The following is a 57,671-nucleotide window of genomic DNA, read 5'->3' on the forward strand; positions in this document are numbered from 1 at the left end:
ACCTGAATAATATCGTTGAACAGGATCATCGACGCATCAAGCGGCTGGTCCGGCCGGGGCTCGGGTTCAAGAGCTTCCACACGGCGCGCCGGACGGTCGCCGGCTACGAGATCCTGGCGATGGTGCGCAAGGGGCAGGTCACGGCCATTCCCGCCAACGACATGCCCACCCAGGCGACCTTCATCGCCAGCCTGTTCGGGACGGCCACCTGAAGACGCTGCCTCCGCGGCTCTCCGCGCCCGCCATCAAACTTTGCAACGGAGCCCCTGGAAGAGCGACTTTGCCAGATCAAGGCCGATGGTCGTAGCATGCATCTGGACGGTCTCCTTGATGAAGGACGTCAACACCCTTCATGTGGCACCACGATGCCGGAAACGGGGGGCGCCCATCCCATCAATGCCGCTTCTCAAATTCGCCCCCCAACGCTCACGAATCGACCTTCCGCAGTAAATCCTTGCGCACCGCATCATTATAAATTTCTAATTTGCTGACTTTGCATTAAAATTCCCTGAGGATACTTCTAAAACGGAGTTTCTGACTGCCACCTTGCTGCGGCTGACATTCATTTTCTTACCCCCATCGCGGTGTTTCAGCCATCGATTGGGTAAACCCACTTAAATCGTTCCGTTTCGGAAGTAATTTTAATACCGTACAAATCACAAACAATCCTTGCGGGCCACTTAAGGCCATCCCGCCCCAATAAGACCGCTGAACATCGGAAGCGGCACAGCCGATAACTTCTCTGATTACCGGAGGCTGTTATGTCGCATTGGAAAGCGATCACCATAGTATTATCTTTTTCGTGCTTGACGCCACAAGTTAACGCCGGCGAACTCACCTATACGCCCACCAACCCATCGTTCGGCGGGAATCCTTTTTACAGCCAGCATTTGCTTGGCACGGCGAACGCCAACAACAAGTTCGAGAAACCGCGAACCGACTCCGGCCTGATGCGGACGCAGGACCCGGCCAAGGAGTTCGAGCGGGTCATCCAGAGCAGCCTGCTGAGCCGGATCACCAGCCAGATCGCTGACCAGATCTATGGCGAAAACGCCCGCGACTCTGGGCGGTTCGTCATCGGCAGCACCACCGTCGAGTTCAACAAAGCCGCCACCGGCACCACCTCGGTGCGGATCAGCGACGCCACGTCGGGTGGTCAGACGGTGATCGAAATCCCGACCCCCTCCTACTGACCTTACGGTTTTTGAAAAGGCTCGGCCGCCCGGTGGGCGGACACGCCCAAGGCAGATCCTGAACCAATTTGGATTTTTACAATGCACATCAGAACCCTTCTGATGATGGCCGTCTGCGGCCTCGCTGTGACCGGTTGCGCTTCGGCCCGCCCCGAGATGGCGTTCGCGGAACCCCCGCAGCTTGAAGCGAAGACGGACATGCTGGACGATCTCCAGGCGCTGCCGCCACCGGTGCGGCAGTTGACCGTCGCGGTGTACAATTTTGAGGACCAGACCGGGCAAAACAAGCCCAACGACACCTTCTCCGAATACTCCCGTGCGGTGACGCAGGGCGGCTCGACCATTCTGGTCAACGCCCTGGAGCGGGCCGGTCGGAAGTCCTGGTTCAAGGTCGTGGAACGCAAGGGGCTTCCGGCCCTGCTGCAGGAGCGGCAGATCATCCGGGCCATGCGGGAAACCTACGGAGGCGCACAGAACCTCCCGCCCATGACCTACGCCGGCATCCTCTTGGAAGGCGGCATCGTCGGGTACGATTCCAACACCCTCACGGGCGGTTTTGGCGCTCGCTTCCTCGGGGTCGGGGCGGACACCCAGTACCGTCGGGACACCGTGACGGTCTATCTCCGGGCTGTGTCGGTCCAGACCGGCGACGTGCTGAAGTCGGTCAGCACCACCAAGACCGTCTACTCCGTGCTGCTGCGCGGCGGGGCCTTCCGCTTTGTCGGATTCAACAAACTTCTGGAGATCGAGACCGGCCTGACCACCAACGAACCGGTCCAGCTGGCCGTCAAGCAGGCCATTGAAAAAGCGGTCTACAGCCTGGTCATCGAAGGAGCCATGGACGGCTATTGGCAGTTCCGCGGCCCCGAAGCCAAACCCTTTGTCGAGAAATATTTGCAGGAACGGGACGGCGTTTTGGAACGCCAGACCCTCAAGGCCACCCCGGCAGATTTCAGGCCCGAGCAGGAACCCGTCATGGTGCCGCCGCCGGCCGGCCGGACCCCCACGGGGACCAACGGGGAACGCAGCATGGTGCCGCCGGTGGCGTCGCCGCAGGCCCCGCCGAGCGGGCCGACCTACGTCCTGCCCCAGACGCCATACCGGAGCGATCTCCCGCCGGTCCCGCCTCTGCCGGGTCCCCGCTGATTCGTTTGGCTCTTTGAAGCCGCCAAACAGAAACCTGAGGGAATCATACGATGAGACACCGTCTCCTGTCGTCCGTTGCCGCCGTCGCCATCACTTTGGCGGCCGGCGTCGCCTCGGCCCAATCCATCAGCAACCAAGCCTACATCGATCAGGCCGGCACCAACAACACCAACGAGCAGCTGCAGGACGGCGGGTCCGGCAACCACACGAGCAACGTCCAGAACGGCTCGGACAACAGCGTCGAGACGACCCAGACCCGTGGGGCTCTGAATCAGGCTCGCACCTCCCAAACCGGGGTGTGGAACACCACCACGCAGTTCCAGAGCGAAGGCACGGCCAATCAGCTAACGGCGACGCAGAACAGCACCGGGGCCGGCGGCAACTCCGTGCACCAGAATCAGTCGGCCGGCACCAACAACCGGGCCGGGGGCTCCCAGAACGGGGAGACCAACACCATCAGGCAGTTCCAGTCGGACAGCGCCGACGGTGTTATGGGGTTTTCTCAGAATGGAACCAGCAACCTCGCCGAGCAGCGCCAGGGCAGCGGCAGTCGACGGAATCAGATGCACGGCACCCAAGCGGGAACGGGCAACGCCAGCAGCCAGGGGCAGACCGGAGGCGTGGACTATTTCATGCAGGTCACCCAGGACGGCACCGCCAACATCAACACGCAGTACCAGAGCAGCGGCGTGCTGAACGAGATGTACGGAACCCAGGTGGGAACCGGCAACGAGAGCTCGCAGGAGCAATACCAGGGGTTCTACAACCGGGCTTGGGCGATCCAGGCCGGCGATGAGAATAGCATCAGGCAATCGCAGATTTTTGGCGGTACCAACCGGATGGTGGCTTCCCAGACGGGCGTGGACCACAACTCGGACCAGCGGCAGCAGACATACAACAGCTACGCCTACGTCGAGCAGTCGGGCAGCGACAACACCGCGTTTCAATCGCAGATCGGCTATGGGGGGATGACCGCTCAGATCCACCAGAGCGGCGGGATCCGCAACAACGCCACGCAGACCCAGACGGGCAGCGGCCACACCGTCGTGGCCCGGCAGATCGGCAGCCTGAACACCGCGACGCAGACGCAGACCAACCCCGGCGGCGGGGCGGCGGGGAACACCGCGTCGCTCCTCCAGGAGGGCAGCGGCAACACCATGGTCCAATACCAGGACGGGACGGAGAACATCGCCTCGGCCCACCAGAACGACGGCTCCTCCGCTCTGACCCTCAACGTCGGCCGGCAGGAGCAGGAAGGCCGCCTTAATTCCGCATCGCTGACCCAAACCGGCACCAACCTCTACTCGACCCAGTTCCAGGATGGCGTCAGCAACGCCATGGGGGCCGTCCAGACCGGGGCCGGTCACCGCAGCATTCAGACCCAGCGATAAACGGGCCGGGCGGTGAAGTGGCTTCACCGCCCCAATCCAACCGCCTGCATTCGTTAGGCTCTTTGAAGCCATCGCAAAAACAATCAGGGATCACATCATGAAGAACGTTCTGCTTTCGACCGTTGCCGCCGTTGCCATCACCCTGGCGGCCGGGGCCGCCTCGGCCCAGTCCATGGGCAACGCCGCCTACGTCGATCAGGCCGGCCTCAACAACACCAACGAGCAGCTGCAGGACAGCGGGTCCGGCAACTACACGAGCAACGTCCAGAACGGCTCGACCAACAGCGTCGAGACGACCCAGACCGGCGGCGATCGCAATCAGGCCCGCAGCACCCAACTGAACCAAGGGAACACCGCCACCCAGACCCAGACGGGCGGTGTCACCAACGAACTCTCCTCGGTGCAGGACGGCACGGCCACTGGCAACGCCGTGACTCAGACGCAGACCGACGGCACCTTCAACCGGGCCTGGGCGTCCCAGGTCGGTGCCGGCAATACCATCTCGCAGACGCAAGAAATCGGCGAGCAGAACCGTATGGACACCCGCCAGAACGGGGTCAACAACCTCTCGACCCAGACGCAGTTCGGCACTCGGGCGGGATATGCCTACATCGAGCAGACCGGGACCGCCAACAACGGCTGGCAGGGCCAAACCGGCGGGGCGAATCTCGACGCCCGCATCTATCAGAACGGCCTCAGCAACCTTAGCAATCAGGCGCAGCTCAATGGCGATAACGCCCGGATGGAAGCCCGCCAGGTTGGCACCGGCAACAATTCGGCGCAGCTGCAGTCGTCGGCCTACAACAGCTACGCGTACGTCGAGCAATCAGGCTCCAGCAACCTGTCTGGACAGTTCCAGTCGGGGACCGGCCTGGACGCCCGCATCCACCAGAGCGGCACGTCCAATACCGCATCCCAGCACCAGAACGGCGTGGATGATGTCGCCTTGATCCAGCAGCTCGGCGGCAGCCTGAATTCCGCGACCCAGACGCAGTTCGGCGTGCTCAACAACGCGTCGATCTACCAGAACGGCAGCAACAACTCGATGAGGCAGGAACAGACCGGCACCGGCAACACCGCGTCGGCCCAGCAGTGGGACGGCAACACCACCGGGAATTTGGGCGTCCAGACACAGACCGGCAACACCAACGTCGCGTCGCTGTATCAGAACGGCAACGACAACCAGTCGCACCAGTACCAGACCGGCGACAACAACACCATGGGAGCCATCCAGAACGGGCAGGGTCATCGCAGCACCCAGACCCAGCGGTGACCAGGTCCGCGCAAAAAACGGCGGCGGGGCTGAGCCCCACCGCCTTCTTGTTCTTGGGAGAATTGCCATGCGGACACTCGCCGTCGTCCTGACCCTGGCCACCACCCCCGCAGGGGCCGGCAACCTCGCCTACATCGACCAAGCCGGGATCGGGCATTGGGCCAGGCAGACCCAGACCGGGGTCAACGAAGCCACCATCCTGCAAGCCGGCAGCGGACACTGGGCCGAGCAGAACCAGTCGGGATCGAATGTCGGTTTGATCGACCAGACCGGCCACCGCCAGCTGGCTGCCATGGACCAGACCGGCACGAACGCCGCCCGCATCGCCCAGGCGGGCTCGGGCAATCGGGCCGCCCTGATGCAGGACGGGGCGGCGAATCAGGCGACTGTCAGCCAGTCCGGAACCAACAACAAATCTGTGGTGACCCAGAGCGGCAGCGGGAACGTCTCGTCCACCACCCAGCGGGGGGTGAACAATACCTCGGAGCACATACAGGACGGCGACCGCAACGAGGTCACCACGATCCAAGAAGGCCGCAGCACCCTGTCGATCACCCAATCCGGCACAAACAACACCTTTGACAGTCGGCTCTACGACGGATCGCAAGGGTTCCGCATCCAGCAGAGTGGCAACGGCATGGACCTCCGGGTGACTCAAACGCCCGCCCAGAGATAACTATCGTTGAGAAATGGCGCCGTGTTGCATGGATGGGCTCTGTCACGGCAACGGCGCCCGAGGCGCAGAGAACCTGCAGTCCCCCGACGGGATCACGCCGCAGCGGTGGCGGCCTGTCAGTCAGCCATGGCCTGTGTCAAACGACATCCCGGCAGCTCACGGTGAACCGCAGAGACAGCCAGATCGCATGCTGGATGATCGCGGGCGGAAATTGGTGGCGGGCATACGAGAGGGGAGACATCCCGCGAGGATACCGTCATGACCGGTGGGCCGCCACCTTTGCCGTGACAATGCCACCCTACCCGTTGCCGGTCGGGAATGGGGAGGGGGATCGTTGCCGTATGATCTCGCCGGCGCTATATTATGATAGCATTATTGATACTACGGCAGAGCGCATGGCGAAGGTCGAGGACATTCTGCGACGGATGCGGACCGTGCCGCACGATGTGCCATTCGCAGTCGTTGCAAAGGTTTGCGAACACTACTTCGGCACGCCGCGCCAACGTGGAACAAGTCACGCTGTGTACCGCACCCCTTGGCCTGGAGATCCTCGTGTCAACATCCAGCAGGGCAAGAACGGCAAGGCCAAGGGCTATAAGGTGAAGCAGGTCGTGCAGGCCATTGAGCGGCTGCTGGTCCAGGAGCGACAGGAGGACAATGATGCCGAATAGCCATTACACGTACCGTGTCACGTGGTCACCGGAAGACCAGGAACACGTCGCTACCTGCGCGGAGTTTCCCAGCCTCTCCTGGCTCGACGAGGACGAGATCGAGGCGCTGCGTGGCATCCGCACGCTCGTGGCAGAGACGATCGAAGATATGCGTGCGAACGGGGAGACCGTCCCCGAGCCGCTGGCCGACCGTGAGTATTCGGGAAAAATTCTGCTCCGCACCACGCCCGACGTGCATCGCCGTTTGGCAATCGAGGCGGCCGAGGCGAGGGTGAGCCTTAACCGCTATATGAACGCCAAACTATCGCTGAACAGTTAGACCGAATTCCGGTTCCTTCTGAACCGGAATTCGGTCTTTGCCTTTGATTTGACGAGCAGATTTACGCACCCGACCTTTTGGGTCGGGCGCGATCTGCTCTAGAGCGGATTCCGATCATTCTGGTTCGTGACCAGCGGCGGTGAAGAAGGCTCGACTATCGCTTGGCGTCACGTTGTCGATGGCGTCGCGGATAGCGTCCCATAGTTCCGGGAGGGTCCGGGCGGCGGCTTTCCTGAGGTGCGCCTTGATCTTGGAGAAGGTCATCTCGATGGGAGTGAAGTCGGGACTGTCGGGCGGCAGGAGCTTTAGCGTGGCGCCCGTCCGCTCGATTGCCGCTCGCACGGCGGGAAGCTTATGGGCGGGCAAGTTGTCCATCACGACGACGTCCCCGTGGCTCAGCGTCGGTCCCAGAACGCGTTCGACGTAAGCAAGAAAGGCCGCACCTCCCATGGCGCCGTCGCGCGGCATCGGGGCGGTGACGCCGGACAACCGGAGAGCGCCTACGACGGTCGTCGTCGTCCAGTGCCCATGGGGAACCGCAGCGCGGCAGCGTTCCCCGCGGCGCGCGAGGCCGTGCATCCGGGCCATCTTGGTGGAGGTTCCGCATTCATCGATGAACACCAACCGCTCTGGGTCCAGGTCTGGCTGGGCGTCGAACCAGGCTTGACGGCTGGCCGCTATGTCGGCGCGATCGTGTTCGGCAGCGTGCGCCGTCTTTTTTTCCGCGTCACACCGTGACGCTGGAAGAACCGGCACACGATGCTGGGCAGCGGCCGATACCCCACCGCCTCGTCCAGACCCTCGGCCACCTCCGCCAAGGTCAGGTCCGGCTTCTCTTCGACCCAGCCCAGAATGAGGTCCCGGTGTTCATCGATCCGATGTGAGCGGACGTTACCGCCACGCTTGTCCGGGGTCAGGTCTCCGCGTGTCCGCGTGTCCGCGCACGGCAGCGTGTTGCAGGGAGGTTCGACAGGTCGAGGAGATCCCTTTCCCAGTCGCCGCTCACACGACGCGGACGGACTTCGGGCGTCCGAAATCGAGCATGCGGTTGAGGACCTCGACGGCGACCACGATTTCGGTGGCTTGCGCCCCCTCGGTATGGGAGCGCAGGGCGTCGCCGATCACCCGCTTGAAGCGCCCGATCTGGGCCTCCACCAGGGCGCGCAAATTGTATCGGCTGTTGCGTTGTCAATTCAGCCGCCCGGTTTCGGCGATCCGCTGAAGGTGCCGGTCGCGCTGCGTCGGCGTGGTTTCGGCGGTGTCGCTGAGCACGGCGCCGACGCGCGGCGGCACCACGACCGCAGCCTCCGGATGGCGCGCCTGCATGTCGGCGTAAACGCCCAGACAGTCGTAGGCGCCGTCGCCCAGGAAGGCGGCGATCAGGTCAGCCACCTGATCCAGCAGCGGCCCGACCTGTGCGGCGTCATCGACCGCCCGGTCGGTCAGAGCCCGGCGACAATCCGGCCGCTTGCCACATCCATGCCGATGTGCAACTTCCGCCAGGATCGCCGCTTCTTCGTGCCGTGCTTTTCGATCAGCCATTCGCCGGGGCCGCACAGCTTCAGCCCGGTGCTGTCCACCAACAGGTCGATCGTGCCACCGGTCAGGCGTCGCGCCGGCAGGATCACGGTCCAGGCGCGTCGGCCGAGCGTGGTGTGGTCGGGCACCGGCAGATCCAGGCCGAGCAGCTGGAGGATTGAGCCGATCAGCCCCTCGGTCTGGCGCAGCGCCAACCGGAACACCGCGCGCAGCATCAGCGCCGTCGTGATCGCAAGATCCGAATAGCAGGCCTGGCCCCCGGCGTGCTCCGCGCCGCCGCCCTCCACGTCGCGATCGCCGCGTCGGTGAACCAGACGGTCAAGCTGCCCCGCCGCCGCAACGCCGCATCGTACTCCGCCGGGTTGGTCACGCGCCGCTTCGGTCGCGGGATATGATGGCGGCGGGCCGGCATTGGCCTTGTGCGGCATTAAAGCGAATTTGCATTCGCTTTAGATTCATATGGCCTCATGTGCCGGCCGGGCTTCGGCCACACGTGCGGCCGGGACCGCCGTCGCGGTCCAAAGCGGATGGAAATCCGCTTTAGGAAACCATGGGAGCAGCGGAACGGCGGCCCCTCTCTATCGCCGCCAGCGCCTCGCTGCAACACGCTGCTCTGGGACCATCCGGCGAACCGGCCGGACACCGGCGCGGTCAGTGCCCGGGCGGCTCCGCCAGCCAGTCTTCGCACCGCAGCCCGGCCACGTGGCTGAACTCACCGAGATTGCCCGTCACCACGACAAGACCGCGGCTGCGGGCGTGGCCGGCGATCATCAGGTCGTACGGTCCGATCACACGGCCCTGGCGCTCCAGCTCGGCGCGGATGTTGCCAAAATGGCCGGCGGCCTCCTCGTCGAAGGGCAGCACGTCGAGGCGGGCGGCCAGCCGCTCGACCTCGTGGCGCTTTTCGGCCGGACGGTCCGACTTGGCGGCGCCATGCAGCAGTTCGGCGAGCGTGACCGCCGAGATGCACAGGCCGCCCGCCTCGGCGTTGAGCCGGGCCCGGGCGCTCGGCGGGCGGTCGCGCAGGGCGCGGATGCAGACGTTGGTGTCGAGCATGTAGCGCAGCATCACCACGCCTCGCGCTCCTGGGCGGCGGGCTGGTCGCGGTCCGGAAAATCGATGCCGGGCGACTCGAAGAAATCGTCCCAGACGCTGTCCGCCGGGACGATGACCCGGCGCGCGCCCTCGCGCAGGATGACTACCTCGCGGACGTGCGCAGGAAACGATACGTCCTTGGGCAGCCGGACGGCTTGGCTGCGGTTGGACTGGAACAGGGTCGTGCGGATCGTCATGAACCACTTCCGGCGTATATCCCAACGGCGAGGGCCGCAATGCCGTCGTGATCGGCCGCGCTCTTTTCACGGGGCCTTGCCACGACGCGCTTGGTTCAGGCGCAAGGCGATGAAGTCCGAAGCGGCGGCCACCGGGCTTTTCCCCGCACCCGCACCATCAGCCCCGTCGCCGCCTCGCTCCGCGGCTCCAGCCGTCCGGGACAGCGGCCAGCCGGCGGTTTGCCGCACTGTTTCCGCCGCCCGCGCGTTGCCCCGGAACACCGGGAACATCCGGCACAGCTCATCCACCGCGGCCAGTCCCCCCCCCCCCGCGCCGCCAGGTGGCCTGGATCAGCGCCGCTTCCTCTTCGCTCACGGTGAACATCGCTCATGCCCCAAGGGTGCGGATCGGACCGGCGCCATCCGACATGACACCGGACCGGCCGGACAGCTCGGTTCGCATGCGCCGCCAAAGGAACCTTCCGGGTCCTGATCGAGGGACCGCGACGCCGGGCGGCGCTTTCGGACAAGGCCTTGGGGCATTGGATCATCCGGGTGGAAAGCGCTCCCTCGGAACAGAAGGTTTGGAATCGGCACGAGACCTGCGCCAGCCGAAAGCCCTCCCCGGTCCGGAGCCCGCGTTGTGAACAATGACGATGATGCCGTCTGGCGCCTGCCGGCAACGGTTCAGGGCCGTGACGTTCGGCTGAAGACCGGAGGCGAAGAGCCACCGCTCTCCCCGAACGGCAAAGCCCGGCTCCGGCGCATCGTGACCAAGGTCCCCGAAGTCATGGTAAAGCTGACCGGGCGCTCCCGAGGGATCGCCGGGCACCTCCTCGGGCAACTGGACTACATCACCCGCAACTGGCGCCTGCCCGCCGAAACGCAGGACGGCGAGCGCATCACTGACCGCGCGCGGTTGCTAGCCCTGCACGACGACTGGCTGCTCGCCAACGCGGCGGAAGGCCGGGGCAAGACTGGTCCGAACACCGCCCAGAGCGTCGCCATCACCCTGTCCATGCCGCCCGGCACCCCATCCGATCGGGTCGAGGCCGCGGTGCGCCACTGGGCACGGGAGACCTTCGCCGGCGCGCACGACTGGATCATGGCCCGCCACGATGACGCCGGGCACCCACACGTCCACGTCGCGGTTCGCGCGGTCGGCCCGGACGGCCGCCGGCTGGCGCCGGGTCCCGCCGACCTCCAGCGCTGGCGCGAGCGGTTCGCGCGCGAACTGCGGCGGCTCGGCGTCGAGGCCGAAGCGACGCCCCGCCTTGCCCGTGGCCGGATGCGCCGGGCCGACCGCCTGCCGGCCCGCAAGGCGGAGCAGCGCGGGGTCGAACCACGCGCGGCCGAGGCGATCCGTCACGCCGCCGACACCGATTCCGGCGCACCCTCCCCGCCCCTGCCGCAGAACTGGAGCCGTGACCTTCAGGCGCGGTACGACTCCGTCCGGCGCGCCTACCTGAACCACGCCGAGGCTCTGGACCGGAGAGATACGGCCGACCGCCGGCTGGCCCGGGACATCCGGCGGTTCGTAGCGGACATGCCGGTGCCGCTGACGCGCCGGCAAGCGCTCGCCGCCGCGCTGCGGAACGCACAAAACGGCGAACCGGGCCGCGACGCCCCCTCCCCTTCTTCGCTCGTTCAGGTGCAGGCGCTGGACTTGCCCCGGGCAAGCCCGTCCCAGCGGCCGCACCGCAGCGAACCCACCCCACCCCGCCCGCGAGGGCGCGGCTGAAGTCGGCTAATCAGCCACGGCGTGTGCATGGAAATCGCCGTGAGCCCATCGAAGGAGAGGGCCGACAACGGTTGACGTCTTGCACCGTGCAAGGCCGCTCATCCTTTTTCGGTACAGCGTCGCAGCGTCCGGCAGACCTTAACCCGCATCGGTTGCGCCAGCCCGCGAGCGGCACCGCTGGAGCAGCCGCACAGAGGCATTCGGTGCGCCAAGGTCGGTTATCGTTCGCAATTGCCCTCGCTGCCTCGGCGACCGGCGCAGAATGCCCCTTCCCCTTCTGCTACATCCACACCGCCGATTTTGACCTTTACCGGACGGTAAGATCGTCGGCTTTGGGCCAAAAGCAGCCGGGGAAAGCTTCACTCATAACGGGCATTCCGTCGACGCCTACGCGTACGCTGAGGGGGCTGAGCATTCGCTCCGTTCGGGGCTGCGGTCCGTCTCCAGTGGCCGCTCTCCTACGGCCACTCGTATGACACGTCACTGCGATCCGGATGGGTGTCCCCGGTATTCGGTAGCAAACACACCCACGGCCCGATAGCCGCCAAGCCTTTGATTTAGCTACACTCTAACCCATTCCCTTCCAATGAGGAAGCCATGGGCGACACCTACGTCATCTCCGGCCTGACCGCTAAGCGCGCCGAGGTCTCCGGCATCATCGCGGACCTTGAGAAGCGCATCGCTCAGCGCCGGGCGGACCTTGTTCACATCGACGCTGTGTTGCGCCTCTACGCCCCGGAAGTCGTTCCCGAGAACATCCCCGCCAAGGCCGTACGGAAGCGCAACGACTGGTTCAAGCCGGGCGAGCTGTCCCGCATGGTGCTGGATGTTCTGCGCGTTGCCCCAGCGCCCATGACCGGCAAGGAGATTGCCGTCAAAGTCATGGAGCGAAGGGGGTTTGACACTAACGACGCGCGGACTGCCCAGCTTATCGCCAAGGTCGTTCATAATGCAGTCACCCGGCAAGCCGCTGATTTGGTGGAGCGGGTGGAAGGCGGCAAGGTGACGGCGTGGAAGATAGCCCACACCATGTCGTAGAGCTTCATTACTCTCTCTCCGACAGGGACCGTTCATGCGGGGGCAAATCTATCCAGTTCCTGAATCGCATTTGCCACTTTGTCAATTTCACATGGTGCCTCCCACCGCGCGACAAAATTTCGTCGTTAAGGCAGCAATCGTCTAGCACCGTTAGTGCTGGCGGACTGTCCGCCTCTATCTTGAAGCGCTCGCTTTTGAATTTTGCGACGTCGCGCGCTGACGGATCTACCGTGCCATGTATCGTAGCAAGCAACTCCACATAGCGGCGGCATAGCGCTTCATGAAGCCTCGACCTGGCCGAGAATGGAAGAACAAGATCGGCCGCCGAAATGGCAGCCATGAACAAAGCTAACGCACCAGTTAGCCAACTTGGAAGTTGGGAAAATGCTGAGAAAGCCGCTGCTGATCCCGAAAAAACAGACAACGTCTTTCTAACAAACTCCATGGTGTCAAGGTGTTGGCGGCGCTTCAGATGATACCGCCAACTCTTCCCAACACTGATTGTAAGCCGCCTCACCTCCTCAGTAACGTCTATTACCTGCTGGGGGGCGGCAAAAACCTGTCCGGCGTCCTGACATTCGGTGGCCCCTGCGGAGGCGGAGGTGGGGGCGGAGGGGGCGGAGGTGGGGGCGGAGGGGGCGGCGGCGGAGGGGCAGGCCTCCCGTTCGTGCTTGATGTCGTCCACAGCAACTCTCCCATAATCGACCTCCGAAGGGATATCCTCATCGAAGGGGAGTCATAGTTCGCCGGCAAAGGCTCGTCACTGCGACATGACGCACAGCTCAATAATCAACTGCTATACGTCTTCCAGCCGCACCAACGGGCAGCCAATCGCCTTCATGCTGGCGAGGAAGAACGCGGCCGAGAAGCCACCCCGACTGAGCTTGCTGGCGACCGATGCCTTGCTCTCCGGGATGCCCATCTCGGTCAGTCGCTCGGCCAACTGCTCATAGGTCACGTCGCGCCGCTTCAGCTCGGCCTTCATAAACCGCTTGGTGCGGTCAACCCATTCCTGTTCCTCTGACATGCGCTGACTCCGTGTCGGATTCGATTAGGAGTTAGCATATTCGGCAACTTACCCGTTGACAAGCTCACGCTTTAAAGATAGCATTTCCGACAACAACACGCCGAAAACGCCACTATGTCACAGCACTTTCTCATGTCCGCCGCCGCTCGCACCGTCAGCCTGAAGCAGGTTGCGCGCATGACGGATGGGGAAGCCTGCGCGCTGTTCCGCAAAATTCGTTGGCCGAAAACGAACGGCGCCGCCGTGTGCCCGCACTGCGACTGCCCGAAGTGCTACGAGTACACCACCCGGAACGTGTTCAAGTGCAAGGCGTGCCGGAAGCAGTTCTCCGAAACCTCGGGCACCCTGTTCGCGTGGCGCAAGCTGCCAATCCGCGATTACCTGATCGCCATCGTCATCTTCGTCAACGCGGTCAAGGGCATCTCCGCCCTCCAGCTCGGCCGCGATCTCGACGTGCAGTACAAGACGGCCTACGTCCTGGCGATGAAGCTGCGCGAAGCCATGGCCGCTGAAGTGCGCGGCGTGGTGCTGGGAGGCGAAGGAGTCGAGGTTGAGGTTGACGGCTGCTACGTGGGCGGTCACGTCCGCCCTGAGAACAAGAAGGAAGACCGCAAGGATCGCCGCCGGGCTGAGAACCAGTCCGGCAAACGTCAGGTGGTTGTCGTGGCTCGTGAGCGCGGCGGCAAGACTGTAACCATGGTGTTCGGCACCGAAGAGGAGGGCGCCTCCTTCATCAAGGCCCGCATTGACCGGAACTCCATCGTCCATGCCGACGAAGCCGCCGGCTGGAACGCGTTGCATGCCCGCTTCGCTATGAAGCGCATCAATCACCAGGACGCCTACAGCGCGGACGGCGCCTGCACCAATCAGGCGGAGAGCTACTTTGCCCGCCTACGCCGGGCGCAGTGGGGCCAGCGCCACCGGATCTCCGGCAAGTACCTGACCCGCTACGCGGCGGAGATGGCGTGGCGCGAGGATCACCGCCGCGAGAGCAACGGGGAGCAGTTCCGCACCGTGGGCTTCCGGGCCGCCGCGCTGCCGCCGTCCGTGGACTGGTGCGGGTACTGGCAGAGGGGGGCGTGCAGCCTAATCCTATGCGTGCAAAGATTCGACTCTTTTTCGACTTGAGTTTAGCATCCCGCCACTGTGTTCGTGGGGAGGATGCAATGCAGGTGCAAGCAGTCGGCATACCGTGGTACCGGCGCGAAGACTGGGAAACACTCAAGCGCCTGTTCGCCGACGCGGATAAGCTACATGACGCTTACGATCAATGGCTCGTCAGCGCCGAAAAGCTCGCGAAGCATCTCAAGGCAAAGGGGATGATTGTCGAGCAAGTTCCCATCAATCCTGATGAGTTCGCCAACTGGTGCGGCATTAGACGCAAGCCTCTCGACGCCAAGGCACGCAACGACTTCGCCAACGAGTTCGTCGCCAGGAAGCACTTTTACGGAAACCGCTAAGGTCATCGCCACCTTCATGACAAGGATTTCTAACAAATGACTCAATACGAAGAGAGATACCGGCTCTCGCTGGAAGCTTACGACGACGCGAAGAAGAAGGCGATGGCGCTTGTTGCTGACATTGCCAATGTATCCTCATCATCTCAGTACAATCTGACTGAGTTCTTGTGCGCGAACTATGGTCTTGTTCATGGCGCCAGGAGAACTTATGAAATCCAAAAGCATCGATTTAAGATGGACGAATGGCCTGATGCCGAGACGGTTCGCTCCACCTTTCAAGGCCTGTCAGATAGCTTCATGGAAGCGCACCGAGCATGGTCCGCTATCCCGGAGACTGACCGCCGGCACCTGCGTGAGCCGCCTAAGGAGCCTTAAGCCATTCAACCCCATCGCCGTGTATGCGCAGAGTCGCGCCATCCTCTCGCTGAACGGTGACGATCATGCGCTCACCGGTAATGCGTTCAGCCAACCCGCAGATCGCGTTAAGTGTCGCTAAGGCTACGTCTTGCTGAGTCCATAAGGCGGCGCCCGGTTCGCTGCTAACTGCCATGACACTACTCCGGATCAAGGGCCGCCGTGCGGCGGCCCTGTTTGTTTACGAACAATCTGCCTGGGTGTGTTTGCTACCGAATACCGGGTGTCCCGGCATCGGCCGACTGATGGCTCGCACGTACACTGGGCGTCCGGCGAGCACGCCAAACACCGCCGCGGCCAGTGTGACAGCGACGAACAGGAAACCCATCGCTGTCCAATCGCCGGTGCGCTCGTGCATCAGCCCAACCGCCAGCGGCCCGGCAGCCGCCAGCGTGAGGCCTACGCTCTGCACCATGCCCGAGAGGTGGGCCGCCACATGCATGTCCCTCGCTCGCAGCACGATCAGCGTTAAGGCCACCGAGAACGTTCCTCCTTGGCCGAAACCAAGCAACATTGCCCATAGCCAAACAGATCCAAGTGGCGCGTAGAGACAGCCCAGCAACCCTGCCAGCGTCAGCGACAGCATTGCTAGCGCCACACCGCCCTGATGCCGACACCGTCCGGCGATGACGGGGGCCGTGAGCGCCGTGACGAGTTGCGCCATGATCGCGCAGGACGCCACCATGCCCGCAACGGTCGGGTCGCTCCCCCGATCGCGCAGGATCGGCGCAAGCCAGCTGAACACGATAAAGGCAAGCGACGATTGCAAGCCCATGAATAGCGTCACCTGCCACGCCAGGGGGTCGCGCCACACTCCGTGCACTTCCCATGGGTCGGGCGCGCGCCCCACAGACGCGCACCGCACTTGTGGCAGCCATACCATGGCCGCGACCAGCACCGGCAGTGCCCAAAAGGCCAAAGCCCACGACCAGCCACCAAAGACGTGTCCCAGCGGCGCTGTAGTGCCTGCGGCTATTGCACCGCCACCGCACAGCGCCGCGGTATAGATACCGGTCATTGAGGCCGTATGTTCTGGGAAATCGCGCTTCACTAGTCCGGGCAGCAGCGTGCCGATGATGCCCATGCCGGCACCCGCGATCAATGCGGCTGCGAACTGCGCGACAGAGTTTGGCACACAGCGTAGACCAATTCCTAAGGCCAGAATGAAGAGCACGCGGAAGATCGTCCGCTCAGCCCCCCAGCGACGCGCAAGGGCCGACCCCGCCAGCCCGAACAGGCCCAGGCACACCACTGGGCCGGTGGTTAGCCAACTGGCACTGGCTTCGGACATACCGGTATCGCGCACCACCTCCGCCAGAACGGGACCCAGGCTGGACAAGGCTGGGCGCAGGTTGAAGGCGATCAGCACAAGCGCACAAGCCACCAGCAAGGCCCGACGTGGCGCAGGCCGCACGGATACGCCAGCCTCAACGTCAACCGGTTGGCTGTCAGCTAGGGGCGCTGTTGAGGACGGAGGAGCCGTGTCGGTGGACCAGTCGCGCATCGTCTTGCGTCTTAGTAAGGACAGGTGAAATCATTGGAAGCGGGATAAGGAAACGGCCCATGCGACGGCAGGGAACGGCTTTATCAGTGCCCGCTCTCGGCTGTCCTGATCAGGATCGTGCAATCAAGGATCAGCAACGATGCCAATGGATCGATGCTGATGTCGGGTTGGTATTCTGCGCTGCCGGCCAATGAGTGCAGACGCTGGTCCGAACCGACGCTCCCGGAGAACCTATGGGTGTCCTATCTGCCATGTGGATCGGCGCCCGATCCCAAAAAGATGCGTTCGTCATGCACCTGTGAGATCGTGCGCCGGTTGGGAGTCACAATGGTCGCCACGCCGGGCTTGTTCAGGGGCTATCGGCCATGATGTGGGTGCCCGTTTCGCCGCGCAGCATCGGGATCGCCTCTTCAAGGCGCCCGATCATCACGCGGCGCCCGCCGCCTTCCAGGAACTGGATGGCCGCGTCGATCTTCGGACCCATGCTGCCGGGCGGGAAATGCCCCTCGGCGTGGAGCCGGCGGATCTCAGACAGGCTCACGCGATCGAGATTCCGCTGATCGGGCTTGCCGTAGTTGATCGCCACCCGCGACACTGCGGTTAGGATGATCATGTCTTTGATCCCCAGAACGTTGGCCATCAACGCGGTGGTCCGGTCCTTGTCGATGACCGCCTCGACGCCGCGGCGCTGTCCCATCCCTTCGCGGACGACCGGCACGCCGCCGCCGCCGCCAGCGATGACCACCGATCCGCTGTTGGCGACCGTCTGGATCAGGGAGATGTCGACGATGTGCTTCGGCGCCGGCGAAGGCACAACGTGGCGCCAGCCGCGCCCGGAATCCTCGCGCATGTTCCAGCCCATTTCGGCGGACAGCGCCCTGGCCTCCTCCTCGGTGTAGAAGTAGCCGATCGGCTTCGTCGGGTTCTGGAAGGCCGGATCGCGCGGATCGACCTCCACCTGGGTGAGCAGGCAGACGACGTGGCGCGGGTTGCCCTTAGCGCGCAGGGCGTTCTCCAGCGCCTGCATGAGGAGGTAGGCGATGCCGCCCTGACTGTGGGCAACGCAGATGTCGAGCGGCATGGGCTCGACGCGGCCGCGGGCGATGGCGTGCCGCAGCAGCATCTTGCCGACGACGGGCCCGTTGCCGTGGGTGATCACCAGCTCGGTGCCGAGTTCCATGACCGGCAGCAGGGAGCGGGCGGTGTCCGCCGCGATCTGCTTCTGCTCCTGGGCAGAGCCGCGGCTTCCCTCGGGGTGCATCGCGTTTCCGCCGATGGCAATGATGAGACGATCGGGGATATCTTCTCTCAACGACATTTCAATGTCTCCACGGGATCTCGGGAGCCGCGCTTCGCGGCCGGGCCTCGTCGCAGGCCCCTTCGGTGCGGTCCGCGGTTCTTTCCGCAACGGGCGGAGTGAACCGCGGACCGTGCAGCACCTCAGCGTGCGCGTGCTTCCTTGTCGGCAAAGGCCAGCAGAGCCTTCTCGAAGCACTCCATCGGCGGGTAGGTGATGCCCGCACCGATCATGCCAATGCCGGGCTCCTTGTGCGCGATGGCCGTGTTGATGACCGGCAGGATGCCCGTCTGCAGGACCTTGCGGATGTCGATGCCGGTCGGCACGCCGCGGAAGTTCAGCAGCGGGATGGTGACGTTCGGGTTCTCCGCCGAGGTGATCTCGACCATCCGGGTCGAGAAGCCGATCGCCTCCTCAATGGTGCCGCCGACGAGCGCCACGATGGCCGGCGCCGTGGCCATGGCGAAGCCGCCGATGCCGTAGGTCTCGGTGATCGCGCTGTCGCCGATGTCGAGGCCGGAGTCCTCCGGCTTGTAGCCGGCGAACAGAGGCCCGATCACCCTCTGCGCCGGCCCGGTGAACCACGTGTTTCCCGGCATGCCGCTGACGCGGATGCCGAACTCGACGCCGTTGCGGCACATGGTCGTGACGATCGTGCTGTGCTCGATGCCGTGCGCCGCGTCGAGGGCGCACTTGCACAGTGCCATCCAGGTCGGGCCCGAGAAGTAGTCGCTGCTGGCGACGAAGTCGAAGACCTCGCGTTTCTCCTTGGTGGAGAACCCGGTCTCCAGAATGAAGGGGGTCAGCTTCTGGATCAGCAACGCGGTGCCGGCATTGTTCCGGTTGTGGCACTCGTCACCCATGTGCAGCGCCTGGGAGAGGAGAAGCCGCAGATCAACCTCGCCGGCGATCTCCATCGCGTCGCGCAGCACCGGGCCGAAGACGTCGCGCATCCAGTTCAGTCGGGCGATGACGCTTTCGTCGTTGGCGCCCATCCGTAGGATCTTCGCCATCTGCTCGCTGAGATTGGTGTAGGCGACGTTGCCGTGCGTCCTGTTCCGGACGACGTGCATGAACATCGACGCCGAGGTCACGCCGGCCATCGAGCCGACGCAGTCGTGCTCGTGGCACGGAGAAAAATTAATCTCCCCGGAGCCGGCGAGTTCAGCCGCCTCGTCGATGGTCCGGGCAAGCCCCTCAAACACCAGCGCGCCGGTGACGGCGCCGCGCATGGCGCCGTTCATGCGCTCCCAGGCGATCGGCGGGCCGGCGTGCAGGATCGTCTTCTTGGTCATGCCGGGCACGACGTCGATGGCGCGACCGAAGCCGACCAGCACCGGGTGCGCGGCGATGATCCGTTCGACCGCCCGCTGGTTCGCCGCGGCGATCCGCTCGGCCACCCCCGGCTGCGACAGGGAGCCCAGGGCGGCGATCAGCTCCGGCTTGCCGCCGCCGGGCGGCCGCCAGTCGAGCTGGGTCACGCTGGCGCCTTGCCGGACGAGGTCATCCTTGAACAGCTCGATGCCGACGTTGATGACGTTCACGCCCTGGAACAGTTCGTTGATCTTGCTCATCACTGAATTCCCTTTTCCACAAAGCCGCGGGCCAGCAGGCCGGCGTTCGTGCAGCTGCTCGCGATCGTCACGCCGGCGTCGGACAGCTTGCGCGTCTGCTCGCCCAGGGCCGGGGTGTCCATTTCCGTCCCCAGCACGTAGCCGAGGATCTCCAGGTGCCGCCCCTCGGCCGCGGCAGCCCGCTTGGCATCGAGAATGGCGGGCAGCATCACGCCCACGGGGTCGGGGTGCGCGCCGTAGCCGAGGATGAAGTCGAGGACGATGACACCGACCGACGGATCACGCGCCTCCTCGATGAAGCGCGCCGTGCGCAGCGACGGGTCGATCATCGGATGCGGCTTGCCGCGCGTGAACTCGTCGTCGCCGAAATCGATGAAGGTGTGCTCCCGGCTGAGATTGACGTCCACCAGTCGGTGCGCCGGGTCCTTCGCGATGTTGCTGTAGACGTTGGAATACTTTTCCTCGGCCAGCAGCATCATCTCGTAGCACAGCGTGCCGCCGCACAGCAGGGCGCGGATGTACTTCTGTTCGGGCTGCAGTTTGGCCTTGGTTTCTTCGATCAGGGGCAGGTTCAGCGCGCGCTTGTTGATCTCCTCCTCCTTCTTCCCGCCAAGGATCACGGCCTTGAGCGCCGCTTCCTTGGTGGTCTTGGCGAAGTGGGCGCCGGCCTTCACCACCGCCTCCTCCGAGCCGCCGAGGAGGCAGACGACGACCGGCTTGTGGCACGCGGCGACCTCGCGCAGGACCGTCTCCTGCACCGCCTTGGCCGGCGGCTTTGACACCAGGACGATGACCTGGGTGGCCTCGTCGGCATCGAGCGCCCGCAGGGCGTCGATCATCATGATGCCGCCGACCTTCTCGCTCAGGTCACGACCGCCGGTGCCGATCATCTGCGTCAGCCCGCCGCCGAAATCATGGATGCGGGCGGCAATCTCCTGGCTGCCGGTGCCCGAGGCGCCGACGAGGCCGATGTTGCCCTTGCGCACGGCGTTGGCGAAGCAGAGCCCGACATGGCCCAGCATGGCGGTGCCGCAGTCCGGCCCCATCATCAGCAGGCCCTTGTCGTGCGCCAGCCGCTTCAGCGCCACCTCGTCGTCGATGCCGACGTTATCGCTGAACATTAGGACGTGCAGGCCGTTTTGGAGCGCCCGCTTCGCCTCCAGCGCGGCGAAGTCGCCGGGCACGGAGATGATCGCCAGGTTGGCGCGGGGGTTGTGGGCGACGGCGGATTCGAGGGTGGCGTACGTCACCTGCCCGGTGCCGGCGGGAGCCGACTTCTGCTTGAACAGGGCGTCGATCTCCTCGAGCGCCCGCTCGCCCGCGGCGTCCGTCTCGGCCCGGACGACGATCATCAGGTCGCCGCTCTTGGCCTCGGCCAGTTCCGGCGCCAACATGCCGACGTTGCGCAGGACCTCCTTGTTCATCTCGGTCGCCATCGCCACGACCGCCTGCTCAACCCCGGCGATGGTGTTCGCGCGGGTCGACAGCGACATGAGTGACACCGAGTCGAAGTAGGTGTTCTTCTTAATGACGATCTTGAGAGCCATGATGGTGTTCTCCAGTTGTCAGAGCCGCTTCCAGGCCGCACACGAGGCCCCAAGCGATGTCTGTTCCCGACGACGACCCGATGCGTAGGACGTCGTCGAGTGCCGGGCGGAACTGCCCCTGATGTTTGCCAAGCAGTTCGGACGTGAGCCGGGCGACGGAGTCCCGGACCTTGCCCTGTGCGGCCATTTTGATGGCCGCGTGGCTGATGGCGTTGGTGTTGGCCTTGGACATCAGCACCACGGAGGCGCAGAAGTCCTGATACGGCGGTGCAAGCGGTCCTGCGGCGCTGAGCGCAGCCATAAGGCCGACCAGGAAATCGTCCCCTGACGGCGTCAGTCCTGGACCAAGGCCGATCAGTTGCTTGGCGTGCGTGAGAGCAGCCGCCGTATCGCCGTGCTCCAACGCCTCCAGGAGCTGCGTGGCGGCGCGTTGAAGCATCTCGCTGGTGACGCGGGAGACGGCCGGCCCATCCGGCGCCGGGATCATGCCGCCCCGGCTGCCGTAGCGCTCAATGTGCGCGCGGGCGGCTGTGAGCCGCACGCGCAGCGTGTCGTGGCCACACGCCGGAACCGGCGGCGCCATCCGCCATTCAGCCGCGTGCGTGAGTGCGACGATGACCTTGCCCCGGATCGACAGCGCGCCATCGGCGGCGGCGGGGTCACCGGCCACGACCCCGATCGCCTGGAAATTCGGCACCTCCACGACCAGCGTGTTCGGCCCGTCGTCCATTCCGTCGGCCATCAGCGTGTAGAGATCGCCGCTGACGGCGCATTGCAGATTGATCGCCCTGTCGAACACGCTGTGGACAACCCCGCGGAACTGCGCCTGCATGATGGAGGCGATGAACGCGGCGTCTCCGGAGCGCGCCTGTAGGATGGTTGCTTCGTACATGGGTCCGTCGGGCCGTCTGCCCGCTCCTTCGCTCTCGGCCGGTTCCCCGGGATCAGGCAACCTTGTCCAGGGCGGCGCGCAGTTCAGCCCGCTCGCGCTGAAGGTTGGCGTTCTCCGGCGCAAAGCCGTGCGCGTGGTCGAGGACGCGCAGCGCGTCGGTTTGGCGGCCCAGCAGCACCAGCGATTGGGCCTTGTGGCGGTGGTAGAGCGGGTTCGTCGGGTCGGCGGCGATGGCGTTCTCCATCGCAGCCACGGCATCCTCATGCCGGCCGAGCGACCTCAAGCTGTTCGCCTTGTGGAACCAGAAATCGTACCGGCGCGCATCTTGCGCCAGCAGCCGATCCATTTCGGCAACCGCCTCTTCGTGGCGTCCGAGTTCGCGCAGGTAGTTGGACTTGTGATAGCGATGGAACGGCAGGTCCGGCTTTTGCTCAATCGCCGTGTCGTATTCGCGCAGCGCCAGTTCCGGCTGTTTCAACAATCGGTAGCAGTTCGCCGTGTAGAAGTAGAATTCAATGGCGTCCGGCGCCAGCCGCAGCACCGCCTTGTAGACGGAGATGGCCTCGTCGTAGCGCTTCAGTTCGGACAGGAAATAGCCTCTGTAGTAGAGGAGGTCGAGGTTTGTGCCGTCCTGGACGAGTGCCCCGTCGATGGCGCGCAGGGCGTCCTCGTAGCGCTCCGTCCGGGCGAGGCTCTTCGCCTCGCGGATCGCGTTCTCGGCCGCGGAGGGCGTGGGCGCCTCCTTGCAGAGGATCGCGAGCACCCGCCGCTGGTTCAACTCGTGCGCGTGTTGCAGCGAGGACTTGCCGTCGCGGTCGGGCAAATTGGGGTCGGCGCCCGCATCGATCAGCGCTTCGACGATGTCGCCGTAGAGGCGCCCGCCATCGCCGAGGATTACCGCCTCCAGGAGCGCTGACCAGCCCAGATCGTTGGCGTGGTTCACGGCGATGCCGGCCTTTAGGCAGAGCTGGACCGTGCGCAGGTAGCCTTTCTCGCTGGAGGGCAGCAGAGCCGTCCCGCCGAAACGGTTCACGCTCTTCAAATCCGCACCACCGGCGATGGTCAGCTTCAGAATGTCATGGAAGCCGTTGGCGCCGGCGCAGAGGTAGGGAGTCAGTAGGGTAACGTCGCGGGCGTTGACGTCGCTGCCGGCCTCGATCAGGCGCTTGGCCAAGGCGACGTCGTTCCTCTGCGTCGCTACCATCAGGGCGGTGCGCCCGCCGGTGTCCTTCTGGGTGAGGTCCGCGCCTTCGCGCAGCAGGCGCTCAATGGTTGCGAAATCGCCCTCGGCGGCGGCGGCGATCAGCGTCGGGGTGGTGGACGGAACGTTCATTGGTGATCGTCCTTCAAACGGGTCCGCGGCATGTCGATGAGAGGGAGCGGGCTCGTCCGCGTGTTGCCTGCGAGCCCGCTCTGTGAGTGAGAATTGACGGTGCTCAGTCGCTCTCCTGGAGCTGTCGCGGCGCGGCGACGACGGGCAGCGCCTCAGCAATTTCGCTGCGCTGGTTGAGGTAGTGCTTCAGCAGGAAGACGCCGGCGATCATCAGGTAGGCGTAGACAAGCGGCATGGCGGCCGGCTGAGCAAAGCCGACGCTCGGCGAATGGATGACACCGAACAGCACCAGCACCGCACCCACGACCGCCGCAACGGCGCCCCGGATCGGCTTGTCGAGGATGGCGAAGATCGCGATGCAGCCCCAGATCATGCTGCCCAGCGGCGCCCCGTTGCCGAGGTTCGTCAGGCCGACGTAGTAGACGCCCTTCTTGGCCAGCACGTCGGCGCCGACGACCTTGGCGCTGGTGCCGGCGGCCGACAGCACGTTGTTGGTCAGCGTCAGCGCCCAGTTGGCGATCCACGGGAAGAAGCAGACGAAGATAACGGGCACTTCGTTCTTCGGGGTCTCGCGCACCACTTGGTTGGCGGTGACGATGCCGATGTAGATCAGGATCGGGGCGACGGCGACCATCGGAATGACGGCGAGGAGGAACGCACCGAGGCCGAACAGCGTGACCAGCAGCATCGACGTGCCAGTCGCCAGGGTGTAGCCGATGCCCGCGCCGATCGACTTCCAACCGGCATGGCCGACGTAGACGGTCACCGGGAACGGGTTGCCGAACAGCATGCCGAGCGTGGACGACAGGCCGTTAGCCAGCATGACCGAGCGCGTCGGGTACGGATCGCCGGCGGCGTGCGCACTCTCGATGTTCTCCAGGTCGAAGACGTAGTTGGCCAAGCCCAGCGGCACCGCCGAGGCGAGGTACGGCACGGCGTGCGGCAGGCCCTCGATGAAGCTGCCGATGTGGAGCGACGGCGGGGTGAAGCCGAAGGAGGTCATCGACGCCTTGATGGCCTCGGGGCTTTGCAGCCCGAACGCCCACGCCAGAGCCGTGCCGACGGCGAGCAGCAGGAAGCCGGTCGGGATCTTCTTGAAGATCGGCGACTTGCCGAACCAGTTGATGAAGATGAGGATCATCACCACGAACGCGACCGTCGGCGTCTCGAACGACTGCAGCATCGGGTTCATGGCGAGCAGCAGCATGCCCAAACCGGCAAGACACGACAGCAGCACGGTGCGCGGGATGTTCCGGCGGATGACGTCGCCCAGGAACGACCCGGCGACCAGGATCATGGCCTCGACGAAGCACCAGACGAGCGCGATCTGCAGGGCGAACTCGGCATTCTTGGTCTGCAGGAAGACCGGCAGGATGACGAGGAACGTCACGGTGAAGATCGACGGGGCGCTCGGGCCGGACGGCAGCGCTGTGACATCCTTCCGCCCGGTGGCCTTCACCACCCGCAGCGCGAAGATGGTGTACCAGACGCTGGCCGCGAACACGGCGAGACCGAAGGCTGGTGCGATGCGCCCGTAGACCATGTCCTTCGGCAGGCCGACGACGAACACCAGAAGCCCGATCATCGTGAGGAGATTGGTCAGGTTATTGGACAGAAGCCCAAAATACCCGGCCCAGTCTCCTCTTTTCCAGAATATAGACCTATCCACATTAGCCTCCTGTAGGCTGACAAACATCGGCGTGCGATGTGGTGTGGAGATGTGCTGCGTGAGATCACAGGAAGTCGACCACGACACGTTACTCACGCTCAGGGCGGCGGCCTCTTAGGCCGGCGGAGCCTCAACATTTCTACACCTATCGGGGTGTCCTCCGCCGGCGAGCTATTCTTCTGCCAGCTTGTCATAAGGCGAGGGGCGCCCAGTTGCCGGGGATAAAAGCAAAGGCCGTGCCAAGTCATGGGGCAGGGAAAATGGGGGGATGGGCGCCGAGCGGAGAGGGAGCGCCCTTGCATTCGGCCATTGCAGTTCGCAACGGTCCGGCCCGACCAGCGCAAAAAGGCACGGCCTTGCCCGGGCTGTTTTCAAGTCCACCCGCCAAGCGCTGGCCCGCAAGCGGTTTGCTCGGCCAGCATCGGGTGCGTGTCTGTCGTCCGGCACCGGGAATGCATCAGGACTGCGAATCCGCCCGTCCATGCCCTAGCGTTGACGATCGGACTCTTCCCTGAAAGCTTAGGGCCTCACAGCCCAATGCTGGTCACCATGAGCGCGGCAATGAGAAGTGCCCCGATATCTTCCTCGTTTTTCACCCTGGTGATGGCCACCAGCGCCGGGCGCCGCATCGTCGGCGGCGGTGTGCTGGTGATCGCGCTGGTGTTGATCGGAGCCGGACTGGCCTCGTTGCAGCGATACGCCGATGAGACCGAAGCCGCGCGGCGCGCGACCGGCAATGTCGCCCTGCTGATCGCGGAAGAACTGTCCCGCACCATCGAGGCGGTCGATGCGGTGTTCAAGGGGATCGCCAAGCAGGTCGTCGACAACGCCGAGGGATCGGCAGGCGATCAGCAAGACTGGCTTCGTTCGGAAGCCCTGCATGGCATCATGCGCGAGCGCAAGGCCGGCATTCCGGTCGTGGACCGCGTCTGGCTGCTGGACAGCACCGGAATGGTGCGGAACTCCTCGGAGATGTATCCGACACCCCAGCTCGACGCGCACGAGCGGTCCTTCTTCCAGAGGCTGATCGAGAACCCCTCGCGCGAGGCGGTGGTCAGCGGTGCGATCCGCAGCCTCATCGACGAGGATTGGATTTTCGTGTACGCCCGGCGCCTGCGCGATGCCGACGGCCGCTTTGTGGGCGCTCTGACGGCCGCGCTGCGGGTGCAGCGCTTCGAGGAGGCGTTCGGGCGCATTTCGCTGGGTAAAGACGGCGCCATCTGGCTCGTGCATGACGAGACGCAGGAAGTGTTGGCGCGCCACCCGCGCCTGGAGCCCCTGTACGGCAGCACGACCAGCGCACGCTGGGACCGGTTGGGACCTTCGGCGGTGTCCTTCTGGTTCGACGACCAGGACGGAACCACCCGCCTGGTCGGTGCTCAGAAGGTCCGCGATGTTCCCATCTGGGTGATGGCCTCACAGTCCTATGGGGCGATGCTCGACACGTGGTGGGATCAGACGCTCGGAATCATCGGCATCGCTGGAGCCGCCATCCTGGCGCTGGCGGCCTTGATGCTGAACCTGGCGGCGCAGATGGCGCGGCATGAGCAGATGGAGGACGCTCTGCGCGAGAGCGGCCGGGCCAAGGCCGACTTTCTCGCCACCATGAGCCATGAGATCCGCACGCCACTCAACGGGATCATCGGGATGGCCGGGCTGCTGCTGGACACCGCGTTGAACCCGGAGCAGCGCCGCTTCGCCACGACTCTGCGCGGATCGGCGGATCACCTGCTGCTGATCGTCAACGATATCCTGGACATGTCCAAGCTGGATGCCGGCCAGCTCGACTTCGAAGAGGTCTCTTTCGACCTCGACGAATGCGTTCAGACCGCTCTGGAGGTGCTGTCCCCGCGGGCGCACGGCAAGGGCATCGACATTGGCTATGTGATCGCCCCAGATGTTCCTCGATGCCTTGTCGGGGATCCTGGCCGGCTGCGTCAGGTTCTCTTCAACCTCGTCGAGAACGGCATCAAGTTCACCGAGCAGGGCGGTGTCGCCGTCGAGGTCCGGCGCATCGATGGAGAGACCTTGGAACTCCTGGTCCGCGATACCGGGGAGGGGATCGCGCCCGACGTCCTGCCGCGTCTGTTCACGGCCTTCGTTCAGGGGGACAGTTCGACGGCGCGTCGGCACGGCGGCACGGGGCTCGGCCTCGCCATCTGCCGGCGGCTGGTCGAGCGCATGGGGGGCGAAATTTCCGTCAACAGCGTTCCCGGCCGAGGCAGCACCTTCCGGTTCACGGTGCGGCTGAAGAGCACCGCCTCGGGTGAGGACGTCCCCGGACGCCCCCCGGTCCTGTCCGGGCTGCGGGTGCTCGTCATCGACCGCAGCGCCTTTGCCCGCGACCTATCCACTCGTCTTCTGCGTGCGCTTGGCGCCACGGTGCAGGAGGTTGAGAACACCGGCGATGGTCTATCGGTGCTGCGCCGCGCGGCGGCCGGCGGCGTGCCGTTCGATGCGGTGCTGTTCGATCCCCGTGGCTCCGGCACGGACGGCACCGGCTTTGTGAACGTGGCGCGCGGCGAGCCGATGCTCGCGCGGACGCGGCTCGTCCAGGCCGTCTCATCGGTCCAGAACCCGGATCCCGGACAAACGGCTCCTGCTGGCGCCGATGACGTCCTGAGAAAGCCCCTCATGCCGGACGCGCTCGGCCGCTGCCTGTTGCCCGGGAGCATGGGCGAGCGCGATGCCGGGGCCAGCGGGAACGCTCCACCGGAACGGCCAATCTCCACGCCTGAAGCCCGGCGCCGGCTCCGCATCCTCCTGGCGGAGGACAATCACACCAACCAGGTTGTCGCACTGACCATGCTCGAGCGCATGGGATACCGTGTGGACGTCGCCGGCAACGGTGTCGAGGCGGTGGAGGCGGTGCTGGCGCGGCCCTACGATCTGGTCCTGATGGACATGATGATGCCGGGCATGGATGGCCTGGACGCGACACGAGCCATACGGACCCTGCCGGGCCATGCCCGAGACATTCCCATCCTGGCGCTGACCGCCAACGCGTTTGCGCACGATCGTGAAGCGTGCCTGAACGCCGGGATGAATGGTTTCATCGCCAAGCCCCTCACCGCGGAGCGATTGGCCACGGCAATCGCTCCTTACCTTCAGGATGAGGAACCGGAGGTGGGCGAGGACGTGGCGCTCGACGAGGGGGCGCTCACCACGTTGCTGCGCGACCTCGGGCGCGAGGGGCTGATGGAAGCCGTTGCGGCCTTCGTCGCCGATGCGCCGAAGCGCCTGGAGCGGATGCGCAAAGAGCTGGACGCCGAGGAGTCTCGCTCACTCGCCATGGAGGCCCATGCGCTCAAGAGCATCACGATGACTTTCGGCTTGCCCGAGCTTGCCAGCCGTGCTCAAGACATCGAACTGCGCGCTAAGGCGGGCACGCCCGTGGGGCCGAGTGACCTGGAAAGGCTTGCGGCCGCCCTTCGGAGCGCACTTCCGCGTGTCCGGCAGTGGGCATCCGAGACCTCGCCGGATACCCGGCTCTGAGGCTCGGACTTACCCCGCTTCTTCGGAGCGCCAGTGCTGACGCTTGCGATGAATGGTGGAAACGTTGATCCCCAGGCGGTTTGCCGCTTCTGTTAGATTGCCTCCGCACAGCGCCACCGCGCGCTCAATCGTATCGCGCTCGACCTCGGCCAGTGGACGGATCACCTCACGCGTCACCAGCTCGGCGCCGAATGGAGGAGGCCGCGCAGCAGATGGGGCTGGGGCGGCCGATTCAGTGCGCAGCCATGCGGGAAGCATGTCGGGCGTCACCAACTCGGCATCGTGCATCACGACAATGGAGCGGACCATGTTCTGGAGTTGGCGGATATTACCCGGCCAGCGGAAGCCTCGCAGCAGCGCTTCCACTTCTGGTGTGAAGCCATGAAAGCGGCGCCCTTCCAGAACCCCATACTCCGCAAGGAAGTGATTTGCGATGAGCACCACATCCCGCCCCCGCTTGCGCAGCGGCGGCAGCTCAATGGGGAGGACATAGAGCCGGTAGTAGAGATCCTCGCGGAAGCGTCCCGCCTGCACTTCGGCGAGCGGATCGCGGTTGGTGGCGCAGACGATCCGCACATTCACCGACCGGGTCCGATCACTGCCAACGGGCTGGACGACACCAGTCTGTAGAAAGCGCAAGAGCTTGACCTGTAGGGCAAGTTCCATGTCGCCGATCTCGTCCAGGAAGAGAGTGCCGCCGTCCGCTTGGACGACCAGACCGGCGCGGTCCGTGGTTGCTCCCGTGAAGGCGCCGCGGACATGCCCAAACAGCTCGCTTTCCATGAGCTCCTTTGGGATTGCGCCGCAGTTAACGGCAACGAACGGACGGTTGCGGCGCTCAGAGCGGCGGTGGATGGCCTCTGCAGTGACCTCCTTCCCCGTCCCACTCTCGCCGGTGATGAACACGGTGGCCGAGCTTCGGGCCGCCTGCTCAATGACCCGGTAGACCGCTTGCATTGAGAGGTCCGAGCCGATAAAGCCTTCGAACCGGCCCGTCGCCAAGTCGGCGCGTAGCGTGTCGACGATGCTGAGCAGCTGTTTGCGTTCCAGAACATGGCGCAAGGTGGTGAGCAGCCGCTCCGCTTCGATTGGCTTAGTTAAAAAGTCGTCGGCGCCGGCCCGCATGGCCTCTACCGCGGCTTCCACCGATCCATGCGCAGTCACCACGACGACGGGAACGTTGTTGCCCGCGTCTCGCAGCTCCTGCAGCAGATCGATGCCCCTGCCATCCGGCAGCTCCAAATCGAGCAGCACCGCCGCCAGCTCAGCGTCCGGCAGCAGCACCCGAGCTCGCGCGAGGGTGTCGGCATGAAGCGATGCGAACTGTCCCCGCTCCAGCTGCTTGGCATAGATAACCGCCAGCGGCTGTGCGTCTTCGACGATGAGGACCAAGGGGGGCGACATAGAGATCCCTTTTCACGATCCGAGTACGTAGACCAAGCCGCTCCGCGGCACATCGTAGCGCACTGCCGCAACATATGGGCCGCGGCAGCATGGTTTCAAAATGCCATACCCATCTCTGGGGAAATGCAGCATGGCGCATGAATGGTGCCTTCCTCCCTGGCCTTCACGCCAGCGTGTTGCACGGAGGTGGCGCAGTTTGAAAAGGCCCCTTTCCCCTTCCCTTGCTCAGGCAACGCGGACGGACTCTGGGCGTCCCAGGTCGAGCATGCGGTTGAGCACCTCGGAGGCAATGGTGACCTCAATGGCCTGGGCGGCATCGGTATGAAAGCGCAGGGCCGGTCCGATGACCTGCTTCCAGCGGCCGATCTGCCCCTCCACCCGGGCCCGTGTGTTGTACCCACTGCCGCACTGCCACGCCATTCGCCCCGCCTCAGCGATCGTCTGGATGTGACGGTCGCGCTGGGTGGGGGCGGTGTCGGCCGTGGCGCCGGGCACGGCGTCGGCGCGAGGCGGTGCCACCACCGTGGCCTCGGGATGGAGTTCGTGCACGGCCGCGTAGACCGCGGTCCGGTCATAAGCGCCGCCCCCATGACGGAGGCCACCGGTTCGCCGATCTGATCGAGCAACGGGCCGACCTGGGCGGCATCATCCACCGCGCGGTCGGTCAGCGTGGTGGCGACGATCCGGCCGCTCGCCGCGTCCACCCCGATGTGCAGCTTCTTCCAGGATCGCCGTTTCTTGGTGCCGTGTTTCTCGATCAGCCATTCCCCCGGCCCGCACAGCTTCAGCCCGGTGCTGTCCACCAGCAGGTGAACGGGACCGGTGGATGAGCGTGGCTGAGCGGGCCGTGGAACGGTTCGGGCACGCCGGGCGATGGTGGTGTGATCGGGCACCCGCAAGTCAAGCCCGAGCAGATGGAGAATGGAACCGATCAAGCCTTCGGTCTGGCGCAACGCCAGATGAAACACCGCGCGCAGCATCAGCGCCGTCGTGATAGCGAGGTCGGAGTAGGCGGGCTGCCCGCCCGGCGTGGTCCGGGGCGTTGCGCCGGCGTGGCATCGTATTCGCTCCAAGTTCTCACCCGCCGCTTGGGTCGGGGAATATGATGACGACGGGCGGCGTTCGCTTTGTGCGGCAAGGGACGGGACCAAGGCGAGGACGGGGCCTTTGCCTACGCCGGCACGCCCATCCGTGCAACACGCTGCCCTTGAGTGAATAAGGGTTTACCCGGTTATGAACCAGTCAGTTTGCACTTGATGTCGGCGAACCCCGGTCAGGGTGACATCATCGTTGTTGGAGAAGACGATCACCGCGTCTCCGGCGCCGTTGGCGGTCAGTGTGTAGGTCAGCCCGCCCCTCAGCTGGATGCGGTCGCCCTCGGCGGCGTTGAAGTCGGTGATCACGTCGTGCCCGTCACCGAGCCCCTCGGCGAAGCGCTGCCCGAAGACGAACACGTCCGCCCCGCCACCGCCGGTCAAGGTGTCGTTGCCCAGATCGCCGAACAGCAGGTCGTCGCCCAAGTCACCGAACAGAAGATCGTCGTCGCGCCCGCTGTACAGCGTGTCGCTGCCCATCCCGCCGTACAGTGTATCGGCTCCTATGTTGCCGAACAGAAGGTCGCTGCCCGTGTTGCCGAAGACGAGATCGGCACCATTGCCACCCGACAGTGTGTCGTTGTCGGCACCGCCTGTCAGGGCATCGTCGCCCAAATCCCCGTTCACGACGTCGCTGCCGTCGTCTCCGAACAGCGCGTCGTTCTCGCGCCCGCCATACAGGGTATCGTTGTCCCGGCCCCCGTACAGGGTGTCGGCGCCGGTGTTGCCGAACAGCGCATCGGCGCCGGTGTTGCCGAGCAGCAGGTCGTTGTCGCTGCCGCCGAACAGGGTGTCGTGGTCCTCGCCGCCCTGGACGGTGTCGTTGCCCTCGTCGCCGTACAGCACGTCGTTGCCGGTCTTGGAGCCGACGAAGTCGTCGCCACCGCCGCCGTGCAGCGTGTCGTCGTCCGCGCCCAGCACGATGTACTGGCTGGCGCCGTCGCCGAACACATGCTGCGAGCCGGCACCGCCAATGACACGGGCTGGGCCGATGACGGCGGCGAAATCGACGTTCTCCAACTCGATTTCCACGCCCTGGGGCAGGCCGCGGGTGTCGATGACCAACGCGGTCATGACTGGATTGGCCTCCGTCGTCGGGGTAGCGCCGATCACCAGCCGTTGCCCCGAAGCCATGGCCTCCGGAGACATCGTCGGCACGACGGTCTGAACGAGCAGCGGCGTGGCGGTCGGCAACGCCGAGAGGAAGGTGGAGCCGCCTCCGGTCAGGTTCGTCTGATCCGCCGAGCCCGCCTCGGTCCGGGCACGGATCTCGGTGATCAGATCGTTGAGCGAGTTGCCGGCCACCTTCGGCGCGGTCTGGCCGGACACCTGCAAGCCGACCCCGACCGGGATCTGCGCCGATAGCAGGGCTTGTCCCGCCGTGGTCGTGATCAGGGGAATATCGGCGACGCCGTTGTTGCCGACCGATTCGACGCGGGATGCCGTCACCACCGGGATGGTGATGGTGCGCGACACCGTGCCATCGTTGTTGAACGTCTGCCGTTGCTCGACGGCCACGCCATCGATCTCCGTCGACACGGGCGCCGAGGGGGGCGGCGGGCTGGCGGGTTCCGCGACCGTCGTGAAGGCGAAGGCGGGCACGCCGCCGACCACGCCGATGCCACCATAGGCATTGCCCGCGAGGTCGGTGAAGGCGCCCTGGGGGACCTCCAGGTAATAGCCCGTGCCGTACCCCAGCGACACCCCCGGATTGATCGTGACGGTGCTGCCGCTGATCTGCACCAGGGTGGTATCGGTCGCCGAGACCGAAGCGACCGTATCGCCAGTTCCCGCAGCCTTCACGAGAATCGTGCCGGTTCCCCGGGCGACCGCTTCGCTGAAGGTCAAGGACAGGCCGGGGGTGAGCGCCACGCCCACCGCGTTCTGCGACGGGGTCTGGCCGACCAGCGTGGGCGCCACCGTGTCGAGCGTCAGGATGAAGGGCGCCGAGGCGGGCGAATCCGCCCCGTCCGCGTCCCGCACCATCGCCGTCAGCGTCTGGCTCGTCCCCGACAGGGTGCCGGTGGTGAAGGACCAGGCGCCGCTGCCGTCGGCGGTCGTCGTTCCATGCAGGTGGGGCCCGGCGTACAGCGTCACCAGCCCGGAGGCCAGCGTGGTTCCGGTCAGGGTCGGCGTGCGGATGTTGGTCCGGTTATCCCCCGGGATCCCGCTGTCCGACAGGGGAGCCAGCGCCATCGTCGGCGCCGTGGGCGCCGCCATGATGGTCAGGATCAGTCCGCCGCTCGCGGTGGAGCTGTTGCCCGCCTGATCAACCGCCACGGCGGTGAGGGTGTGCAGGCCGGTGGCGAGGCTGGCGACCCCACCCGACCACACCCCGTTCTCGTCGGCGTCGGTCTCGCCGACCAGCGTCGCCCCGTCGTAAAGGCGGACGCGGGCGTTCGCCTCCGCCGTGCCGGTGACGGTGGGCGAGGACACGTTGGTCATCCCGTTGCCGGCAACGCCACTGTCGCTGTCGGGATCGAGCGTCAGGGTGCCCGGCTGGGTGGGGGCGATCGTGTCGATGGTCACGGCCAGGCCCGACGCGGCGACCGTCCTGTTGCCGCTGCCATCGACCGTCGCCATTGAGATCATGCTGGTGGTCGCGGTGTTGCCGGCGACATCCACCGCCTCGATCGAGATCTGCCGCGTGCCCTCGCTCAGGGTGGCGGAGGTGATCGTCCAGTTGCCGGACGCGTCCGCCGTCGTGACCCCCTTCACGGTCGCGCCGTCGTAGAGCGTGACGCTGCTCAGCGCCTCCGCCGTACCATGGAAGGTCGGGGTGACCTTCCTGGTCACGAGGTCGCTGTCGTCGAGCCCGGTGTCGGACGCCACCGCCATGAACAGCGAGGGCGTCGCCATCGTGGTGTCGACGGTCAGCGTCAAACCGGCCGAAGCGAGGCTGGTGTTGCCGGCCGCGTCCACAGCGCGTGCGGTCAGCGTATGGGTGGCCTCGCCGAGGACGCTCGTGGTGATGGTCCAGGCCCCGAGTCCGCTCGCCGTCGCCTGACCGACGAGGTTGGAACCGTCGTACAGCGAGACGACGCTGTTGGCCTCGGCGTTGCCGGTCACCGTCGGCGTGGTGGCCTTGGTGATCCCGTCGCTGGTCGACCGCCCAATGTCGGAGCCGGCGGCGAAGGCCAGTCCGCTCGGCGCCGCGATGCCGGTGTCGATGGTGACGATCAGCGCGGCGGAGGCCGGGCTGCTGTTGCCGGCGACGTCCACCCCGGTTGCGGTGAGCGTGTGGGTGCCGTCGCTCCAGCCAGACGCGGTGAAGGACCAGGAACCCGATCCATCGGCCGTGGCGGTACCGACCACGGCCGTGCCGTCGCGCAGCGTCACCACGCTGTTCGCCTCGGCCAGCCCCTGGATACTGGGCGAGTTGATTTTGGTGATCCCGTCCGTGCTGGAGACACCGCTGTCCGATGCGGTCACCAGATCGAGGGCGGACGGCGTGGTCGCGGTGGTGTCGATCGTGACGGTCAGGGCGGCGGAGGCCGCGCCCGTGTTGCCGGCCACATCGACGGCGAGCGCCGTCAGGCTGTGCAGGCCCGCCGACAGCGCGGCGGAGGTCGTGATCGTCCACAGCCCGGCCCCATCGGCGGTCGCCGTGCCGAGGCTGGTGGCGCCGTCATAGAGGGTCACGGTGCTGCCAGCGTCGGCCGCCCCCGTGATGGTCGGCGCGGTGACGTTGGTCAGCCGGTCGTCGGAGAAGGTGCCGCTGTCCGAGGCCGCCGCCAGGGCGAGCGTCGGCGATCCCGGCGCCGTGCTGTCGATGGTGATGGTCAGCGCCGCCGAGGCGATGCTGGTGTTCCCCGCCACGTCGATCGTCCGCGCCGTCAGGGCGCGGGTGCCCTCGGCAAGGCCGCCGGACTGGATCGACCAGCTGCCGGCGCCGTTGGCTGTGCCGGTGCCGACCAGCGTCGCGCCGTCGTACAGCATGACGACGTTGCCGGCCTCGGCCGTGCCGGTGACGGCCGGCGCGGTGAAGCGGGTGATGCTGTCGAGAAAGCTGCCGCTGTTCGACGCCGCCGCCAGCGCAAGACCGGTCGGCTCCGCCGCGACCGTGTCGATGGTGACCACGAGACCGGGCGACTGGCCGCTGGCGTTGCCGGTGACGTCCACCACGCTGGCGGTCAGCGTGTGCTCCCCCGCCCCCAGGCTCGGGGTGGTGAAGACCCAGGTGCCCAGCCCGCTCGCCGTGACGGTGCCGATCGCGCCGCCATTGTCGTAGAGGGTGACGGCGCCGCCCGCCTCCGCCGAACCCTGGATCGTCGGGGTGACGATGTTGGTCCGGTTGTCGGTGGCGTTGCGCCCGCTGTCGGACCCGGCGGCGAGCACCGGCGCGCTCGGCGTGTCGCCGGTGACGTCGATGGTGACCGTCACGCCGTCCGTGCCGATGTTGCCGCTGCCGTCGTCGGAGGAGACGCTGATGTTGTGCGCTCCCCCGCTGAGCGGTCCGGCGGTGTAGAGCCAGATTCCGGAACCGTTGGCCGTCACCGTCGCCTGCGGGCTACCGCCCAGCGAGACGATGACCGGACGGTTGGCTCCCGCCATGCCGGTCAGGACCGGGCTCGTGTTGCCGGTGATGCGGTCGCCCTGAACCCCGGTGTCCGAAGCGCTGTCGAGCGCGACGGTGACGCTGTCGGGAACGGTGTCGACGACGACGGTGAGCGACGCGGAGGCGTTGCTGGTGTTCCCGGCCAGATCCACGATGGTCGCGAACAGTGTGTGCGGCGTGCCGGTTCCGCCGGCCAGGGTCTGGTTGCTGGTGATGGCCCAGAAGCCGGCGCCGTCCGCCGTGGTGCTGCCGAGGTTGGTCGATCCCTCGAACAGGGTGACGGTGCTGCCTGCTTCCGCCAGGCCGTTGATGGTCGGGGTCTGGCTGGACGTCCGCAGATCGCCCAGGATGCCGCTGTCGGACGCCGCCGCCAGCGCCAGACTGCCCGGCGGCACGGCGCCGGTGTCGATCGTCACCACCAGGGCCGAGGAGGCGGCACCGGTGTTGCCGGCCGCGTCGATGGCGACGGCGAACAGCGAGTGCGCCGTCCCGCTGTCCGAACCGGCGAGCGCCGAGCCGGCGGTGATCGTCCAGAATCCGCCCGTGGCGGTCGCGGTGCCGAGCGCCGTGGCGCCGTCGTAGAGCACGACCGTGCTGCCCGCCTCCGCCGTGCCCGTGACGGTCGGGGTGGTCACCGAGGTGACGCGGTCGTTCGGCCGCGCGCCGCTGTCGGACGCGCCGGTCAGCGCCAGCGTGCCGGGCGCGTCCGGTGCGGTGATGTCCACCGTGATGCCGAGCGCGGCGGACGCGTTGCTGGTGTTGCCGGCGACATCGACAAGCCAGGCCGTGAGGCTGTGAGTGCCGGCGCTGAGGCCGCTGCTGGTGACCGTGAAGAGGCCGTCGGCGCCGGCGGTGCCGGTGCCGACGAGGCTGGCGCCGTCGTAGAGCTGGACGAGGCCGTTCGCCTCCGCCGTGCCGACGCTGCCCACCAGGGTGGGCGTTCCGGTGTTGATCAGGCGGTCGGTGGAGGAGATGCCGCTGTCCACCGCCAGCGCGAGTCCGGTCGGAACGGCCGCCGCCGTGTCGATGGTGACGAGGAAGTTCGCCGAGGCGGTGGAGGTGTTGCCCGCCGGATCCACCGCGACGGCGGACAGGGTGTGGGTGGTGGCGGTCAGCGTGGGCAGACCGAACGACCAGAGTCCCACCCCGTTCGCGGTGACCGTTCCAAGCGCGGTGGCGCCGTCATAGACGGTCACGGCGCTGTTCGCCTCCACCGTGCCGGTGACGGTCGGGGCGGCGTTGCGGGTGATGCCGTCGGTGCTGGACGATCCGGTGTCCGTCGCGGCGGTGAGCGAGAGCGCCGAAAGGGTCGGCGCCACCGTGTCGATCGTGACGCTGAGCGGCGTGTTCGCCGCGCTGACGTTGCCGGCGGCGTCGGCGACGGTGACGCTGAAGTTGTGCTGGCCGCTCGTCAGGGCGCTGCCGGGGGCGACCGTCCAGACGCCGCTCCCGTTCGCGACCGCCGTGCCGACCGCCGTGGCGCCGTCGTAGAGGGTGATCGTGCTGTTGGCCTCGGCCGTTCCCGTCAGGCTGGGCGTGGCGAGGCGGGTGATGCGGTCGGTCGTGCTGAGTCCGGTGTCCGAACCCGCCGCGAGCGCCATCCCCGTCGCCGCGTTCGGCGCGATGGTGTCGATGGTGACGACGAGGGCGGCGGAGGCCCCGCTCGTGTTGCCGGCGAGGTCCACGCCACGCGCGGTCAGCGTGTGGTTGCCGTTGGAAAGCTGGGAACTGGTGACGGTCCAGGCGCCCGAAGGATCGGCCGTGGCGGAGCCGAGCAGCGTGGCTCCCTCGTACAGGTTGACCACCCCGCCCGGCTCCATCGTGCCGGTCAGATCGGGGGTGGAATCGTTGGTGACGGCGTCGCTGGTCAGGCCGCTGTTCGTGGCCGTGGACAGGGTCAGCGATGGCGTGGCGGCCGCGGTGTCGATCGTCACCATCAAGGTGGCCGATGTCGTCGAGGTGTTGCCCGCCGCATCGACCGCGACGGCGGTCATGCTGTGGGTGCCGGCCGCCAGCGTGGCCGGAAGGATCGACCAGGCGCCCAGCGTGGACGCCTCGGCCGTGCCCACCGCGAGGGCGCCGGCGTAAAGGATGACGGTGCTTCCCGCTTCCGCCGTGCCGCTCATCAGGGGCTGGGTCGCGGAGGTGATGCGGTCGCTGTTGGAGGCGCCGGTGTCCGAGGCCTGCGCCATCGCCAGGGTCGGCTGGACGGTGGAGAGATCGACGGTCACCACGAGGTCGTTCGACGCGGCCGAGCTGTTGCCGGCCCGGTCGACGCTGCGCACCGTCAGCGTGTGGCTGCCCGCCGCGAGCGCGTTGCTGGTGACGGTGAAGACGCCGAGCCCGTTGGCGGTCGCAGATCCCAGCGCCGATCCGCCCTTGTAGAGGGTGACGACGCTGAGCGCCTCGGCCGTGCCGACCACCTTGGGCGTGGCAAGGCGGGTCAGCCCGTCTGTCGCGGAGACGCCCGTGTCGGTCGCCGCCGACAGGGCGAGCCCGGTCGGCGCGTCGTTCACGGTGTCGATCGTGACGACGAGCCCGGCCGAGGATGCCGACGTGTTCCCCGCGAGGTCGATGGCGACCGCGCTCAGCGTGTGCTGGCCGTTGATCAGGGTGCTGCTGGACAGCGACCAGCTGCCGCTGCCGTCGGCGGTCGTCGTGCCGACGAGCTTCGTTCCGTCGTAAAGCTGCACGGCGGCGTAGCCTTCCGCCGTGCCGGAGACGAGGGGCGTGACGACGTTGGTCAGCCGGTCCGAGCCGTCCACGCCGCTGTCCGAGGCGAGCGTGAGGCCGGTCGGGGCCGACGCCGACAGATCGATTGTGACGGTAAGGACGTTGGAGGCGGTGGTGGTGTTTCCGGCGCCGTCCACCACGACCGCGTCCAGCGCGTGCGCGCCAGCGGAGAGCGTCGGCATCGCGACGAACCACAGCCCGGCGTCGCTCGCCGTGCCCGAGCCCATGAGCGTCGCGCCCTCGTACAGGGACACGACCGCGCCGGCCTCGGCGGTGCCGGCGACCGTCGGCGCCGCGATCCTGGTGATCGCGTCGTAGGACAGGCGTCCGCTGTCCGTCGCCGTCGTGAGCGCCACGCCGCTCGGTGGCGCGACGGCGGTGTCGATGGTGACGATCAGCGCGGCGGAGGCGCCGCTGGTGTTGCCGGCCGCGTCGACCGACCGGGCCGTCAGGGTGCGGATTCCGTCGGCGATGCTGCCGGTCGTGATCGTCCAGGCGCCGGTGCCGCTGTCGGCCGTGGCGCTGCCGACGTACTCCGAGCCGGTGTAGAGAAGGACGGTGCTGCCCGCTTCCGCCGTTCCGGTCAGGGTCGGCGTGTGCACCTTCGTCAGGCGGTCGCCCACCGTGCCGCTGTCGGAGGCCGGATCGAGGGCAAGCCCGGTCGGCGCGTCCGGCGCGGAGGCGTCGATGGTGATGACGAGGGCGGCCGAGGCGTTCGAGCTGTTCCCGGCGAGATCCACCAGGCGCGTGGTCAGCGTGTGTTCGCCGGCGGCGAGCGGTGCCGTGATCTGCCAGAGGCCGGCGCCGTCCGCCGTGGTCATGCCGACGAAGCTGCCGGCGTCGTAGAGCGACACCTGCGCGCCGGCCTCGACCGTGCCGGTGATGGTGGGCGACAGCAGCCGCGTCCGGTTGTCGCCGGTCACGCCGGTGTCGGAGGCCAGCGCCAGCGCCGGGGCCGAAGGATCGGCGACGGACAGATCGACCGTCACCGTCAGCGTTCCGGCGCCGGACGAGCTGTTGCCGGCGGCGTCCACCGCCGTGGCGGTCAGCGTATGCGCGCCCTCGGTGAAGCCGGACGCGGTGAAGGACCACGCGCCAGTGCCGTCGGCCACGGCGGTGCCCAGCGGCGTCGCCGATCCGTTGTCGTACAGGGTGACCGTGCTGTTCGCCTCGGCCGAACCGGTGATCGACAGGGTGGTGGCCTTGGTCCGGTTGTCGCCGGACGACAGGCCGGTATCGGACTCCGTGGTCAGCGCGAGGCCGCTCGGGTCCGGCGTGCCGGTGTCGATGGTGACGACCAGCCCGGCCGAGGCGGCGCCGGTGTTGCCGGCCGCGTCGATGGCGTGCGCGGTCAGGGTGTGGGAACCCGCCCCCAGCGTGCCGGCGGAGATGGCCCAGACGCCGCCCGTCGCGGTCGCGGTGCCGAGGGCGGTCGTGCCGTCGTGGAGGACCACGGTGCTGCCCGCCTCGGCGGTGCCGCTGATCGTCTGCGCCGCGACGTTGGTGATCCCGTCGTTCGGGGTGCCGCTGTCGGCGGACAGGGCGAGCGCGCCGGGAGCATCGGGGGCGACCGCGTCGATGGTGACGGCGAAACTGTCCGACAGCGCGCTGGTGTTGCCGGCGACGTCCACCAGGCGCGCCGTCAGGTCGTGCGAGCCGTTGCCCAGGGCGGAGGTGGTGATCGTCCAGGCGCCCGCGTTGTCGGCGGTGCCGGTTCCGAGCAGGCTGCCGGCCTTGTAGAGCGACACGGTGCCGCCGGCCTCCGCCGTGCCGGCGAGGGTCGGGGCCAGCACGCTGGTGATCCCGTCGCCGGGTGTGCCGCTGTCGGACACCAGCGTCAGGATGGCCGGAGCGTCGCCCGTGCGGTCGATGGTCACCGTCAGCTTGGCCGAGGCGGCGCCGGTGTTGCCGGCCACGTCGACGGCCTTGGCCGTGAGGTCGTGCAGGCCGGCGGACAGCGTGCTGGTGACCGCCCACAGGCCGTCGGCGTCGCTGGTCGCCACCCCGACGACGGTGGAGCCGTCCGTGTCGTACAGCGACACGACGCTGCCGGCCTCGGCGGTGCCGGTCACGATGGGATTCGCGGCGTTGGTGATCCGGTCGGTGCCGGAAAGGCCGCTGTCGGAGCCCGCCTGCAACGCCAATGTTCCGGGAGCGTCCGGGGCCGTGATGTCGATGGTGATCGTCAGGCCCGACGAGATGCCCAGCGCCGTACCGCCGTGCTGGCCGGATGCCTTCAGGGTGTGGGTCCCCTCCGACAGCGCGGATCCCGAGACGATGGTCCACAGGCCGCCGCCGTCGGCGACCGCCGTGCCGATGACGACGTTCAGCTCGCTGGACAGGGTGATCGTGCCGCCCGCCTGGGCGGTGCCGGTGAAGGTCGGCGCGGTGACGTTGGTGATGCGGTCGGCGGCCACGCCCGAATCGGAGGCGAGCACCAGCCCGCCCGGAATGCCGACGCGGCCTGCCAGCGTGACCTCAAGCTCCGAATCCGAGCTGCTGTTGCCGGCAGCGTCCATCGCGCGCGCAATCAGCGTGTAGGTCCCGCCCGCGAACTCCGGCGTGGCGATCGACCAGGCGCCGGTGCCGTCCGCCGTGGCGGTGCCGAGCAGATTCGTCGCGGCGGGGCTGTCGTAGAGCGAGACCACGCTGCCGGCTTCCGCGCTGCCGGTGATGGTCGGCGCGACGGAATCGCCGTCGCTCACCAGCACGCCGATTACCGGGGCGCTGGTGTCGATGGTGACGGCCAGCCCGGCGGAGGCCACGCTCGTGTTCCCCGCCACGTCCACGGCGCGGGCGCTCAGCGTCTGGAGGCCGGGATTCAGATTCGTGCTGGTGATGGACCACAGGCCGCCGTTGTTGGCGACCGCGCTGCCCACGGCGGTGACGCCGCTGTAGAGCGTGACCGTGGCGCCGGCCTCGGCGGTGCCGGTGACGGTCGGGGTCGTGACGTTGGTCAGGCGGTCCGTGCTGGAGCGGCCGCTGTCGGACGCCGTGGTCAGGGCGAGGCCGGTCGGCTGGTCGGACTGGGTGTCGATGGTGACGGTCAGGGCGGCGGAGGCGGCGCCCGTGTTGCCGGCAACGTCGGTCGCCCGCGCGGTGAGCGTGTGCGCGCCGGCGGCGAGGGACGAGGTGACGATCGACCAGGCCCCGGTGCCGGCATCGGCCAGGGCGGTGCCGAGGAGCGTGGCGCCGTCGTAGAGCGCCACCGTGCTGCCGGCCTCGGCCGTGCCGGTGATGGTCGGCGTGTGCAGCCGCGTGCGGCCGTCGCCGGCCGTGCCGGTGTCCGAGGCGGGATCCAGCGCGACCGCGACCGGCGCGTCCGGCGCCACCACGTCGATGGTGATGGCGAGCGCCTCGCTGTCGGTCGAGCTGTTGCCGGCCAGATCGACCGAGCGCGCGATGAGGGTGTGGTTCCCGCCGCCGAGCCCCGAGGGGGTGATGGTCCACTGGCCGTCGGCTGCCGCCGTCGCCTGCCCGAGGATGGTGGTTCCCTCGTACAGGGTGACCACGCTCGATCCCTCGGCCGTGCCCGCGACGGCCGGCGCCGTGTCCTTGGTGATGCGGTCGCCCGCGACGCCCGTGTCCGACGCGCCCGTCAGCGCCAAGCCGGTCGGGGCCGTCGCGGCGGTGTCGACCGTGACGACGAGGCCCGAGGACGCTAACCCGGTGTTGCCCGCCGCGTCGATCGCGCGGGCGCTCAGGGTGTGCGCACCGACGGAAAGGCCGCTGGTCGCGAACTCCCAGTTGCCCTGCGCGTTGACCGTGGCCGAGCCCAGCAGGGACGCTCCATCGTACAGAGCGACGACGCTGCCGAGCGCGGCCGTGCCGGTCACGACGGGCGCCGTGACGTTGGTCACGGCATCGGTCGTGCTGCGCCCGCTGTCGGTCGCCGCCGTCAGCCTGACGGAGCCGGGCGCGGCCGGCGCGGTGGTGTCGATGGTGACCAGCAGGCTGCCGGAGCCGTCGCGCGTGTTGCCGGCCGCGTCGCGCGCCCGGGTGGAGAAATTGTGGGCGCCCTCCGGCCGGGCGCTGGAGGTGATGGTCCAGGCGCCCGACAGATCGGCGGTCGCCGTCCCGACGACGTTGCCGCCGACCAGCAGGTCGATGACGCTGCTCGCCTCCGCGGTGCCGGTGAAGGTCGGGGCGGTGACGTTGGTGAGCCGGTCGGAACTGGAGGCGCCGCTGTCCGACGACGCCGTCAGCGAGGGGGCGGACGGGGCGGACGGCGGCGTGGTGTCGATGGTGATCGTCAGGGCGGCAGACAGGCCGCTGGCGTTGCCGGCCGGATCGACCGCCTGCGCCGTCAGCGTGTGTGCGCCTTCCGCCAGCGCGCCCAGCGTCGCCTGCCAGACACCGCTCGGGCTCGCGGTGGCGCTGCCGACGAGCGCGCCGCCGTTGTAAAGGCTGACGACCGCATTGGCTTCGGCGCTGCCCGAGATCGCCGGGGTGTTGATGGACGTCAGCCGGTCGCCCGGCGTGCCGGTGTCGCTCCCCGCCGCGAGGGCGAGGCCGGTCGGGGCGGGCGAGCTTGTGTCCACCGTGACGGCCAGGGAGGACGAGGCCGCGCTGGTGTTGCCGGCCGCGTCAACCGCGCGGGCGGTCAGCGTGTGCGCGCCCACCGCCAGCGGCGGCGCGGTGAGCGACCACGCCCCGGCGCTGTCGGCCGTCGTGGAGCCCAGCAGCGACGCGCCGTCGTAGAGGCTGACCACGCTGCCGGCCTCGGCCGTGCCGGCCGCGGTCGGCGCCGTGATCCTGGTGATGCCGTCGGTGGAGGAGGCGCCGGTGTCGCTCGCCGGGGCGAGCGCCAGCGACGGGGCGGACGGGGCCGCCGTGTCGATGGTCACCAGCAGGGCGTCGGAGGCCGCGCTTTCCATCCCCGAGCTGACGGACTTGGCCGTCAGCGTCCACACGCCGTCGCTGAGCGCGGTGTTGGCGGTGATGGACCATTGCCCGGCCCCGTTCGCGGTGCCGCTGCCCAGCGCCGTGCCGTTGCCGTACAGGTTGACCACGCTGCCGGCGGCGGCCGTTCCGGTCAGGGTCGGCAGCGTCGTCCGGGTCCGGGAGTCGCCCAGAACGCCGGTGTCCGAATCGGCGCTGAGGACCGGGGTGGACGGGGGAGCGGCCGCGATCGGGAAGGCCACGAGCCGGTCCTCGCCGCCGAGGTCGAGGGACTGGCCGCCGAAATAGACGGTCTCCACGCCGGAGACGAACACCGTGCCGGACGGCTGGTCGAAGACGAACACATCCGTGCCGGCGCCGCCGATCAGCGTCTCGACCGCCGACACCGCCACGGTCACGCCGCGCGCCGAGGCGGCGGCGGTGAGGCTGACGACGTCCTTGCCGGTGCTGCCGACCAGCGTTTCCAGAGCCTCGATCGCCACCGTGTTGCCGATGTCGCCGAGGATCATCGTCTCGACGCCCATTCGGCCGACCAGGGTCTCGATCCCCTGGACCCGCATGGTGGAGCCCGCGTTGTTCAAGGACACCACCGCGTCCTCGCCGGACGACCCGATGATGGTTTCCAGCAGCGACACCTGCATGGTGTTGCCGTCGCTGTTCCAGGCGATGGGCAGGGTGCCGACGATCGGCGTGCCGTCCCCCCGGTTCGTCATGGTGATGACGTCGTTGCCGCTGCCGCCAATCAGGGTGTTCAGGCTGGCAACGGTCATCGTGTTGCCGACGTCGATCAGGATGCCGGCGTTCTTGGAGCTGGTGCCGCCGACGAGCAGTTCGACCGACGAGACGGCGACCGTGCCGCCGCCGGTCTTCATATCGATCGTGCCCATCTTGTAGCCGTACGTCACGACGTCGCGACCGCTGCTGCCGATCACCGTCTCGACGAAGGAGACGCCGATCGTGCCGCCGCCGCCGAGCGTGAGGACGTCCCCGGCCCTGGATGCGTTGCCGAGGAAGACCTCGATGCCCTGGAGCGTGACGGTGTTGGCGCCGCCGGCGACCGTCCCGATGACGTCCTGGGTGCCGGAGGTCCCGATCACCTTCTCCACCATGGTGATCGTGGCGGTGGTGCCGACCTCGCCGGCCGCTCCGAAGGTGATGATGTCGTTGCCGGCACTGCCGATGATGGACTTCAGATAGCCGACCGACATCGTGTTGCCGGCCGCGCTGGTCAGCGTGATCAGGTTGGTGCCGGTGGCGGCGCCGATGATCGTTTCGATGTTCTCCACCGCCATGGTGGAGCCGGTGGACGCGACGAGGACCACATCCCGGCCGCTGCCGCCGTACATCGTTTCCAGCAGCCGGACGCTGATGGTGTTGCCGCCGTTGTAGGGCAGCAGCGTGACGACATCCTTCACCGCCGAACCGATAGGGTTGACGCCCCCGGTGATGTGGTCGAGCCGCGAGACGTAGAGCGTGTTGCCCGACGGCTGGAGCGTAATGCCGCGCGTGCCGTTTCCGATGATCCCGGTCCAGGCTTCGCCCTTGGCGAAGATGTAATCCGAACCGGCAGACAGCGTCAGCGTTTGTCCAGCACCCACGACAACCCCCACGTGTGAGCTTCCGAGCGAAAGCTTTGAATTTGTAGGCCCGATCCACGTGCCTTATGCTCGGGCCGACTAGAACAACAGGCAAAAAAGCTCAGCCCCGATCGAACGGGGCAGCACCACAGGCACTATAGGGGGATATTCTGAAAATAGTCCAAGGTCAAAACACAGCATTCCCCATCCACAACAGCTCATTAACCGTTCGTTAATCAATAGAGAAAAAATAAAACGGGCGGAGCCAACATAATCTCATTTTTCTTCGGGTTATTTTAGTTAGAGTAGAGATGGCGTCTACACGCCATTACTCATGATGGAAAAAGAGGCCCGACACGATGCTTGGGAAAACCGGCAACACAATCGGAAGTGAGGATGCCGATGCCCAAGATGCCAAATTGTTGGCGTCACTGGAGACGGCCTTGCTCGCAAACCCGTATGATGCAGGCGCCTGGAGCACTCTGGGGGTCCTGCTGCGCCGGTCCGGCAAGTTGAACGAGGCGATCGTCTGCCACAACCGCGCGTTGGAGTATGCCCCGGAAAACGCCAGCATCTGGACCAATCTTGGAAACGCCTTGACCGGGGCTGGCCGCCTGATGGAAGCCGTGGCGGCGCAGGAAGAGGCGCTGCGCCGGGAACCATACAACCGGACAGCGATGTTCAACGCCGTCGTCAGCCTGCGCCAGGCCGGCCGCTTCGCCGAGGCCCTGGCGATGATCGAGCGGGCGGGGGGGCCGGCCGCCGATCCGGCCCTGCGCTGGGAACGCGCCCTCGTCCGGTTGCAGATCGGCGATTACGTCCATGGTTTTGACGATTACGCGGGACGCCGCTCGCTGCCCTCCTACAACGGGCGGCGCGCCACGCGGCCCGCCTGGGACGGCAAGGCGCTGGACGGGCGGTCGGTGTTCCTGACCGCCGAGCAGGGCCTCGGCGACGCCCTCCTGATGGCGCGCTACCTGCCCCTTGTGAAGGCGCTTGGCGGGCGCGTCCTGTACGAGGGGCACGAGGAGTTCAGGCGCCTGCTGTCCGGCCCGGAAATCGACGAGTACCGGAACTGGGGCGGGCCGGTGGATGGCGATGTCGAAGCCTCGCAGATGGATCTGCCGGGCCTGCTTGGAACCACGCTGGCCAGCATCCCGCCGCCGGTCCGGCTGAGGGTGCCGGAGGAGGCCCGGCGCAAGGCGACGAAGATTCTCGGCGTGCGGGAGCCGGGAACGCTGCGGGTCGGCATCGTCTGGTCGGGTCGGGTGACCTTCGCCGACAACGCCCGGCGTGCGACCAGCTTGGCGCCTTTCCTCCGCTTCGCGGAAATTTCGGGCGTCCGGCTCTACAGCCTTCAGAAGGGACCGCCGGAAGCCGAGTTGGCGGAACTGGGACCAGCCCAGCGCCTGATCGTGCCGCTCGGACCGGAGCTGGAGGACTTCGCCGACACCGCCGCGATGGTGGAGCAGCTCGACCTCGTCATCATGACGGACAGTTCCGTCGCCCATCTGGCGGGCGCGCTCGGCAAGCCGGTGTGGAACCTCCTCCAGTACGTGCCCTACTGGATCTACGGCTTTGCGGGGGCGTGGACCCCCTGGTACCCGTCGATGCGCCTGTTCCGGCAAGGGATGGATCTGGACTGGCGGCCGGTGTTCGACGCGGCGGCCGAGGCCCTGCGCGACGAGGTGCGGCGGCGGACCGGGCGTTGAGCGGGTTTCCTGTCGGCGCTTGCCGTCAGGCGCCCCCCTCCACCCATCGGCGCCACATCGTCCGGTAGGCCGCCTCGACCGACCGCGCGAAGCCGCGCGGGTCGCCCAGGGGCGAGCGCTCCAACCGCTCCCGCATGCCGAGCCGCAGGCCGGCCAGCCGCGCCGGATCCCGCGCCAGGGCCAGCGTCGTTTCGACATAGCCGGTCTCGCTGCCGGCGACCAGCTCGGCCAGCCCGCATCGGGTCAGCAGGCTGGCGCCGACCCGCGCCACATGGTGGCGGCCGGCCAACGTGACGACCGGCACCCCCATCCGCAGCGCCTCGCAGGTCGTGGTCGTGCCGTTGTAGGGGAACGGGTCGAGCGCGATGTCCATCCGGTCGTAGAGCCGCAGATGCTCCCCGGCCGACGGCACCTGGGCCAGGAGATCAAGACGGTCGGCCGCCACGCCATGCCGGGCGAAGCGCCGCAGGTAATCGTCGCGCGTCGGCCCGTCCGCGAAGGCGCCGCTCTTCAGCATCAGGCGCGCGGAGGGCAGCGCGGTCAGGATCTCCGACCACACCCGCAGGACCGCCGGGGTCACCTTGGCGACGGTGTTGAAGGACCCGAAGGTGACGAACCCGTTCCGATGCATCGGCGGCGGGGCCGGAGGACCGATCTCGGCCCCCACTTCGAAGGCGAGGAAGCCGTCCGGCAGGCGGACCAGCCGTTCGGCGTGCCAGCCGTCGGTTTCCCCCGGCGGGTCGGCGACGGCGTCGGTCAGCCGGTAGTCCACTGCCGGCATGCCGGTGCCGTCCGGGTAGCCGAGCCACGTCACCTGGACCGGGGCGGGTTTGCGCGCGAACAGCAACGGGCGTCCGCCCGCCGTGTGCCCGGCCAGATCGACCAGGATGTCGATCCGGTCCTGCCCGATCCGCCGGGCCGCCGCATCCTCGTCCAGCCCGATCAGGGGATGCCACGCATCGGCGAGCGCCCGCATCCGCGCCGTCGTGCCGTCCCGCCGCGGCGAGGCCGGGTAGCAGACGACCTCCACCGCCCCCCGGTCGTGGTGGCGCAGCAGGGGTTCGATGAACCCGGCGCAGGCGTGATCGCAGAAATCCGGGGAGACGTAGCCCACCCGCAGGCGGCGGTCCGGGTCGCGGTCGTTGGCGAAGGACGCGGGGCGACCCAGCGCCCGCGCGTGCCGCTCGTTCCAGTGCGCGTGGGCGCGGGCGATGACCTCGGGCGGAACCAACGGGGAATAATGGAGGGCGAGCAGCAGGTTGGAATGGAGGAGCGGCAGGCCGGGGTGCCGTTCCAGCCCTTCCTGAAGGGTGACGATCGCCTCGGTCACGCGGCCCTGGTCCTTCAGCGCCTCGCCCAGGTTGACGACCGGCTGCGGCAGGTCCGGTTGCAGGCGGATGGCCGTCCGGTAGCTGAGAACGGCGAGACTCAGCTCGCCGCAGCGCCGTTGCGCGTCGCCGAGGTTGCTGTGGGCGCCCGCCATCGCCGGATCGAGACGGATCGCCCGCCAGTAGGCCGTCTTCGCGGCGGCGATGTCGCCGCTCGCGATCAGCATGTTGCCGGCGTTGAACCAGCCATCGGCATGGCCGGGTTGCAGGGACAGCGCCACGCGCACCGCCGCGACGGCCTCGGCGCCGCGCCCCTGCTCCTCCAGCGCGCAGGCGAGGTTGTTGCGCACCGCCGCGTCCTCCGGCCGGGCCGCGATCGCGCTCCGGTAATGCGCGGCGGCCTTGTCCCACAGCCCTTTTCCCCGCAGCAGGATGGCGAGGTTGTTGTTGGCGTGCGGGTGGTCGGGGCGGCGTGCCAGCACCGCGCGATAGCCGGCCTCCGCGTTGTCGAGCCGCCCGGCCTCGTGATGGGCGAGCGCGGCTGCGAAGCCGGCGTCCGCATCGGCCGTCATCCGCGCAGCCCCGCCTCGTCGAGGATGGCCAGCAGCCGCGCGGCCGAGCGTTCCCAGGTGAAGCGTTCCAGCAGACGCGCGCGCGCGGATTTCGGCGCGCCGTCGCCCCTGATGATGCTTGTCAGAATGCCCGACGCGACGTCCTCATCTGGTATCCACCAGTCGAGGCCGTGGAAGGGCGGATAGTACCCCCCGCCGCCGGGCAGGAGCGCCGGTCCGACCGTGGCGGGGATCATGTGCGCGGTCGTGTCGTCCAGGTAATCGACATAGGCGGAGTGCCGGGGCGCCACCAGCGTCAGGCCCATCGCCCCCGCCTTGGACATGGGCAGATCCCACCCCTCGCCGTGCGACATGCTCCAGTAATGGGTCGCGGCGCGGTACAGCCCGGTCATTTCGGCGTCGCTCATCGCGCGGTCGATCAGGTTGACCGGCGCCGCCTCCGCCAGCCGCCTTCCCGCGCCGTCCTCCGCCAGCCGCAGCAGCGCGCCAAGCTCGGCGCGCATCGCCGCATCGCCGCCGCCCTTGCCCAGCTTCAGGATCAGCACCGCGTCGTCGGATGGCGCCGTGCTGCGCAGCCACACCCGCAGCAGCCCCAGGATGTTCTTGCGCGGGATGAAGTCGGAGATGTTGAGGAACCGGTGCCGGTAGCTCGACACCAGCCGCCCGTTCGGATCGACGAGCGTCGGGGCCGCCACGCTCCCTCCCTGCGCCGCGTCCTCGGGATCGACGCCGAGCGGGCAGATCCGCAGGCGCTCGGCGGGAAAGCCCTGCGCCTCCCAGGCGAGACGGGAGGATTCGGTGGGCACGAGGATGAGGTCGCTCAGCGCGCTCTGGCGCCGCCAAGCCGGCGGAATGCGCGTCCCCTCGAACATGGAGAAGGTGACGGTGGCGAGGCCCGGCACCCGTTCGGTCGCCAGCGGAATCAGGCAGTTCACCACGGCCCGCGCCGGCACCGGCGGGTCGAGGTTTTCCTCCGCCCAGGATTCCGGACCGACGATGCCGATGGCCTGGAGCGGCACCCCGTCCCGCCGCAGCCTCTGAATCAGCCGGCGGCAGAAATGCCCGTAGCCGGTGTGCCTGTTGAAGGCGCCGCGCATCACGAGGCCGCCGCGTCCCGCCGATGCGGTCTCCGCCGGTTCCGCGCGCGCCATCGCGGCGGCGTAGCGCCGGCAGCGCGCCAGCCCGTCGCCGGCCCCGCGCGCCGTGGGGTCGAGGCGCAAGGCGCGGGCGAAGGCCGCGGCCGCCGCCTCCAGCCGACCCAGCCGCAGCCGGATCTCGCCAAGCTGGGCGTGGGCATAGGCACCGTCGGGGGTGTGGGCGATGGTGCGGCGGAAGGCGTCCTCCGCCTCGGCGAATTCCCCGTTCAACAGGGTGACCAGCCCCAGGTTCAGCCAATCCTGCGCCGAAGGCGGCGCGAGGCGGATCGTGCGGCGCAAATGCCGCGCCGCCCGGTCGAGGTCGCCCTTTTCCTTCAGGATCGAGCCCAGGCGGCTGTGGGCGAACCCCAGCTCCGGAGACAGGGCCAGCAGATGCCGCAAGGCCCGTTCCGCCGCCGCCCAATCCTCGCGGTGCTGGAGCACGACGGCCAGATTGGTCAGCGCGGCGGCATGGCCCGGCTGAAGGCGGATCGCCTCGCGCAGCGGTTCGACCGCCGCGCCGTCCTCCCCCGCCGTGAACAGCGCGGCGCCCAGCAGGTTGAGCGCGTCCGGCGTCCGGGGAGCGGTCCGGAGATAGGCCCGGCATTCGGCGACGGCCTCGGCCAGCCGCCCGGCGCGGTAATGCTCGGCCGCCCTCTCAATGCTCGATTCCATGCCGTCCCTTCTCATGCCCGCCGGCCGCGATCAGCGCGCGCACCGCCTCGGCGATCCTCGCCATCGTTCCGTCCCAGTCGTTCCGCCGCGCCATCCGGAAAAGCCGGGTCGCGGGATACCAGGGCGTGCGGTCGGACAGGCGCATCCAGCGCCAATCGGCCAGCCAGGGCAAGGCCAGGAACACCGGCTTGCCCATCGCCCCCGCCAGATTGGCCACGACGGAATCGCAGGCGACCACCAGATCCATCCCCGCGACGATGGCGGCGGTGTCGACGAAGCCCTCGGCCCCGTCGCGGCGCCCCGGAAGCGAGACGATCCCCAACTCCCCGCCCAGCCGGTCGAGCTGATCGAGCCCGTTTCCCTGCTGCAGGCTGTAGAGCCGCAATCCGGGAACGCGCGCCAGGGGTTCGAAACGCTCCAGCGGGATCGAGCGGTCGTCGCCGTCGGCGCGCCATTGGATGCCGACCCGGAATTCGCCCGGCCGGCCGCGCTCGGCGATTGGCCGTTCCCAATGGGCCGTCCGCTCCGGATCGGGCCGCAGATAGGGCACGCCACCCGGAATCGTCCGCAGCGTCGTGCCGCACCGGAAGGGCAGGCTCATCAGCGACACCCAGCAATCGAACGCCGGCAACGGCTCGCCCCGCGCGACCAGCAGGTCGATGCCGGGAACGCCGGCGAGAACCTGCTTCAGCACCGGCTGGCACTCGAAGACCGTCCGCGCGCCCCGCGATTTCAGCACGCTCAGGTAGCGGACGAACTGGAAGCTGTCGCCGAGCCCCTGCTCGAAATGAACCAGGATTGTCCGTCCGGCGAGCGGACCGCCGTCCCAGACCGGCTTTCCGGGAAAGTCGCGGTTCCATGGCCAGACCGCCTGCCGCGTCCGCCATTCGTACTCGCGCGCGCCTTCCTCGAAATCGCCGACGGTCAGCAGACAGGTGCCGAGATTCTTGTGGTGCTCGGGGCGGGCCGGATCGATGCGGATGGCGCGGCGGAAGCTCCCGGCCGCCGCGTCCGGCCGGCGCTGGGCGAGCAGCGAGCCGCCCAGGTTGTTGTTGGTGTCGGCGGAGTCCGGCCTCAGAAGGGTCGCCACGCGGTAGGCGGTCTCGGCCTGCTCCGGTTCCTCCACGGCCATCAGCGCGTTGCCCAGCAGGAAGGCGGCGTCCGGATGGTCGGGCCGCAGCCGCGCCAGCCGGCGCAGCGCCGGCACCGCCTCCGTGGCGCGGCCCTGTTCCAGCAGAAGCGCGGCGAGGTGGAAGAGCGTGTCGGGATCGTCCGGGCGCAGCCGGTGCGCCGCCCGCAACGGCGCCGTAGCACTTGCGCCCTGGCCGAGCGTCCGCAGCGTCATCCCCAGGACGAACCAGGCAACGGGGTGGTCGGGCCGCAGCGCGGCGGCACGGCGCAGGCTGGACGCCGCGTCGTGCAGCCGCTCGGCGTCGATGTGGCGGAGGCCCTGGCCGAAGCAGTAAACGAAGGCGTCCTCGACGCCGGGAAAGGCCGCTCCGGCCATGCAGGTTCCCTGTGGGATGGCGATGCGGGTTGATGTAGCCTGAGGCCGCTGGGCGGTCAACCGGACGGCCCGCCCGCCCCCCTCACCCACCGCCTCCCGATGCCGCCCGTCCCACCCTCCGCCAGCATGAGCCTCGCCGAGGCGCTCGGCCTCGCGCTAAGTCTCTACGAGAACGGCCGCCTCACCGAGAGCGGGGAGGTCTGCCGCGCCATCCTGCGCAGCCTGCCCGATCAAGCCGAGGCGGCGTGCCTGCTGGGCACGGTGGAGGCGGCCCTGGGCCGGACCGCCGAGGGGCTGCGGCTTTTCAGGACCGCCATCGCGCTGAAGCCCGATTTTCCGGACGCCCACCGCAACGCCGCGCTGCTGGAACAGGACCGGCCGGATCGCGCGGCGCGCCTGCACCGCCGGATTCTCGCCCTGGATCCGACCGACGGAGCGGCCTATCACGCGCTGGCCCTGCTGCATGGGCGGATGGGGGACGAGGATGCCGCCCTGGCCGTGCTCCGCCAGGGCATCGGGCGGGCGCCCGGCCATATCCCGTTGCGGGAACTCCACGCCGCCGCCCACGAGCGCGCCGCCGTCCGCGCCCTTGCGCGGAACGATCCGGAGGGGATCGCGGCGGCCTGCGCGGAAGCCCTCCGGGGACTCGCCGACGCGCCCGTCAGCGTCGCGCTGTACGAGGGGCTTGAGCGGCTCGTCCGTCTCGCCCTGCTGGCCGGACGGCCGGACCTCGCCATGGCGCTGCTCGCGATCAAGGACCGCTACGACTTCCCCGCCTTGCCGGTCTCGGCGACTGACCGCTTTCCGCTGCGCCTGCTCGGCTTCGCCGACTGGTGCGCCGCCGCCGGCTTCCGCCACGCGCTGTGGACGCCGCCGGTCCAGACCCTGCCCGCCGCCCTGTCCCTGGGCCAGCCCGATTGGCTGCGGACGCATCTCGATGGGCTGGCGCGGCTCGGCGCCGAGCCGGTGGGGGTGGCGCTCGACGCCGGGGTCGAGGTGGTGCAGGGCTTCTACGTGAAGGACAACTACGAGAGCTTCGTTCTCGCCGGCCGCCAAGCGATGCTGCGCGAGACCACCGCGACCGTGCTGAAGAACGGCTGCGTGCCCCTGGTCGGGGTGACGCCGGGCGCGGTATCCGCCGTCTTCCGCCTGCCGCGCCCGCTCTACCGGACAGTGGACCTCGACCAGCCGGTCCTGTTCCTGCCGTCCACGCCGAACTACTGGCATTTCCTCATCGACGTCCTTCCGCGCCTGATGGTGCGCGAGCGGGTGCCGGAAACCCGCGACCTGCCGCTGCTGCTGTTCGATGTGCGCGGCTATCAGCGCGAGATGCTGGAACTGGCCGGAATCCCGCCGGACCGCATCCTTGATGCGCGCGCGCTGGTCGGGCCTGACGTCACCCAGGTCCACTACCGGCTGGCCCGCGCGGCGGTGCCGTCCGCCGTCAGCTACCCGGCGGCCTATCGCTGGCTGCGGGAACGCCTGCTCCCGCTCCGCCGGCCCCGCTCCCATACCCGTTCCGGGGGGGCGCGGCTGTATTTGTCCCGGCGCGGCTCCGCCCCCAAGCACCGGATCGCCAACGACGAGGCCGTCGCCGCGCTCCTCGCCGGCCATGGCTTCGAGACGGTGCAGCCGGAGCGGCTGGGCGTCCTCGAAACCATCGAGCGGATCGCCGACGCCGAGATCGTGGTGGCTCCGGTCGGCGCGGCCACCGGCAATCAGGTCTTCCTGCCGCCGGGCGGCACCTGGATCCACCTTCACAATCCGGACTTCTTTCATCCGCAATCCCCGTGGAACCCGCAGATGGGAACCCAGGTCCCGATGCTCGGCCGGTTCCGCCATCTGGCGGGAGACTTCACGGACGAGCCGGACAGCCGCCCCGCCGATCTGCTGGCGCGTCTGGACGTTCCGGTCCACATCGACCTGGACGCGCTCGACCGGCTGGTCGGGGAGGTCCTCTGAACCGTCAGCCGGGCGGGGCGAGTCCCAGCAGCGCCGGAAAATCCTGGCGCCCGGCCAAGGCCGTGTCGTAGGTCTCCGCGTCGACCACCTCGATCCGGGGCAAGGGAAACAGAAGCTTCGTCCCCGCCGCGATCGTGGCGCGCTCACGTTCCAGGAATTCGTGCCGGAAGTGCCAGGGCAGCACCAGATACCAGTCGGGCCTCAGCGCCCGCGATTCCGCCTCCGAACGGATCGGGATGCCCGTGCCCGGCGTGCGGGTTCCCACCTTGGCCGGGTTGCGGTCGGCGGCGCAGTCGACCAGCGTGCCGTCGATGCCGCACCATTGCAGCAGGACGTTGCCCTTGGTCGACGCCCCGTAGACGTGGATCCGCTCGCCGCGCGCCCGGATCGCCCGCAGCCGCCCGACCAGCTCGCCGCGCAACGCCTCGGCCCGCGCCTGGAAGGCGCGGTAAGGCTGCGGGCCGTTCAGCCCCATGCCGCGCTCCCGCTCCCGAAGCGCGTCCAGGAACGCCCGGTCCTCCGGCGTGCCGTAACGTGGGTTTCCGCCATGGCAGGCGAAGCAGCGGATGCTGCCGCCGTTCATGCCGTTGATCGCCGCCCGGAAGATCCGCAGCCCCGCCGCCACCGCGATGCGCTCCAGCACCGCGAGGCTGTAATATTCGAGATGCTCGTGACAGACCGTGTCGAAGGCGTTCTGGAGCAGCATCAGGGGGAGGTAGGACAGCTCCAGGATCCAGACCCCGTCCCGCGTCAGCAGCCCGGCGACGGCCCGCGCCGCCGCGACGGGATCCTCCAGGTCGTAGAACATGGCGATGGAGGTCACGGCGTCGAAGCGCCGGCCGCCGAGGCTGGCCAGCGCCGTTTCCGAGGGAAAGAAGGAGCGGATGAGGGTGATCCCGTTCCCCGCCGCCCCCGCCGCTGCCGTCCCTGCCACCGCCATTGCGGCGACGTCCGACGGATCGATTCCGAACCGGGCCGAGCCCGGCGGATAGCCCGACAGCAGGGTGCCGTCGTTGCAGCCGATGTCGAGGACCGTGGGTGTCTCCACGGCGATCAGGTCCATCGCCTCGCCGACGATTCCCGCGAGGTGATCGCGCATGGTGGCGTTCAGGCCCGAGCGGTACCAGTAGGCTTGGTAGAGCCGCTCGGGCGGCACGCTGGCGGCGGTCTGCAACAGGCCGCAGCCTTCCTCGCACAGGACCAGCCGCATGGGCAGCGCCGGTTCCGGGGACGCCGGCCCGCCGCCCTCCCCGGAGCCGGTGGCGAAGTTCCCTTGCAGAACCTGCGGCCCGAGATCGATGACTGGGGTAAGCTTCGGCGAATCGCAGACCCGGCATGTCTGTCTGAGGCGATGGAGCATCTCGCGTTGATAACAGGACAGGCGCCCCTCTGTCGCAGGCCATGTTCAGGCCTAGCCGGTGACGCACCATGACCGCCGCCCACCGTTTCGCCATCGTGACGGCCGGCGACGACGCCTATCTCCCCCTGCTCCAGGGGCTGGTCCGCTCGATCCGCGGCTGCCCGCAGGGCGCCGCGGCGCCGGTCGTGGTGCTCGACGTCGGGCTCGGTCCCGCGGCCCGCGACTGGCTGGGCGCCCAGGACGTCCGCTGCGTGGCGCCCGGCTGGGATCACCGGCCCGGACGGCCGGTGCCCGAATACATGAAGGCGATGCTGTCGCGCCCGCACCTGCCGCGCCACGTGCCCGACGCGGAGATCATCCTGTGGCTCGACGCGGATTGCTGGGTTCAGGACTGGAGCGCGGTGGACCTGCTGCTGAGGGGGGCGGAGGCGACGGGCTTCGCCATCGTGCCGGAACTCGACCGCTCCTACACGCCCCTCTACCACGGCACGCCCTACGCCCTGCATCTCCACGAGTGGTACAAGGCCTGCTTCGACGAGGCGACGGCGCGCCATCTCTGCGCCTATCCGCTGCTGAACTGCGGCGTATTCGCCGCGCGGCGGGACGCGCCGCATTGGGACCTCTGGGGACGGCTGCTGGCGGATGCCCTGCGCCGCACCATCCTCTTCGTCAGCGAGCAGGTCGCCCTCAACGTCGCACTGCGAACCGGCGGCCTGTCGTTCAGCCAGTTGCCGGCGACCTGCAACTGGATCTGCTTCCGGGCGCCGCCGCTCTGCTCGGACGACGGCCGGGTGCTGCTCGACCCGCAGCTTCCCCACGCGCCGCTCGGCATCGTCCATCTGGCAGGCTACCACCACGCCCGCAAGGCCGAACCGCACAGCCTGTCCACGCCCGGCGGCGGCACGGTGACCCGCCCGCTCTGCCATGTCATCCCAATGCCGCCGCCCAGCCTGCGCGACATGCCGCTGGCCCAGGCCGTGGCGACGGCCTTCAGGCTCTATCAGGACGGGCGGGCGGCGGACAGCCGGGCGGTCTGCCGCGCCATCCTGGCGGTGCGTTCCGATCAGGTGGAGGCGTCCTTCCTGCTCGGCGTGACCGAATTCGCGCTGGGGTTCCGGGCGGCGTCGCGCTCCCGCCTTACCGTCACCATCGCGCTGAAGCCGGACCTCGCCGACGCCTATTCCAACCTCGGCCTGCTCGGGGATCTCGAGGAAACCCTGCCGCTGCTGACCCGCGCGCTCCGGCTGTCCGGCGGGCAGGCCTCCGCCCAGACCTTCACGCAGCTGGGCGCCGCGCTCCGTGAACTGGGCCGGGCCGGGGCGGCGGTTGCCGCCCACCGCCGGGCCCTCGCGCTCCAGCCGGAGTCCGCCGACATCCACCGGGAGATGGGCCACGCCCTGCGCGCCTCCGGCGCCCTCTCCGCCGCCGCGACCGCCTATGGCCGGGCCTGGACGCTGGCGCCGGATCAGGCCGGTGCCCTGAGCGACCGGCTGTTCGCATCGCTGTCGGCCTGCGACTGGCGCGACCACGCCGCGCTCAGCCAAGCCATCCTCCGCGTCATCGACGGCGATCTCGGGCTTGCCCTGCCCCTGCTCACCCTGCTGATCGACAGCAGCCCGGCGCAGCAGGACCGCTCCGCCCGGCTTTTTCACGCGGCGATGGTGCGGCCCGCCGAAGACGCGGATCCCGCGCCGTGGCGGCCGGTCGGCACCGACGGCCGCCTCACGGTTGCCTATCTGTCCGCCGACTTCCACGAGCACGCCACAGCCTATCTGACGGCGGAGCTGTTCGAGCAGCACGACCGCGCGGGGTTCCGCATCCTCGGCTATTCCCAAGGCCCCGACGACGGCAGCCCGATGCGCCGCCGGCTGGAGGCCGGCTTCGACCTCTTCCGCGACATCCGGAAGCTGGACGCGGCGGGGGTTGCGGCGGCGCTCGCCGCCGACGGGGTCCACATCCTGGTGGATCTCAAGGGCTACACGCGGGACGCCCGGCTGGACCTGCTCGCCCGGCGGATGGCGCCGGTGCAGGTCGCCTATCTGGGCTATCCGGGAACCCTGGGCGCGGCGGTCATCGACTACGCCATCGGCGACCGCATCGTCACCCCGCCGGAGCATCAGCCCCATTACCGCGAGCGGCTGGTGCGGATGCCGGACGCCTATCAGGTCAACGACCGGCGGCGCCCCCTGGACGCGCCCGTCCCCGGCCGCGCCGCCTGCGGCCTGCCGCCGGAGGGCTTCGTCTTCTGCGCCTTCAACGCGCCCTTCAAGATCACCCCGGCCCTGTTCGCCCTGTGGATGCGCGTCCTGGCGCGCGTCGCCGACAGCGTCCTCTGGCTGATGGACGCCAACCCCGAAGCCACCGGCAATCTGCGGCGCGAGGCGGCCCGCCACGGCATCGACCCGGAGCGTCTGGTGTTCGCCCCCCATCGGCGGCAGGCGGAGCACCTCGCCCGCTACCGTCTGGCCGACCTGTTCCTCGACAGCTTTCCCTACACCGGGCACACGACCGTTTCGGACGCGCTGTGGATGGGGCTGCCCGTGGTGACGCGCATGGGGGACACCTTCGCGTCGCGCGTCGCGGCCAGCCTGCTGACCGCCGCCGGCCTGCCGGAGACGATCACCGCGAGCTTCGCGGAGTACGAGGAGCTGGCGGTGCGGCTGGCCGGCGACCCCGACCGG

The 57,671-nt window shown here is 67.9% G+C and carries 35 protein-coding genes and 2 pseudogenes (1 of these 37 running past the window's edge); 17 read left to right on the forward strand and 20 right to left on the reverse strand.

The window, feature by feature from the left end:
* From J2852_RS27070 to J2852_RS27105, 8 genes are all read left to right on the forward strand, one after another.
* On the forward strand, nucleotides 1-212 hold a 212-nt coding region (locus J2852_RS27070), incomplete at its 5' end, for a DDE-type integrase/transposase/recombinase (protein WP_209881709.1).
* A gap of 549 nt (nucleotides 213-761) precedes the next feature.
* Nucleotides 762-1,193: a curli assembly protein CsgF gene (locus J2852_RS27075; protein WP_209881711.1), complete on the forward strand. Its 432-nt coding sequence runs from the start codon at nucleotides 762-764 to the stop codon at nucleotides 1,191-1,193.
* An 81-nt stretch (nucleotides 1,194-1,274) separates the two neighbouring features.
* Complete coding sequence (locus tag J2852_RS27080) at nucleotides 1,275-2,339, forward strand: CsgG/HfaB family protein (RefSeq protein WP_209881713.1); 1,065 nt, start codon at nucleotides 1,275-1,277, stop codon at nucleotides 2,337-2,339.
* Between the two features lie 50 nt (nucleotides 2,340-2,389).
* Nucleotides 2,390-3,730: a hypothetical protein gene (locus tag J2852_RS27085; RefSeq protein ID WP_209881715.1), complete on the forward strand. Its 1,341-nt coding sequence runs from the start codon at nucleotides 2,390-2,392 to the stop codon at nucleotides 3,728-3,730.
* Between the two features lie 97 nt (nucleotides 3,731-3,827).
* A complete protein-coding gene (locus J2852_RS27090) occupies nucleotides 3,828-5,003 on the forward strand; it encodes a hypothetical protein (RefSeq protein WP_209881717.1) in 1,176 nt (391 codons plus the stop codon).
* A 67-nt stretch (nucleotides 5,004-5,070) separates the two neighbouring features.
* Complete coding sequence (locus J2852_RS27095) at nucleotides 5,071-5,679, forward strand: hypothetical protein (RefSeq protein WP_209881718.1); 609 nt, start codon at nucleotides 5,071-5,073, stop codon at nucleotides 5,677-5,679.
* Nucleotides 5,680-6,074: 395 nt separating this feature from the next.
* Nucleotides 6,075-6,350, forward strand: coding sequence for a hypothetical protein (locus tag J2852_RS27100; RefSeq protein WP_209881720.1), 276 nt, complete (start codon nucleotides 6,075-6,077; stop codon nucleotides 6,348-6,350).
* A complete protein-coding gene (locus J2852_RS27105; RefSeq protein ID WP_209881722.1) occupies nucleotides 6,337-6,669 on the forward strand; it encodes a type II toxin-antitoxin system HicB family antitoxin in 333 nt (110 codons plus the stop codon). Before J2852_RS27100 ends, J2852_RS27105 begins: the two co-directional genes overlap by 14 nt.
* A gap of 114 nt (nucleotides 6,670-6,783) precedes the next feature.
* On the opposite strand, the gene J2852_RS27110 is transcribed toward J2852_RS27105, so the two are convergent.
* From J2852_RS27110 to J2852_RS27130, 5 genes and pseudogenes are all read right to left on the reverse strand, one after another.
* Nucleotides 6,784-7,425: an IS630 family transposase gene (locus J2852_RS27110; RefSeq protein WP_209881724.1), complete on the reverse strand. Its 642-nt coding sequence runs from the start codon at nucleotides 7,423-7,425 to the stop codon at nucleotides 6,784-6,786.
* A gap of 246 nt (nucleotides 7,426-7,671) precedes the next feature.
* Nucleotides 7,672-8,636: pseudogene (locus J2852_RS27115) on the reverse strand (IS5 family transposase).
* Between the two features lie 223 nt (nucleotides 8,637-8,859).
* On the reverse strand, nucleotides 8,860-9,276 hold the full coding sequence (gene vapC, locus J2852_RS27120; protein ID WP_209881783.1) for a type II toxin-antitoxin system tRNA(fMet)-specific endonuclease VapC: 417 nt from the start codon (nucleotides 9,274-9,276) through the stop codon (nucleotides 8,860-8,862).
* Nucleotides 9,276-9,500: a type II toxin-antitoxin system VapB family antitoxin gene (gene vapB, locus J2852_RS27125; protein ID WP_211112356.1), complete on the reverse strand. Its 225-nt coding sequence runs from the start codon at nucleotides 9,498-9,500 to the stop codon at nucleotides 9,276-9,278. Before vapB ends, vapC begins: the two co-directional genes overlap by 1 nt.
* Before the next feature lie 66 nt (nucleotides 9,501-9,566).
* Nucleotides 9,567-9,770, reverse strand: a complete 204-nt coding sequence (locus J2852_RS27130; protein WP_209881726.1) for a hypothetical protein — start codon at nucleotides 9,768-9,770, stop codon at nucleotides 9,567-9,569.
* 352 nt (nucleotides 9,771-10,122) lie between these two features.
* On the opposite strand from J2852_RS27130, the gene J2852_RS27135 reads away from it, so the two are divergent.
* On the forward strand, nucleotides 10,123-11,220 hold the full coding sequence (locus J2852_RS27135) for a relaxase/mobilization nuclease domain-containing protein (RefSeq protein WP_209881729.1): 1,098 nt from the start codon (nucleotides 10,123-10,125) through the stop codon (nucleotides 11,218-11,220).
* A gap of 597 nt (nucleotides 11,221-11,817) precedes the next feature.
* On the forward strand, nucleotides 11,818-12,258 hold the full coding sequence (locus J2852_RS27140) for a hypothetical protein (RefSeq protein ID WP_209881731.1): 441 nt from the start codon (nucleotides 11,818-11,820) through the stop codon (nucleotides 12,256-12,258).
* Nucleotides 12,259-13,054: 796 nt separating this feature from the next.
* Here the strand turns inward: J2852_RS27140 and J2852_RS27145 are convergent.
* Complete coding sequence (locus tag J2852_RS27145; RefSeq protein WP_209881733.1) at nucleotides 13,055-13,285, reverse strand: DUF6471 domain-containing protein; 231 nt, start codon at nucleotides 13,283-13,285, stop codon at nucleotides 13,055-13,057.
* Between the two features lie 114 nt (nucleotides 13,286-13,399).
* On the opposite strand from J2852_RS27145, the gene J2852_RS27150 reads away from it, so the two are divergent.
* From J2852_RS27150 to J2852_RS27160, 3 genes are read left to right on the forward strand one after another with little or no spacing between them, the layout of a single operon-like run.
* Nucleotides 13,400-14,413 (forward strand): IS1595 family transposase, encoded by a 1,014-nt coding sequence (locus J2852_RS27150; RefSeq protein WP_209881735.1) that lies wholly within the window; start codon nucleotides 13,400-13,402, stop codon nucleotides 14,411-14,413.
* A gap of 38 nt (nucleotides 14,414-14,451) precedes the next feature.
* Nucleotides 14,452-14,745, forward strand: coding sequence for a hypothetical protein (locus tag J2852_RS27155; RefSeq protein ID WP_209881737.1), 294 nt, complete (start codon nucleotides 14,452-14,454; stop codon nucleotides 14,743-14,745).
* 36 nt (nucleotides 14,746-14,781) lie between these two features.
* Nucleotides 14,782-15,120, forward strand: a complete 339-nt coding sequence (locus J2852_RS27160) for a hypothetical protein (protein ID WP_209881739.1) — start codon at nucleotides 14,782-14,784, stop codon at nucleotides 15,118-15,120.
* A gap of 220 nt (nucleotides 15,121-15,340) precedes the next feature.
* On the opposite strand, the gene J2852_RS27165 is transcribed toward J2852_RS27160, so the two are convergent.
* The 7 genes from J2852_RS27165 to J2852_RS27195 form a co-directional block, all read right to left on the reverse strand.
* The gene (locus tag J2852_RS27165) at nucleotides 15,341-16,528 is read right to left on the reverse strand and encodes a CynX/NimT family MFS transporter (protein ID WP_343206830.1); all 1,188 of its coding nucleotides are present in this window, start codon (nucleotides 16,526-16,528) and stop codon (nucleotides 15,341-15,343) included.
* 484 nt (nucleotides 16,529-17,012) lie between these two features.
* Nucleotides 17,013-17,981, reverse strand: coding sequence for a carbamate kinase (arcC, locus tag J2852_RS27170; RefSeq protein ID WP_209881742.1), 969 nt, complete (start codon nucleotides 17,979-17,981; stop codon nucleotides 17,013-17,015).
* A 122-nt stretch (nucleotides 17,982-18,103) separates the two neighbouring features.
* The gene (locus J2852_RS27175; RefSeq protein ID WP_209881744.1) at nucleotides 18,104-19,534 is read right to left on the reverse strand and encodes a YlbE family protein; all 1,431 of its coding nucleotides are present in this window, start codon (nucleotides 19,532-19,534) and stop codon (nucleotides 18,104-18,106) included.
* Nucleotides 19,534-21,081 carry an acyl-CoA synthetase FdrA gene (fdrA, locus tag J2852_RS27180; RefSeq protein WP_209881746.1) on the reverse strand — a complete coding sequence of 516 codons (1,548 nt, stop codon included), beginning with the start codon at nucleotides 21,079-21,081 and terminating at the stop codon, nucleotides 19,534-19,536. Before fdrA ends, J2852_RS27175 begins: the two co-directional genes overlap by 1 nt.
* Entirely contained in the window at nucleotides 21,059-21,973 is a 915-nt protein-coding gene (locus J2852_RS27185; protein WP_209881748.1) for an oxamate carbamoyltransferase subunit AllH family protein, read from the reverse strand. Before J2852_RS27185 ends, fdrA begins: the two co-directional genes overlap by 23 nt.
* A gap of 52 nt (nucleotides 21,974-22,025) precedes the next feature.
* Complete coding sequence (locus J2852_RS27190) at nucleotides 22,026-23,306, reverse strand: tetratricopeptide repeat protein (protein WP_209881750.1); 1,281 nt, start codon at nucleotides 23,304-23,306, stop codon at nucleotides 22,026-22,028.
* A gap of 103 nt (nucleotides 23,307-23,409) precedes the next feature.
* Nucleotides 23,410-24,891, reverse strand: coding sequence for a hypothetical protein (locus J2852_RS27195; RefSeq protein WP_209881752.1), 1,482 nt, complete (start codon nucleotides 24,889-24,891; stop codon nucleotides 23,410-23,412).
* A 621-nt stretch (nucleotides 24,892-25,512) separates the two neighbouring features.
* Between J2852_RS27195 and J2852_RS27200 the strand changes: the two genes are divergently transcribed.
* Nucleotides 25,513-28,470 (forward strand): hybrid sensor histidine kinase/response regulator, encoded by a 2,958-nt coding sequence (locus tag J2852_RS27200; protein ID WP_209881754.1) that lies wholly within the window; start codon nucleotides 25,513-25,515, stop codon nucleotides 28,468-28,470.
* Between the two features lie 9 nt (nucleotides 28,471-28,479).
* Here the strand turns inward: J2852_RS27200 and J2852_RS27205 are convergent, their stop codons facing one another.
* From J2852_RS27205 to J2852_RS27215, 3 genes and pseudogenes are all read right to left on the reverse strand, one after another.
* Nucleotides 28,480-29,862, reverse strand: coding sequence for a sigma-54-dependent transcriptional regulator (locus tag J2852_RS27205; RefSeq protein ID WP_343206831.1), 1,383 nt, complete (start codon nucleotides 29,860-29,862; stop codon nucleotides 28,480-28,482).
* Nucleotides 29,863-30,099: 237 nt separating this feature from the next.
* Nucleotides 30,100-31,012 (reverse strand): annotated as a pseudogene (locus tag J2852_RS27210) (IS5 family transposase).
* A gap of 85 nt (nucleotides 31,013-31,097) precedes the next feature.
* Entirely contained in the window at nucleotides 31,098-44,771 is a 13,674-nt protein-coding gene (locus tag J2852_RS27215; protein WP_209881759.1) for an Ig-like domain-containing protein, read from the reverse strand.
* A 410-nt stretch (nucleotides 44,772-45,181) separates the two neighbouring features.
* On the opposite strand from J2852_RS27215, the gene J2852_RS27220 reads away from it, so the two are divergent.
* Nucleotides 45,182-46,450, forward strand: a complete 1,269-nt coding sequence (locus J2852_RS27220) for a tetratricopeptide repeat protein (protein WP_246500019.1) — start codon at nucleotides 45,182-45,184, stop codon at nucleotides 46,448-46,450.
* A gap of 25 nt (nucleotides 46,451-46,475) precedes the next feature.
* On the opposite strand, the gene J2852_RS27225 is transcribed toward J2852_RS27220, so the two are convergent.
* The 3 genes from J2852_RS27225 to J2852_RS27235 are packed head-to-tail and all read right to left on the reverse strand — an operon-like array spanning nucleotide 46,476 to nucleotide 51,668.
* A complete protein-coding gene (locus J2852_RS27225) occupies nucleotides 46,476-48,350 on the reverse strand; it encodes an O-linked N-acetylglucosamine transferase, SPINDLY family protein (protein ID WP_209881763.1) in 1,875 nt (624 codons plus the stop codon).
* On the reverse strand, nucleotides 48,347-50,161 hold the full coding sequence (locus J2852_RS27230) for a tetratricopeptide repeat protein (protein ID WP_209881764.1): 1,815 nt from the start codon (nucleotides 50,159-50,161) through the stop codon (nucleotides 48,347-48,349). Before J2852_RS27230 ends, J2852_RS27225 begins: the two co-directional genes overlap by 4 nt.
* Nucleotides 50,145-51,668, reverse strand: a complete 1,524-nt coding sequence (locus tag J2852_RS27235) for a tetratricopeptide repeat protein (RefSeq protein WP_209881766.1) — start codon at nucleotides 51,666-51,668, stop codon at nucleotides 50,145-50,147. Before J2852_RS27235 ends, J2852_RS27230 begins: the two co-directional genes overlap by 17 nt.
* A 99-nt stretch (nucleotides 51,669-51,767) precedes the next feature.
* Between J2852_RS27235 and J2852_RS27240 the strand changes: the two genes are divergently transcribed.
* Nucleotides 51,768-53,630, forward strand: a complete 1,863-nt coding sequence (locus tag J2852_RS27240; RefSeq protein ID WP_209881768.1) for a glycosyltransferase 61 family protein — start codon at nucleotides 51,768-51,770, stop codon at nucleotides 53,628-53,630.
* Nucleotides 53,631-53,634: 4 nt separating this feature from the next.
* On the opposite strand, the gene J2852_RS27245 is transcribed toward J2852_RS27240, so the two are convergent.
* Complete coding sequence (locus tag J2852_RS27245; RefSeq protein ID WP_209881770.1) at nucleotides 53,635-54,990, reverse strand: class I SAM-dependent methyltransferase; 1,356 nt, start codon at nucleotides 54,988-54,990, stop codon at nucleotides 53,635-53,637.
* A gap of 68 nt (nucleotides 54,991-55,058) precedes the next feature.
* Between J2852_RS27245 and J2852_RS27250 the strand changes: the two genes are divergently transcribed.
* A protein-coding gene (locus J2852_RS27250; protein ID WP_246500020.1) for an O-linked N-acetylglucosamine transferase, SPINDLY family protein crosses the window boundary here: on the forward strand, nucleotides 55,059-57,671 show its 5' portion. Its footprint extends 171 nt past the window's final position; the window shows 2,613 of its 2,784 coding nt (coding positions 1-2,613); it begins with the start codon at nucleotides 55,059-55,061; its stop codon lies off the right edge, out of view.

The sequence above is a fragment of the Azospirillum soli genome (assembly GCF_017876165.1).
Lineage (GTDB): Bacteria > Pseudomonadota > Alphaproteobacteria > Azospirillales > Azospirillaceae > Azospirillum > Azospirillum soli.

Excerpts from the sequence above, each read along its gene's own strand:
- J2852_RS27075 (WP_209881711.1), top strand. The coding sequence starts at position 762 with ATGTCGCATTGGAAAGCGATCACCATAGTATTATCTTTTTCGTGCTTG.
- J2852_RS27080 (WP_209881713.1), top strand. The coding sequence starts at position 1,275 with ATGCACATCAGAACCCTTCTGATGATGGCCGTCTGCGGCCTCGCTGTG.
- J2852_RS27085 (WP_209881715.1), top strand. The coding sequence starts at position 2,390 with ATGAGACACCGTCTCCTGTCGTCCGTTGCCGCCGTCGCCATCACTTTG.
- J2852_RS27090 (WP_209881717.1), top strand. The coding sequence starts at position 3,828 with ATGAAGAACGTTCTGCTTTCGACCGTTGCCGCCGTTGCCATCACCCTG.
- J2852_RS27095 (WP_209881718.1), top strand. The coding sequence starts at position 5,071 with ATGCGGACACTCGCCGTCGTCCTGACCCTGGCCACCACCCCCGCAGGG.
- J2852_RS27100 (WP_209881720.1), top strand. The coding sequence starts at position 6,075 with ATGGCGAAGGTCGAGGACATTCTGCGACGGATGCGGACCGTGCCGCAC.
- J2852_RS27105 (WP_209881722.1), top strand. The coding sequence starts at position 6,337 with ATGATGCCGAATAGCCATTACACGTACCGTGTCACGTGGTCACCGGAA.
- vapC (WP_209881783.1), bottom strand. The coding sequence starts at position 9,276 with ATGCTGCGCTACATGCTCGACACCAACGTCTGCATCCGCGCCCTGCGC.
- vapB (WP_211112356.1), bottom strand. The coding sequence starts at position 9,500 with ATGACGATCCGCACGACCCTGTTCCAGTCCAACCGCAGCCAAGCCGTC.
- J2852_RS27130 (WP_209881726.1), bottom strand. The coding sequence starts at position 9,770 with ATGTTCCCGGTGTTCCGGGGCAACGCGCGGGCGGCGGAAACAGTGCGG.
- J2852_RS27140 (WP_209881731.1), top strand. The coding sequence starts at position 11,818 with ATGGGCGACACCTACGTCATCTCCGGCCTGACCGCTAAGCGCGCCGAG.
- J2852_RS27145 (WP_209881733.1), bottom strand. The coding sequence starts at position 13,285 with ATGTCAGAGGAACAGGAATGGGTTGACCGCACCAAGCGGTTTATGAAG.
- J2852_RS27150 (WP_209881735.1), top strand. The coding sequence starts at position 13,400 with ATGTCACAGCACTTTCTCATGTCCGCCGCCGCTCGCACCGTCAGCCTG.
- J2852_RS27155 (WP_209881737.1), top strand. The coding sequence starts at position 14,452 with ATGCAGGTGCAAGCAGTCGGCATACCGTGGTACCGGCGCGAAGACTGG.
- J2852_RS27160 (WP_209881739.1), top strand. The coding sequence starts at position 14,782 with ATGACTCAATACGAAGAGAGATACCGGCTCTCGCTGGAAGCTTACGAC.
- arcC (WP_209881742.1), bottom strand. The coding sequence starts at position 17,981 with ATGTCGTTGAGAGAAGATATCCCCGATCGTCTCATCATTGCCATCGGC.
- J2852_RS27175 (WP_209881744.1), bottom strand. The coding sequence starts at position 19,534 with ATGAGCAAGATCAACGAACTGTTCCAGGGCGTGAACGTCATCAACGTC.
- fdrA (WP_209881746.1), bottom strand. The coding sequence starts at position 21,081 with ATGGCTCTCAAGATCGTCATTAAGAAGAACACCTACTTCGACTCGGTG.
- J2852_RS27185 (WP_209881748.1), bottom strand. The coding sequence starts at position 21,973 with ATGTACGAAGCAACCATCCTACAGGCGCGCTCCGGAGACGCCGCGTTC.
- J2852_RS27190 (WP_209881750.1), bottom strand. The coding sequence starts at position 23,306 with ATGAACGTTCCGTCCACCACCCCGACGCTGATCGCCGCCGCCGCCGAG.
- J2852_RS27195 (WP_209881752.1), bottom strand. The coding sequence starts at position 24,891 with ATGATCGGGCTTCTGGTGTTCGTCGTCGGCCTGCCGAAGGACATGGTC.
- J2852_RS27200 (WP_209881754.1), top strand. The coding sequence starts at position 25,513 with ATGCTGGTCACCATGAGCGCGGCAATGAGAAGTGCCCCGATATCTTCC.
- J2852_RS27225 (WP_209881763.1), bottom strand. The coding sequence starts at position 48,350 with ATGACGGCCGATGCGGACGCCGGCTTCGCAGCCGCGCTCGCCCATCAC.
- J2852_RS27230 (WP_209881764.1), bottom strand. The coding sequence starts at position 50,161 with ATGGAATCGAGCATTGAGAGGGCGGCCGAGCATTACCGCGCCGGGCGG.
- J2852_RS27235 (WP_209881766.1), bottom strand. The coding sequence starts at position 51,668 with ATGGCCGGAGCGGCCTTTCCCGGCGTCGAGGACGCCTTCGTTTACTGC.
- J2852_RS27240 (WP_209881768.1), top strand. The coding sequence starts at position 51,768 with ATGCCGCCCGTCCCACCCTCCGCCAGCATGAGCCTCGCCGAGGCGCTC.
- J2852_RS27245 (WP_209881770.1), bottom strand. The coding sequence starts at position 54,990 with ATGCTCCATCGCCTCAGACAGACATGCCGGGTCTGCGATTCGCCGAAG.